We start from the raw sequence: 55563 nt of genomic DNA on the forward strand, positions 1-55563 counted from the left end.
CGACTGGTACAACTACCACCGGCCCCACACCGGCATCCAAGGCCAAACACCCGCCAGCCGCGTCACCAACCTGTCCGGACAACACATCTAGGCCGTCTCGGCCCAGGCCGCCCCGGACCCGGGACCACCGGCCGCCGGTCAGCCCCGGCGGCCGGCCCCGCCCGCGCCGGAACCGGCGAGCGGCGGGGTGTCCATACCGGTGCCGTGGCGGAGCCCGTCCAGGAATGCGGCGACCGCGTCGGTGGCCGTACGGGCGGGTTCCCAGCCGAGTTCGGTACGGGCCCGTCCCGCGTCGAGCAGCGGCATCCGCAGCACCGCGTCCAGCAGCCCCGGGTCGGCCGGGGCCAGGTGCATCCGCCAGCCTGCGGCGAGCACGGCGCGGGCCGCGCCCGAGGACACCTGGACGGTGCGCGCACGCAGCAGCCCCGCCACTGCGGCCGTGTCCAGGACCGGGTCGGCGACGAGGTTGAAGGGGCCCGTGACGGGGCGCAGGACCGCCGCCGCGTAGGCCCGGGCGGCGTCGTCGGTGTCCAGCGCCTGGAACCGCAGTCCGGTGACCGCGGGCACCACGGGGATCAGGCCGGGCCGGATCAGCCACCACGGCAGCAGCGGGCCCGCGAGGATCCGCCGCTGCTCGGCCGCCGAGGCCGCCTTGAACAGGAACGCGGGCCGCATCCGGACGACGCGCATCTGCGGGTGGGTCAGCTGGTACCCGTCCAAGTAGCGTTCGAGGTAGGCCTTCTCCCGGGTGTACGCGGCTCCGGGCCAGCCGTGCGTGGGCCAGGTCTCGTCGACCGGCAGGTCCGTGTGCGGTCCGGGCGAGTAGGCGCCGACGGAGGAGGCGTGCACCAGCGCGCGGACGCCCGCCCGCGCGCACGCCTCGAACACGCGGATGCTGCCGAGGACGTTGGTCTCCCAGGTCTCGACCGGGTCGTGGGTGGGCTGGAACTTCCAGGCGAGGTGGACGACGGCGTCCGCGCCGTCGAAGAGCGCGGCGAGGTCGGGGCCGTGCGGGCCGACGTCCGCGGCGGCCCACCGTACGCCTGCCGCCCGCGGGCCGGCCGGCCCCGGGAGGCGGCGCGCCAGGCCGAGCACGTCGCTGACGGACGGCTCGCCCGCCAGGGCCCGTACGAGGCTCGTCCCCGCATTGCCCGTCGCTCCGGTCACGACGACACGCATGGCGCTCGCTCCGTCGTCCGGTACGGGTACGTGTCCCCCGCGGGTCCGGACGTCCGCCCGGGGGCGTTCACGGCCGGCCTCCGATCGGGAGGGGGCGGCGGGGCGGCCGACTGCTCGGGGTGGTCGCGGTCTCGATGACGAATCCGCTGCGGGGCCGGGTCGGGATGCGGCTCAGCGGGATGGAGAGGTCCTGTTGCGGGACGGCGAAGCGCAGGTCGGCGAGGGCCGGGCCGAGGGCGGTGAGCAGGGAGAGCGTGAGGTCCTCGCCGGGGCAGCGGTGGCCGGTCCGGGCGTCGCCGCCGCCCTGCGGGATGAGTTCGTCCGGGGGTTCGCGGCCGAGGAAGCGGCCGGGGTCGAAGTGGTACGGGGCCTGCCACAGGGCGGGGTCGTGGTGGTGGCCGTAGACGTCGATCAGGAGCAGGGTCCCGGCCGGGACCTCGCCGCCGGCGAAGGTGAGGTCGCGGGCGGCCACGCCTCCGAGGAGGGGGACGAACGGGTAGAAGCGCCTGACCTCGTGCGCGAAGGCCCGCGCCTGGGCGGGTCCGGCCGTACGCAGTTGTTCGGCCCGTACGGGATGGCGGTGCAGGGCGTGGGCGGTGAAGACGGCGAACCAGGCGACGGCGACGGTGGGCCGGATGATGTTCAGGAGTTCCACGGCCGCGGTGTGCGGGTCGAGGAGGGCTCCGTCGTGGCCTCGGTGCGCGGCGACCTCCGCCAGCGGGGACCCGGCCAGGGCGGCGTGCCGGGACGGGGCGAAGGGGCCGTCGGGGTGGGGGCCGCCGCGGACGTCCTCGACGGCCCGGGCCAGGGCCTCCTCCTGCCGCTCGCGGGCCCGGCGGGCGCGCCGGTGGCGGCGGCCCGCGGCGGCGAAGCCGTCGACCATGGCCACGCAGTCCTCGGCGATCTCCGGGGCGGCGTCGTCGGTGACGGGCAGCCCGACCCAGTCGCACACGGCCTGGGCGAGCAGGGTGGCCACCTCGTCGAAGAGCACGACCCGGCGCCCTTCCCAGGTGGGGACGGCCTCCCGCCAGCCGCTCTCGACACGCTGGGTGAGCGCGGCGATGCGGTCGGGCGCCATCAGCAGGGAGACGAACATCCGCTTGCGGACCTGGTGCTCCAGCCCGTCCAGGGTGTGCACGGCGCCCCTGCCGAAGAGGGTGTCGAGCACGGGGGCCGGCAGGGCCCCGTGGCGCCGGACGCGGTCCTCGTCGTAGAAGAGCGCGACGGCTTCGCGGCCGTGCAGGAGGGCCGTGGGCCGCCCCATCAGACGGGTGCGGACCAGTGGCGCACCGTCGTGGGCCCGGCGCAGGGCCGGGGCCCAGGCGTAACCGTGCGCCAGCAGGGAGAACGTGCTGTCGGTCAGCGGAACGGACATGACCTGCGCCTACCCGGCCGGTGGGGGCCCATGCCGGTGTCCGCGGCGGGGGCCGCGTTTAGGAAGCGGCGTTCGGGTTAGGCGCTGCGGAGACAGATACGAAGAGGTTCCGAGTGACGGGAGTGGTGACCGTGTCGGGCGAGGAAAAGATGAAGGCCAAGAAGGAACAGGCCAAGGGCAAGGCCAAGGAGGCCATGGGCCGCACGGTCGGCAACGAACGCCTCACGGCGGAGGGCCGCACGGAACAGGCCAAGGGCGACGCCCGCCAGGCCAAGGAGAAGATCAAGGACGTGCTGAAGGACTAGCTCCCTCGGAGCAGCTCCTCGGCACAACCCGTGGGGACGGGCAGGGCCGGGCACCCGCACGACGGGTGCCCGGCCCCCGTCGTGCGCCGCCGCCCCGCCCCCGTCCCCGCTCCTGTCCGCGTACCAACGCACCCGCACGCAGACCGGGTTCAGTGGGCACGTAGGCTCGCGGACCGTGACGGTGCGAACTGGTGTGTGGAGTGCTGCCTCCTGGAAGGCGTGGGCGACGGGCTCTGCGGCGCCGTGGCACGGAGCTGTCCTGGACGAGGCCCATCGGCTGATCGGCGAGGGCCGGTACGAGGAGGCCGAGGCGCGGGCGCGGGTCGTCGTAGCGGCCCGCCGGGGTGTCCGGGGCCGGGACCGGCGTCCGGTGACCGCCTGGCAGGCCGGCTTCTACGCCGCCACGGCCGCGATCCACCACGGGCGCGGCGCGGCGGTGCTGGGCGAACTGGACGCCCTGATCGGGGACATGGAGCAGCAGTTGTCCGGCGGCGGCCGGACCCTGCTGCTGACCGTTCGGATCAGCCGGGCGTGGGTGCTGATCGAAGAGGGCCGGCCCGCCGAGGCGGAGGCCGAAGCCCAGGACGTACTGCGGGCGTTGACCCGGATCGCGCACCTGACCGAGGTGTGGCAGCCCGAACTGCTCGCCCTGGCCTGCCTGGGCGACGCCCTGTGCGCGCAGGAGCGGTACGAGGAGGCGGAAGCGATCGCCCGCGGGCACCTGCCCCGGGCCGAGAAGAGGATGGCGACCGCCCTGCACCGGGTGCTCGTCCGCAGCCTGACGGGGCAGGGGCGCCACGAAGAGGCACTGGCCGAGGCATGCATGCCCTTCCCCGAGCCCCTGCCTTCCGCCGGCGGTGAACTGGAACTCATCACGGCCGGGGCCCTGTATGCCCTGGGCCGCCACGGCGAGGCGGAGACCGAGGCCCGACGGGCCCTGGCCGCGTGCGAGCCGTACCTGCACCCGCAACACCGCCGCTTCACCAGGATCCACGCGCTCCTGGCCCGCATCTCGTCGGCCCAGGCCTGAGCGCTCGCCAGGCCTAGGCGCCGGCGCAGGCGGGGCACAGGCCACGGTAGGTGACCTCCACGCCGGAGACCGTGAAGCCGAAGCGTTCCTCGGCCGGGAGGGACGCCAGCGGGTCGCCGCCGGCGTGGACGTCGCGGATCAGGCCGCAGCCGGAGCACACCAGGTGATGGTGCGGGTGGTGCGCGTTCGGGTCGTAGCGCTTGGCCCTGCCGTCGGTGGTGACCTCCGCGACCTCGCCCAGCGAGACGAGCTCGCCCAGGGCGTTGTACACGGTCGCCCGGGAGATCTCCGGCAGCCGCTGCGCCGCCCGGGCGTGCACCTCGTCGGCCGTGAGGTGCACGTGCTCGCCGTCGAGTACCTCAGCGACCACGCGCCGCTGGGACGTCATGCGCCAGCCGCGCCCTCGCAGTCGCTCCAGCAGGTCGCTCATATCGGCTCACCTATTCAGGCTCGGCGGTGCACCCGGGACTCACCGGCAGTCATCACCGGTGGACGTCTTGTATCCGATGGGATATCGGCTTGGTGTCCTTCTTGACTTGGATTCCGTCCATCGTAGGATCGGATTGTCTGATAGCCAAGGGACAGGAAGATTCCAGAGCGGCAGGAGACTGAAACGTGACGGACCACCGCCGAGAACCCGCGCGGTGCCGACATGCAGGTGCCGGCCTCCCGCGTCCCGCTGCTCGACACCGTCAGGGACGGTGACCACCCGGCGTCGAGGCGATCGACCGGCCCGGGGCCCGTACGCCGGTGCGGCCGGCGTCCTGAGCCATGTGCCACGTACCCCCGCGCCCCGACCGTTCTCCCCCGCATGCAGTTCCTGAGCACCGCGTGATCCGCCTGGTCCGGAAGGATTCCCATGTCTGAGAACCATGATGCAATCGTCGTCGACGCGAAGTCGGACGGCAGCAGCGGCTGTCCGGTCGCGCACGACCGCGCCCCCCACCCGACGCAGGGCGGCGGAAACCGCCAGTGGTGGCCGGAGCGCCTCAACCTGAAGATCCTCGCGAAGAACCCCGCCGTGGCCAACCCGCTCGGTGAGGAGTTCGACTACGCCGCGGCGTTCAGGACCCTGGACCTCCCCGCGGTGAAGCAGGACATCGCGGAGGTGCTGACCACCTCGCAGGACTGGTGGCCCGCCGACTTCGGCCACTACGGCCCGTTCATGATCCGGATGGCCTGGCACAGCGCGGGCACCTACCGGATCAGCGACGGCCGCGGCGGCGCCGGGGCCGGGCAGCAGCGCTTCGCGCCGCTCAACAGCTGGCCGGACAACGGCAACCTCGACAAGGCCCGCCGTCTGCTGTGGCCGGTGAAGAAGAAGTACGGCCAGAGCCTGTCCTGGGCCGACCTCATGATCCTCGCGGGCAACGTCGCGCTGGAGTCGATGGGCTTCGAGACCTTCGGCTTCGGCGGCGGCCGCGCGGACGTCTGGGAGCCCGACGAGGACGTGTACTGGGGCCCCGAGACCACCTGGCTCGACGACGAGCGCTACACCGGCGACCGTGAGCTGGAGAACCCCCTCGGCGCGGTCCAGATGGGCCTCATCTACGTCAACCCCGAGGGCCCCAACGGCAATCCGGACCCGATTTCCGCGGCCCGCGACATCCGCGAGACCTTCCGCCGGATGGCGATGAACGACGAGGAAACGGTTGCCCTGATCGCGGGCGGCCACACCTTCGGCAAGACCCACGGCGCGGGCCCGGCGGAGAGCGTCGGCGACGACCCCGAAGCCGCCCCGATCGAGCAGCAGGGCTTCGGCTGGAAGAACTCCTACGGCACCGGCAAGGGCGCCGACGCCATCACCAGCGGTCTTGAGGGGATCTGGACGAACACTCCGATCACCTGGGACAACACCTTCTTCGACATCCTCTTCGGCTACGAGTGGGAGCTGTTCAAGAGCCCCGCCGGCGCGCACCAGTGGCGGCCGAAGGACGGGGCCGGCGCGGGCACGGTTCCCGACGCCCACGACGCGTCGAAGAGCCACGCGCCGACGATGCTGACGACGGACCTGTCGCTCCGCTTCGACCCGGCCTACGAGCAGATCTCCCGGCGCTTCCACCAGGACCCGGCCGCGTTCGCGGACGCCTTCGCCCGCGCCTGGTACAAGCTGACCCACCGCGACATGGGCCCGGCCGTGCGCTACCTCGGCCCGGAGGTCCCGGCCGAGACCCTGCTGTGGCAGGACCCGCTGCCGGAGGTGACGCACGAACTCGTCGGCGCCGACGACGTCGCCGCCCTCAAGCAGCAGGTCCTCGCCTCGGACCTGTCGGTGTCCCAACTGGTTTCCGCCGCATGGGCGTCGGCCTCCTCCTTCCGCGGCAGCGACAAGCGCGGCGGTGCCAACGGCGGGCGCATCCGCCTCCAGCCGCAGAGCGGGTGGGAGGCCAACGACCCCGACCAGCTGGCGACCGTACTGCGCACGCTGACGGGGATCCAGGAGTCCTTCAACTCCGCCCAGAGCGGCGGCAAGCGGATCTCCCTCGCCGACCTGATCGTGCTGGCCGGCGCCGCCGCGGTCGAGCAGGCCGCCAAGGACGCCGGTGCCGACGTCCAGGTGCCCTTCACCCCGGGCCGCGCGGACGCCACGCAGGAGCAGACCGACGTGGAGTCGTTCGCCGCGATGGAGCCGGTCGCCGACGGCTTCCGCAACTACCTCGGCAAGGGCAACCGCCTTCCGGCCGAGTACCTGCTGATCGACCGGGCGAACCTGCTGAACCTGAGCGCTCCCGAGATGACCGCCCTCGTCGGCGGCCTGCGGGTGCTCGGCGCGAACCACCAGCAGTCGCGGCACGGCGTCCTCACCAAGACCCCCGGGAAGCTGACCAACGACTTCTTCGTCAACCTGCTCGACCTGGGCACGACGTGGAAGGCGACCTCCGAGGACGAGAACCACTTCGAGGGCCTCGACGCCGCCACGGGCGAGGTCAAGTGGACCGGCACCCGCGCCGACCTCGTGTTCGGCTCGAACTCCGAGCTGCGGGCGCTCGCGGAGGTCTACGCGAGCGACGACGCGAAGGCGAAGTTCGTGAAGGACTTCGTCGCGGCGTGGACCAAGGTCATGGACCTCGACCGGTTCGACCTCGTCTGACCGTGCCGTCCGGGCCGGCCCCCACGGGCCGGCCCGGGAGGCCGCTCAGCCACCCGTCGCCGAGAAGTGCTGGTAGTCGGGGTTGGACCAGCGGCCGCCCCAGTGCCAGCCCTCCGCCTCGAAGGCCCGGGTGATGACGTCGCCGGGGCGGATCATGCCCGGTCCGGCGGGCTCGCGCCGCAGATGGGCCCCGCCCGCGGGCGGACGGACGGTGCCGCGGCGGTCCACGTACGGGTTCTGCACCGGTCCGATGTCCACGGCGTCCCCGTAGGCGTGCCGGGAGCGGCGGCCGGGATCGCCGGTGACCTGCCGGCAATTGAAGGCGGAGGTGTTGTCGTCCGCCATCGAGCGGGCGTCGTCGCCGCCGTACGCCGCCACCGGCCGCATGCGCCGGATGGGGAACTTCGCGTCGAAGGCCTTGCCGAAGACCCGCAGGACGGGTCCGACCGCCCGCTCGTGGACGACGAGTTCGCCCCGGTGGACCCTGCCGTCGAAACCCCAGTGGTTCATGCGGACCAGCCGCAGCCGTTCGGGTCCGACCGGACAGCCCGGCCGGTACGTGGCGCCCAGGTCCGCCGCCGTCACCCGCTCCACCTCGGCGGCCAGCCCGGCGCCCGGGTCCCGGACCCGGGCCACGGACGGGGACGCGGACGGGACCGCCGGCGCGGACACGCTCGTGCAGCCGGGTGCGGTGGTACACAGCGCGACCACCGCTACGACCGCGGTGACGGCTGTGGAGACAGGTCGCACTGCCTCACGGTAAGCGGGCCCCGCCCGCCCCGCCACCGGCCGCAGGCCCGCGCTCCCCTCCCCGCCCGCCCCCGTGGCGTGCCGCCGCGGCGCATGGACGCCGGCGGTCCGGGCAAGCGCACGACGGGAGACGACAGCGCCTCAAGCGGCGACGGACGGCGACGAGCGGGGTCGGGGATGGGCATGAGAGCGACGGGTACGAAACTGCGCAGAGGGTCCCGCGGGGAGCAGGCCACGCTGGTCATGGCACGCAGCGGGCTGACGGCGCGCGGTGTGCTGTACGTGCTCGTGGGGCTGCTGGCCGCGCGCATCGCGTTCGGCGACTCGGGCGCCGGGGAAGCGGACCGGCAGGGCGCCCTCCAGGAGATCGCGGGCAAGCCCTTCGGCGGCGTGCTCGTGTGGGCCGTCGGCATCGGCCTGGTGGGCATGACGCTGTGGCGGCTCCTGGAGGCTGTGTTCGGCGGCCCGGGCCCGGACGGCCGCAAGGCCACCAAGCGCCTGGCGGCGGCGGCGCGCGCCGTGTTCTACGCCGTGGTCGCCTTCTCCGTGCTCTCCTTCGCCGCGGGCGACGGGCCCGCACGCTCCGGTGACGAGCAGTCCCGGGACGTGACGGCGCGGGCCCTGGATCTCCCGGCGGGCCAGTGGCTGGTGGCCGCCGCCGGGGTGGCGATTGGCATCGGTGGCGTGGTGATCGCCGTACAGGCGGCCCGGCGCAGCTTCCGCAAGGACCTCGCGATGAACGGGGCGTCCGCCCGGGTGCGCTCGGCGGTGGACTTCCTCGGGGTGAGCGGCGGCATCGCGCGGGGCGCGCTCTTCGCGGCGGTCGGCGGGTTCGTCACGTACGCGGCGGTCGACTACGACCCCGCACACGCGCGGGGCGTCGACGACACGCTCCGCACCTTCGCCGGGACGCCGGCCGGGCCGTGGCTGCTGCTCGCGGTGGCCGTCGGGCTGATGCTCTTCGGGGTGTTCTCCTTCGCGATGGCCCGCTGGCGCAAGGTCTGAGCGCCGCGGGCCGGAAGGGGCCTCACGGCGCGGTGAGGGCGTCGGCCTCCGCCGCGTAGAGCAGGGCCGGGTCCAGGCCCATGCCGGTGAAGTGGCCCGCCAGTTCCAGGGACAGCACCCCGTGCAGGCGGCTCCAGAAGGCGAGGGCCAGGCGCAGGGCCGCGGGCGGGGCGTCCGGGTGGCTCCCGGCCCAGCCCCGGTGATCCGCCAGGTGCCCGTCGAGGGTCTCGGCCGATGCCCCGCGGGCGGGATCGGTCCCCGCCGCGGCGCAGGCGTCGAGCAGGACGGACATCATCTCCCCGGCGATCTCCGTGACGTCCTGCGGCGCCTGGTAGCCGGGTACCGGGGTGCCGTAGACGAGGAAGTAGCGGTGCGGGTCCGCCAGGGCCCACCGGCGCAGGGTCCGGGCCAGACCGGCGAGGTGGTGCGGACCGGGTGCCCCGGCGGGGACGGCCGCGAAGGCGTCGGCGAGGCTGCGGTACGCGTCCGTGACGAGTTCCGTGATCAGCTCGTCGCGGTTGGCGAAGTACCGGTAGAGCGCGGGTCCGCTCATGCCCATCTGCTTGGCGATGGCGTTGAGCGACAGGGCGGAGGCGCCGGAACCGGCGATCTGCTGCCAGGCCTTCTCCTTGACCTCGGCGCGCACCTGCTGCCGGTACCGCTCGCGCGGGGTCGTCGTGGGTCCGGTCACGTCCGCCACCTCTTTCTGCCTGCACTCTGCACGCCGGTCATCGCGCACTGCGTTAGCTAGAACCTATTAGTTAGAACCTATCACCATCGGCATGCCCCCTCGCGACCGATGCAAGCACTCGCTTGACAGGGAGGCTATTGCCATTCACTCTGGTTACACCTTCTAACGAACACGAGAACCACAAAACCCCGGAGGTCTTCATGGACACCGTCGAGCGCGTAGAGGTCGTTCTGCCCGGCAAGGTCGAGCCGGAAGGACTGGAACTGCACCGCGGCCCGGTACCGGTGCCCGCCGCCGGGCAGGTGCTCATCGGCATGGAGGCCACAGGAGTGTCCTTCGCCGAGCAGCAGATGCGCCGCGGCCGGTACTACGACCAGCCCTCCTTCCCCTTCGTCCCGGGATACGACCTGGTCGGCACCGTGCTGGCCACGGGCCCGGGGGTCGCGGCCGACCTGATCGGCCGGCGGGTGGCCGCCATGACGAAGACCGGGGGCTGGGCGAGCCACGTCCTGGTCGACGCGGCCGACGCGGTGGAGGTGCCGGAGGGGGTCCGGGCGGCCGACGCGGAGACCGCGGTCGTCAACGGCATCACCGCCTGGCAGATGCTGCACCGCAAGGCCCGGGTGCGCGCCGGGGGCACCGTCCTGGTCCACGGCGCCAACGGCGGCGTCGGCTCGGTCCTGGTCCAGCTGGCGCTCGCCGCGGGCATCCGGGTGATCGGCACCGCGTCCGCCCGCCACCACGAGGCCCTGCGGGCGCTCGGGGTGGTCCCGGTCGACTACCGCTCGGGCGAGGTCCCCGCACGCGTACGGCAGCTCGCGCCCGGCGGGGTGGACGCCGTCTTCGACCACGTCGGCGGGGACGGGGTCGTCGACTCCTGGCGGCTCCTGGCCCCCGGCGGCACGCTCGTCTCGTACGGCAGCGCTGCCACCCGGGACGACGAGGGCTCGGGGGCCTGGCCCGTCCTGCGGCTGCTGGGGCGGGTGTGGCTGTGGAACTGGCTGCCCAACGGTCGCAGCGCCTACTTCTTCAACGTCTGGGCCGGCCGCGCCTACGCCGCGAACCGCTTCCGGGCCCGCCTGCGCTCCGACCTCACCCAGGTCTTCACCGCCCTCCAGCGCGGCGAGATCACCGCACGGGTGGCCGCCGAGATCCCCCTCTCCCGGGCCGCCGAGGCGATGCGCCTGGCCGAGTCGGGCACGGTCGCGGGCAAGGTCGTCCTGGTCCCCTGACCCGGCCCGCAAGGCAGGGGTCAGGGGCGGTCACCGCATCGCTGCGACGGCGATGCTCACACCGGGGGGCGGGTCGTGCCCGGGAGGCAGGTCACTGCCGGGTTGTACGTGGTGAAGGTGCCCAGCGGGTTCTTCTTCCAGAGCCACAGGTGGAGGGCGTAGTGCACCGGCTGGCCCGGGTAGTTGGCGCGGTGGGGGCCGGTGAAGGGGCGGCCGAACAGGGTGGGGCGGTCGTCGTCCGTCGCGAGGTTCTGGTCCCGGTCGTAGACCATCCACTGGACGCCGACCAGGCGCTTGCCACCGCGCCCGTCGTCCTCGTAGAACAGGGCCGTGGGCACCGACGGGTCCACGGAGTTGTCGTAGGCGTGGTTGAAGTGCGGGTAGCCGAGCGCGCCCTTGCCCGCCGTCTTGTCCACGACGCAGTACTTGTCCGGCTTGTACCCGGCCTTCACCCCGTTGGCGTGCAGCTGGAACGGGGCGGTCGCCCGGTACGTGGCGGCCTGTTGGGCGGCGGCCGAGCCGGGACCGTCCGCACCGGCCGCCGCGGCGGCCGAGGCGAGGACGAGCGTGGCAGCGGCCGCGAGGACCAGGCCGGGGCTGCGGACCATGGTGGGCTCCTTCACGTGGGTCAGACGGTGGCCAGTTGGGGGATGAGGCGCAGCGCGTTGTCGTGGTAGATCCCCTGGAGCTGTTCCGGGGTGAAGGCCGGATCCGCGTCGAGGGCGGAGAGCGCGAGGTCCGTGACGGTGTCGGCCGGGGCGGCCGGCCAGTCGGTGCCGAACAGCAGGCGGTCGGCGGGGACCTGGGTCAGCAGGGTGGCCGCCGGGGCCATGGGGCCCGCGGTGTCGTAGTAGAAGCGCTGCAGGTGGTCCCGGACGACGGCGGGGTCCAGGGGCGGGTCGCAGAACCGTCCGAGGGCCTGCATGCGAGTGGCGATGTACGGGAGGAACCCGCCGGCGTGCGGGAGGATCACCGAGAGGTCGGGGAAGCGGTCCAGCACCCTCCTGCTGATCATGTTCACCGCGGCGCGGGTGGTGTCCAGGAGGAAGTCGCAGATGAAGTTCGGGATGCCGGGGACCGTCGTCGCGCCGGGTGCGCAGCCCGGGAGGTTGTGCGGGTGGGTGTCGACCACGGCACGGTGCTCGTTCAGCTCGTGGAACAGGCGGTCGTAGGAGGGGTCCCCGAGGTAGACCCCGTCGTAGTTGGCCGTCACGTTCACCCCGACCGCGCCGAGCTGCCCGAGCCCGCGGCGCACGGCCCACGAGGAGGCGTCGGGGTCGTCCAGGAAGAGGGGGACGTAGAAGGCGAACCGCCCCGGGTGCGACTGCGCCACCTCGATCATCGACTGGAGCGTGATGTTGATCGCCTCGCGCAACTGCGCCGAGGACGGGTAGCGGGCGGGCAGCATCGGCTTCAGGACGGCCGTGGCGATGCCGGCGCGGTCCATGAAGGCGATCGCGGCCTCGGTGTCGAGCTTCGCCCAGGGCGGCAGTTGCCCCGGCTTGACCAGCCCGTGGTGTTCGGCCCACTCGCGCCACTGCGGGGCGCAGTAGTGGTGGTGCATGTCGATCTTCGTCCGCTGGCCGTGCGACCCGGCCGGGACGGAGTGGGGCGGCGCCCCCTCCTGCGTGCCGAGGAGACCCAGGGCCGGTCCGGAGGTACTCGAGTATTCGGGCATCGCCCATCCACCGCCTGTCGGATTCGGTTGGTCAGGTCAGTCAGGGGCGCGGGGTGACGGAGGCCAGCTCCGGGACGTCGGGCGCCTCCGGGACGTCCCCGGCCGGGCGCGACGGCTCCAGGACGAGCGGGAGCCGCTCCAGCCCCCGGAACGCCGCCACCGGACCCCTGAGCCAGGCCGCCTCGCTCTCCCGCGGGTCGGCCAGCCGCATCTGAGGGAACTCCCGCAGCAGGCAGGAGAGCGCGACCTCCAGTTCGAGCCGGGCCAGCGGCGCGCCCAGGCAGTAGTGCGTCCCGTGGCCGAAGCCCAGGTGCGTGCCCTGGATGCCCTCGCGGGTCACGTCGAGGACGTCCGGGGAGTCGAACTTGCCGGGGTCCCGGTTGGCCGCCGAGATGGCGATCTGGACGAGGGACCCCTCGGGGATGAGCGTGCCGCGGAGTTCGACGTCCTCGGTCGCGTACCGGAAGGTGGAGGTCTCGACGGAGCCCTCGAAGCGGACGATCTCCTCCACGGCTCCCGGGATCAGTGCCGGGTTCCTGCGGAGCCGCTCCAGCTGGTCGGGACGCCGCAGCAGATGGAGGACGGAGTTGCCGATCTGGAAGGCCGTGGTCTTGTGCCCGGCGAAGAAGATGACCCACAGCGAGGAGATCAGGTCCGCGTCGTCCAGGGCCTCCTCCGCCCGGATCAGGTCGCTGAGGAAGCTGTCGGACGGATGCGCGCGGGTGTCGGCGATCAGTTGGCCCAGCCGGTTCTGGAGCCATTCCTCGGCGACGCGCAGTTCCGCGCTCTTCGAGGGGTCGAACCGGGACCGCGTCACCACGCCGAACTGCGCCAGGATCTCCGGCCGGTCGCCCGGGGGGATGCCCATCAGTTCGCACAGGACCGCGATCGGCAGCGGGAACGCGAAGGACGGCATCAGGTCGACCTCGTTGCTCCTGCGGCAGTCCGCGAGGAGCTTCTCGGCGATCTCGGTGATGCGGGGTCTCATCTCCTCGACGCGCCGCGGGGTGAAGGCCCCGCGCAGGGAGCGGCGCAGCCGGGTGTGCCGGGGCGGGTCGGAGAACAGCACGTTGTCGTCGAGCGCGTCGAAGAAGCTGCCGTACACCGCGTGGTAGGTGTCGAGCGCCCCGCGCATGTTCTTGCTGAACCGCGGATCGGACAGGGCGTCACGGGCGTCGTCGTAGCGGGTGATGAGGTACGTGTCGACGCCGTGCGGGGGCGTCAGGGGGCATACGGGCGCCTGCTCGCGCAGCGTGGCGTAGGCGGGGTGGGGGCAGGCCCGGAACTCGGGCGCGCCCCGGGACACGGCCGACACGATGTCCTGCAGCGTTCCGGCGTCCTGCGGTGCCGCGTTCTCCTGCGCCATGTTCTGCACACCCTTCGTGAGGCTCACGTTCCGCGCAGACACCGGTTCCCTGTGGAGGTGGACGGCGAAACGGCCGTTGGCTCGTTCGGGTGAGGAAGCGGGGGAACCGGCGGAAGGGGCGCAAGCGGCGCGACGAGGGGGGCCGAACGGGGGGAGCCCCGGTCCACGGGGACGGAGTGGACCTGGACTCCCCCGGGGCCGTCAGGCGGTACCGCCCACCTCCGCGCGGACCTCGCGGGCCGCCTCGACGAGGTGTTCCAGGGAGGCCCGGGTCTCGGTCCAGCCGCGGGTCTTCAGGCCGCAGTCCGGGTTGACCCAGAGCCGCTCGGCGGGGATCGCCTCGAGGCCCTTGCGCAGCAGTGCGGCGGCCTCGGCGGTGGAGGGGACGCGCGGGGAGTGGATGTCCCAGACGCCGGGGCCCGCCTCGCGCGGGTACCCGTGCTCGGCGAGCTCGGTCGCGACCTGCATGTGGGAGCGGGCCGCCTCCAGGCTGATGACGTCGGCGTCGAGGTCGTCGATGGCCTGGACGATGTCGCCGAACTCCGCGTAGCACATGTGGGTGTGGATCTGGGTCTGCGGCCGCACGCCCGAGGTCGTCAGGCGGAAGGACTCCGTGGCCCACGCCAGGTAGTCGGCGTGTCCGTCGGCGCGCAGCGGCAGGGTCTCGCGCAGTGCGGGCTCGTCCACCTGGATGACGGAGGTCCCGGCCGCTTCGAGGTCGGTGACCTCGTCGCGCAGGGCGAGTCCGACCTGGCGGGCGGTGTCGCCGAGGGGCTGGTCGTCGCGGACGAAGGACCAGGCGAGCATGGTGACGGGGCCGGTGAGCATGCCCTTGACGGGCTTGCCGGTCTGCGCCTGGGCGTACGTGGTCCAGCGGACGGTCATCGGCTCGGGGCGGGAGATGTCCCCGGCAAGGACCGGCGGGCGGACGTAGCGGGTGCCGTAGGACTGGACCCAGCCGTGCTGGGTGGCGAGGTAGCCGGTGAGCTGTTCGGCGAAGTACTGCACCATGTCGTTGCGTTCGGGTTCGCCGTGCACGAGGACGTCGAGGCCGGCCTTCTCCTGGTAGGCGATGACCTCGCGGATCTCGGCCTCGATGCGCTCCTCGTACCCGGCGGTGTCCGTGCGGCCGGCCCGCAGGTCGGCTCGGGCCACGCGCAGTTCGTCGGTCTGCGGGAAGGAGCCGATGGTGGTGGTGGGCAGCAGCGGCAGGCCCAGGTGGGTGCGCTGGGCGGCGGCCCGTTCGGCGTAGGGCAGGGAGCGGCGGCCGTCGGCCTCGGTGACGGCGGCGGTGCGGGCGCGGACGGCAGGGTCGTGGGTGATCGAGGAGGCCGCTCGGGAGGCCAGGTCGGCCTGGTTGGCGGCCAGTTCGGCGGCGATCGCGCCGGTGCCGCGCTCCAGGCCCTTGGCGAGGGTGGCGATCTCGGCGGTCTTCTGGCGGGCGAAGGCGAGCCAGCGCCGGATCTGCGGGTCGATGTCCCGTTCGGCGGCGGCGTCCAGCGGGACGTGCAGCAGGGAGCAGGAGGCGGCGACGTCGACGCGGTCGGCCAGGCCGAGGAGGGTGCCGAGGAGGGTCAGCGACTTCTGGTGGTCGTTGATCCAGATGTTGCGGCCGTTGACCACACCGGCGACCAGGCGCTTGCCGGGCAGCCCGCCGACCGCGGCGAGGTCGCGCAGGTTGGCGGCGGCCGCGTCGGTGAAGTCGAGGGCGAGGCCTTCCACGGGCGCCTTCGCGAGGACGGGCAGGGCCTCGCCGAGCCGGTCGAAGTAGGAGGCGACGAGCAGCTTGGGGCGGTCGGTGAGGGCGCCGAGCTCCTGGTAGGTACGGGCGGCGGCGTTCAGTTCGGCGGGGGTGCGGTCCTGGACGAGGGCCGGCTCGTCGAGCTGGACCCATTCGGCTCCGGCGGCGCGCAGGTCGGCGAGGACCTCGGCGTAGACGGGCAGCAGCCGGTCGAGCAGGGTCAGCGGGACGAAGTCGTCGGCGACGCCGGGGGCGGGCTTGGCGAGGAGCAGGTAGGTGAGGGGTCCGACCAGTACGGGGCGGGCGGTGTGGCCGAGGGCGAGGGCTTCCTTCAGTTCGGCGACCTGCTTGGCGGAGTCGGCCGTGAAGACGGTGTCGGGGCCGAGTTCGGGGACGAGGTAGTGGTAGTTGGTGTCGAACCACTTGGTCATCTCCAGCGGCGCCACGTCCTGGGTGCCGCGGGCCATCGCGAAGTATCCGTCCAGGGCGTCGGCTTCGACGGCGGCCCGGTGGCGCTCGGGGATGGCGCCGACCATGACGCTGGTGTCCAGGACGTGGTCGTAGTACGAGAAGTCACCGGCCGGGACCTCGTGGAGGCCGGCGTCCGCCAGCTGCTGCCAGTTGCTGCGGCGCAGGTCGCGGGCGGTCTCCCGGAGGGCTTCGGCGGTGACGCGGCCCTTCCAGTAGCCCTCGACGGCCCTCTTCAGTTCGCGGTTCTGGCCCTGTCGGGGGTAGCCGTACACGGTGGCCTGGACGGCCGCGGATGCGGACTCGGTGGTCACGGAACTCTCCTTCGCGAGCGTGTCTCCATGGGCCCGGTGACGGGCCGAAGGCTGCGAAGGTGTGCCGGAACGGGCATGGCCCGGTCGCGCAGTGGTTGCGCGGCGGGGGTCCGCCTGAGGTGCACGCCGACCCGCCCACGAGGTCACCGGGATCTCCGCACGCGGAATCGTCCGCGTGCGGGCAACGGGCAGGTCTTCGGACTCGTGGACACGCCTGCCGGTCTCCCGGCGGGCCCCTACTGGCCGTCGCTTCCCAGGACCTGTTCCGGTCCCAGTGCTCATGACGGCGGTCGTTCCCACTCACCGCTGCGGGGCAGTTCCGGACTTCCACCGGATTCCCTCTTGCGACGCATCCCGCCTGGCGGACGGGGGCGAACCAGCTGCTCGGTCAGAGTAGGCCGGATGCCGCGCCGGTGAACACCGGTGTCCAGCTGTCGGATAGTCAAACGAGACGCGGCCTGGACGCGGCGACACCACTCGCCCCGTCCACGCCGTGTCCCGCGCCTCCGGCGCACCCTCTGCCCGGAGACGTGCCGGGCTCCTCAGTCCCGGCCGTACGTGTGGAACCCTCGGCCGCTCTTGCGGCCCAGCAGCCCTGCCTGCACCATCCGCCGGAGCAGCGGGGGCGGGGCGTAGAGGGGCTCCTTGAACTCCTCGTAGAGGGACCGGGCGATCGCCTCGACCGTGTCCAGCCCGATCAGGTCGGCGAGCCTGAGCGGTCCCATGGGGTGGGCGCAGCCGAGTTCCATGCCGGAGTCCACGTCGGCCGCGCTCGCGAACCCGGATTCGGCCATCCGGACGGCCGCGAGGAGGTACGGGATCAGCAGGGCGTTGACGACGAAGCCCGCCCGGTCCTGGGAGCGGACCGTGGTCTTGCCCAGGGCGTCCCGGACGAAGGCCTCGACGGCGGTGCGGGTGTCCTCGGAGGTGTGGAGGGAGCTGACGACCTCGACCAGCGGCAGGACGGGGACCGGGTTGAAGAAGTGCAGGCCCACCACCCGGTCCGCTCGGCCGGTGGCCATGCCCAGGCGCATGACCGGGATGGCGGAGGTGTTGGTGGCGAGGACGGCGTCCGGGTCCTCGACGGTCTTGTCGAGGCGGGTGAAGACCTCCGTCTTCGCCTCGGGGTCCTCGGTGACGGCCTCGATGACGAGCTGCCGGTCGGCGAGGTCCTCCAGGTCCCCGGTGAACACGAGCCGGGCCAGGGCGTCCTCGGCGGAGTTCCGGTCGAGCTTGCCCCGCTGCACTGCGCGTTCCAGGGAGACCGCGACGCGTTCCCGGGCGGCGCGGGCGGCGGTGGCGCCCGCCTCGGCGACGACGGTGTCGAGTCCGGCGCGGGCGCAGACCTCGGCGATGCCGGCGCCCATCTGGCCGCCGCCGACGATCCCGACGCGCTGGATGCGGCCGGCGGGCCGGATGCCGTCGGCGGGCCGGCTGCGGTCCGGCTGCGCGGGGGCGTTCACGCGCCGACCCGTACGGCGGCGTGGCGGACGAGGTGGCGGGTGTAGGCGCCGGGTGTGAAGAAGCCGGGCAGCCGGGGGGCGAGCGCGCCTTCGACGAGGACCTCCCGGGCCTCGGCCGCCAGGGCCCGTGGATCCTCGGCGGTCAGGGCGGCGCATTCGGCGTCGAGGTGGGCGAGGACCGTGGCCCGGTCCACGTGGCCGTGGCGCAGCCACTGCCACAGCTGCACGCGGGCGATCTCGGCGGTGGCGGCGTCCTCCATCAGGCCGTACAGGGCGACGGCGCCGCGGCCGCGCAGCCAGGCGTCGAAGTACCGCAGGGCCACGGCGACGTTGGAGCGGACGCCCTCCTGCGAGGGGCGCGCGCCGCTCCGGCGCACCGACAGCAGGTCGGCCGCGGTGACCTCGACGTCCTCGCGGGTCCGGTCCCGCTGGTCGGGCCGGTCCCCCAGTACGCCGTCGAAGACCTCCCGGCAGAGCGGGACCAGGCCGGGGTGGGCGACCCAGGAGCCGTCGAAGCCGTCCTCGGCCTCCCGTTCCTTGTCGAGGCGGACCCTGGCGAACACGGCGGTGTCCGCTTCCGCGTCGTGGCCGGGGACGTGGGCGGCCATGCCGCCGATGGCGTGGGCGCCGCGCCGGTGGCAGGTGCGCACGAGCAGTTCGGTGTACGCCCGCATGAAGGGGGCCGTCATGGTGACCTCGGCCCGGTCGGGCAGCTGGAAGTCGGTGCGGTGGCCGAAGGTCTTGATCAGGCTGAAGAGGTAGTCCCAGCGGCCCGCGTTCAGTCCGGCGCTGTGTTCGCGCAGTTCGTGGAGGATCTCCTCCATCTCGAAGGCGGCCGTGACCGTCTCGACGAGGACGGTGGCGCGGACCGTGCCGCGCGGGATCCCGAGGAGTTCCTGCGCGAGCAGGAAGATGTCGTTCCACAGGCGGGCCTCGTACCGGTTCTCCAGCTTGGGGAGGTAGAAGTACGGGCCGTGCCCGGAGTCGATCTGCCGCTGCGCGCAGTGGAAGAAGTACAGGCCGAAGTCCACGAGCGAGGCGGACACGGGCCGGCCGTCGATCTCCAGGTGCTCCTCGGTGAGGTGCCAGCCGCGCGGCCGGACCATGATGGTCGCGAGGTCCGTGCCGAGGCGGTACGCCTTGCCCCCGGGGGTGGTGAAGTCGATGCGGCGCTCGATCGCGTCGAGCAGGTTGAGCTGGCCGCCGATGACGTTGCCCCAGGTCGGGGCGGTGGCGTCCTCGAAGTCCGCCATCCAGACCCGGGCGCCGGAGTTCAGAGCGTTGACCGTCATCCGCCGTTCGGGCGGTCCGGTGATCTCGACCCTGCGGTCGGTCAGGCCGGGCGCGGGCGGGGCGACCTGCCAGTGGGGGTCCTCGCGCAGGGCGCGGGTGGCGATCGGGAAGTCGAGCGGGGTGCCGCCGGCGAGGTGGCCCGAGCGGCGGCTGCGCTCCCTGAGGAGCTCCTCGCGGCGGTCGGCGAAGGCGCTGTCGAGGCGGCCGAGGAACTCCAGGGCCGCAGGGGTCAGGATCTCCTCGTGGCGCTCGCCCGGTGCACCGAGGACCTGGACGCTGCTGGTCAGAGGCGGGAGGGACATGCGGTTCTCCTCAGCGGGGGCGGTGGGTGCCCGGGGGGATGTCCCCGGGCACCCGTCGGGACGGCCGGCAGCGTCGGCTGCGGCGGACCGGGCTCGGGATCGGGCCCGCGCTCGGGGCGGTCCTAGTGGAACTGCTCTTCCTCGGTGGACCCGGCGAGCGCGGTGGTGGAGGAGGCGGGGTTGACGGTGGTGGAGACCAGGTCGAAGTAGCCGGTGCCGACCTCGCGCTGGTGCCTGACGGCCGTGAAGCCCTGCGCCTGGGCGGCGAACTCCCGCTCCTGGAGGTCGACGTACGCGGTCATGCCGTGCTCGGCGTAGCCGCGGGCCAGGTCGAACATGCCGTGGTTGAGGGAGTGGAAGCCGGCCAGGGTGATGAACTGGAAGCGGTAGCCCATCGCGCCGAGCTCGCGCTGGAACTTGGCGATCTGGTCGTCGTCCAGGGCGGCCTTCCAGTTGAAGGAGGGCGAGCAGTTGTAGGCGAGCATCTGGTCGGGGTACCGGGCGTGGATCGCCTCGGCGAACTCGCGGGCCTGCGCCAGGTCCGGGGTGCCGGTCTCGACCCAGATCAGGTCGGCGTACGGGGCGTAGGCGAGGCCGCGGGCGATGACGGGGGCCATGCCGTTCCGGACGCGGTAGAAGCCCTCCGCGGTGCGGTCGCCGGTCACGAACTGCGCGTCGCGCTCGTCGACGTCGCTGGTCAGCAGGTTCGCGGCGAGGGCGTCGGTGCGGGCGATGACCAGGGTCGGGGTGTCGGCGATGTCGGCGGCGAGGCGGGCCGCGTTGAGGGTGCGGATGTGCTGCGCGGTGGGGACGAGGACCTTGCCGCCCAGGTGTCCGCACTTCTTCTCGGAGGCCAGCTGGTCCTCGTAGTGGATGCCTGCGGCGCCCGCCGCGATCATCGCCTTGGTCAGCTCGAAGGCGTTGAGCGGGCCGCCGAAGCCGGCCTCGGCGTCGGCGACGATCGGGGCGAGCCAGTCCGTGGTGTCCGAGCCGCCCTCGGCGGTCGCGATCTGGTCGGCGCGCAGCAGTGCGTTGTTGATCCGGCGGACCACCTGCGGCACCGAGTTGACCGGGTAGAGACTCTGGTCGGGGTAGGTGTGTCCGGCCTGGTTGGCGTCGGCCGCCACCTGCCAGCCGGACAGGTAGATCGCCTGGAGTCCGGCCCGGACCTGCTGGACCGCCTGCCCGCCGGTGAGTGCGCCCAGTGCGTGGACGTAGTCCCGCTCGTGGAGCTGGCGCCACAGGCGCTCGGCGCCGCGCCGGGCGAGGGTGTGCTCCTCGCGGACGCTGCCCGAGAGCCGGACCACGTCCTCGGCGCTGTAGGTGCGCTCGATGCCCGCCCACCGGGGGTCCTCGGCCCAGCGGCGCCTGAGCTGCTCGGCCGCCGCCGTCGTGGTCGTGTTCGCCTCTGCCATGACCGTCACCGCTTCCATCCGTCGCTTGTCTTGCCAATGAGTCGGGCCTACGCCTCGTTGATTGGCACTCTGTGCCTGATCTGAGGTGCGGCCGCCGGGCCCGCCCAGGGGCGGAAGCCGAGCAATGCTGCCGAGCCGCCGGGACAGGTCCGCCGGGATTACCGACATCAGGGCGTGATTCGGGACCGGAAGACCGCCTCGGCCACCGGGTCCGGCGGGCCGCAGGACCGACTCTGGCATTGGCACCCAGTGCCAACAAGCAGGTACATCTGCCAAGCTTTGCGAATCTTCGGAGCCCGTTTTGCCAAGGTTGCGAAGCCCCACGGCCGCGCCGGTCCGCCTAGGCTGACGGGGCGCGTCCAGGGGTGCCGGGACGCCGGAGGGGAAGGGGTGTGCGGTGAGCAAGACGTACGCGGGGGCGCGGCTGCGGAGGCTGCGCGAGGAGCGGCGGATGACCCAGGCCGATCTGGCGCGGGTCCTCGCCATCTCACCGAGCTACCTCAACCAGATGGAGCACGATTCGCGCCCGCTCACCGTGCCGGTGCTGCTGCGGCTCACGGAGGCCTTCGGGGTCGATCCGGGCTTCTTCTCCGAGCGCGACACCAGCCGCCTGGTCGCGGACCTGCGCGAGGCGCTCGCCAAGGAGGTCGCCGAGGCCCGCGTCTCCTCCTCCGACCTGGCCGAACTGGCCACGCGGATGCCCGCGGTCGCCTCGGTCCTGCTGGACCTGGGACGGCGCGGCCAGTTGCTGGCCGAGCGGCTCGCCGACGCCGCGGACGGCCGGGACTCGCCGGCCGATGCCCCGCGCTCGCCCCACGAGGAGATCCGCGAGTTCTTCTACCGGCGGCAGAACTACCTGCACGACACCGACCTCGCCGCCGAGGACCTGGCCCGCGAGATCGGCATCCGCCCCGGGGACGTGGTGCGCGCACTGACCCGCCGCCTGGCCGACCGGCACGGGATCAGGATCTCCGGGGACTGCGACCGGCTGCACCACTACGACGTGGGGGCCCGGGTCCTGCACCTGTCGAACCGGCTCCGGCCGGGCCAGCAGGCCTTCCGGATGGCGACGCAGCTGGGCCTGGCCGAGTACGGCGGCGAGCTGGACCGGCTCGCCGCCGAGGACTTCCCGCCCGGCTCCCCCGTCCACGCCCTCGCGCGGATCGGCATCGCCAACTACTTCGCCGCGGCGCTGATCCTCCCGTACGCGGCGTTCCACACCGCGGCGGAGGAATTCCGCTACGACATCGAACGGCTCACCGACCACTTCGGGCTCGGCCACGAGACGGTCTGCCACCGCCTCAGCACCCTGCAGCGCCCCAGGCTGCGTGGTGTGCCCTTCTCCTTCGTCCGGGTGGACCGGGCCGGGAACATGTCCAAGAGGCAGTCGGCGACCGGGTTCCACTTCTCCCGCGCGGGCGGCACCTGTCCGCTGTGGAACGTCTACGAGGCCTTCGCCGCCCCCGGCCGCATCCACGTACAGGTGGCGGCCATGCCCGACGGGCAGCGCCACCTGTGGACCGCCCGCGCGGTCACCCGCCACCGCGGCGGGTGGGGGGAGCCCGGGAAGACCTTCGCCATCGGCCTGGGCTGCGAGATCCGGCACGCCTCCCGCCTCGTGTACGCCGACGGGCTCGACCTCGGCAACGCGGCGGCCGCCACCCCGATCGGCATGGGCTGCCGGCTCTGCGAGCGGCTGGACTGCCCACAGCGGGCCGTGCCGCCGCTGGGCCGGGCGCTGGCCGTGGACGAGAACAGCAGCACCTTCGTCCCGTACCCGGTCGCGGACCCCGTCGGCCCCGCCCGCGGCTGACCCGGGCCCGGGGCCCGAGGCCGCCGCGGGCCCGGACCCGCCTCGGGGCCCGGCCTCAGTCCAGGCGCCGGGCCTCGGCCCCGGTCACCGGCTCGCCCGCCCGGACCCCGTGCAGGACGTGGGCGAGCACCTCGGCGCCGCGCACCACGCGCGGTCCGGGCCGGTTGAAGTAGGCGGGGCCGTCGAGGACCCAGACCTGCCCGGCCCGTACCGCGGGCAGTTCGTCCCAGCCGGGGAGGGAGGTCAGCAGGTCACGCTCCCGGAGGGTCCGCTCGGGCGGGAATCCGCAGGGCAGGACCAGGACCACGTCCGGGCGGGCCGCGCGGACCGCGTCCCAGGTCATCGGCTCGGTGTGCTCCCCGGGCGCGGCCAGCAGCGGATCGCCCCCGGCGGCCGTGATCTGCTCGGGCACCCAGTGTCCGGCGGGCCACAGCGGGTCCAGCCACTCGATCGCCACCACCCGGGGCCGGGGCCGGCCCGCCGTGAGCCGGCGGACCTCGTCGAGGCGGGCGTGCAGCTGCGTACGCCGCCGCTCGGCCCGCTCCCGTACGCCCAGCAACTCCCCCACGGTGACCAGGCAGTCCAGGACGTCGTCGAGGGTGCGCGGCTCCAGGCTGAGCACCCGGGGCCCGCCGTCCAGGACGCGGACCGCGCGGGAGACGCCCTCGTAGGACACCGCGCAGACCTCGCACAGGTCCTGGGTGAGGACGACGTCCGGTGCGAGGGCGGCGAGCGCCCCGGTGTCCAGGGTGTAGAGCGAGGAGCCGGAGTGCGCGGCCCCGCCCACGGCCTCGGAGATCTCCCGGCTGCTCAGCTCCTGCGCGTCGAACTCGGCCCGGGTGACCACCGGGACGGCGGCGACGGCCTGCGGCGGCCAGTCGCATTCGTGGGTGCGTCCGACCAGGTCGGCGGCCAGGCCGAGGTCGGCCACGAGGTCCGTGGCCGCCGGGAGCAGGGAGACGATGCGCATGACCCGACTGTAGGCGCGCGGGAAGGCGGGGGTGGACTTACTAGGACGTCCAACTATATGTTCGTGGGCAAAGGTCCGCGGTGCAGGGAAGCCGGTGAGAAACCGGCACGGTCCCGCCACTGTGACCGGGGAGTGTGCCGTCGTCCCCACGCCACTGACGAACGCCGTCGGGAAGGCGGGCGGCACGCGGGGATCCGGGAGTCAGGATACCGGCCGCGGAACGTTCCGTGTTGTCCACGAGGATGGAGCAGACACGCATGGCACCGGTTTGTACCCACGACCCTGGTGATCCGGCGGAGCGCCCGCACACGCACGCGGCGCGCTCGTAGTTCTCACGGCCTTCCCCAGCGGCGCGCCCCACCGGGCACGTCCGCCGGTCCGCCGTGCCATCCCCGGATCCCACCTGACGAGAGCAGGCAACCATGGTCCGTGAACTCACCCATTTCATCGGCGGCAAGCACACGACGGGCACGTCCGGCCTGTTCGCCGACGTGTACGACCCCAACACCGGTTCGGTCCAGGCCCGCGTGCCGCTCGCGGGGCGCGCCGACACCGAGGCGGCCGTCGCGAACGCCGAGGAGGCCCAGGCCGGATGGGCGCAGTGGAACCCGCAGCGCCGCGCCCGCGTGCTGCTGCGCTTCCTCCAACTGGTGGAGAACGAACGGGACTCCCTGGCCCGGATGCTGTCCGCCGAGCACGGCAAGACGGTGGCCGACGCCCACGGAGACCTCCAACGCGGTCTGGAGGTCGTCGAGTTCGCCGCCGGGATCCCGCACCTGCTCAAGGGCGAGTTCACCGACAGCGCCGGCTCCGGGATCGACGTGCACTCGCTGCGCTCGCCGCTCGGGGTGGTCGCCGGGATCACCCCCTTCAACTTCCCGGCCATGATCCCGCTGTGGCAGGCGGCACCCGCCCTGGCCTGCGGGAACGCCTTCGTCCTCAAGCCCTCCGAGCGGGACCCCTCGGTACCGCTGCGCCTCGCCGAGCTCTTCCTGGAGGCGGGTCTGCCGCCGGGCGTGCTCAATGTGGTCAACGGCGGCAAGGAGGCCGTCGACACCCTCCTGGAGGACCCCCGCGTCCAGGCCCTCGGCTTCGTCGGATCGACCCCGGTCGCGGCGTACATCTACGCCACCGCCGCCGCGCACGGCAAGCGCGCCCAGTGCTTCGGCGGCGCCAAGAACCACATGATCGTGATGCCGGACGCCGACCTCGACCAGGCGGTGGACGCGCTGATCGGCGCCGGGTACGGCTCCGCGGGCGAACGCTGCATGGCCATCGCCGTCGCGGTGCCCGTCGGCGAGGAGACCGCGGACGCCCTCGTCGCGAAGCTGACGGAGCGGATCGCCGGCCTGCGCATCGGCCGCTCCGACGACCCGGAGGCCGACTTCGGGCCGCTGGTCAGCCGCGACGCCCTGGACCGGGTCAACCGCTACGTCGGCATCGGCCGGACAGAGGGCGCCGAACTCGTCGTGGACGGAAGGCAGTTCACCCTCCCCGGACACGAGGACGGCTATTTCGCGGGGGCCACCCTCTTCGACCGGGTCACCTCCTCGATGCGGATCTACCGCGAGGAGGTCTTCGGCCCGGTGCTGTGCGTCGTACGGGCCGCCGACTACGAGGAGGCACTGCGCCTGCCCACCGAGCACCCCTACGGCAACGGCGTGGCGATCTTCACCCGCGACGGGGACACCGCCCGCGACTTCACCCGTCGCGTGGGGGCCGGGATGGTGGGCGTCAACGTGCCGATCCCGGTCCCGGTGGCCTACCACACCTTCGGCGGGTGGAAGCGCTCCGGCTTCGGGGACCTGAACCAGCACGGACCGGACTCCATCCGCTTCTACACCCGTACCAAGACCGTCACCTCGCGCTGGCCCTCCGGGGTCAAGGAAGGCGCGAGCTTCACCATCCCGACGATGGGATGAGCGCCGTGAGCACCCTCACCGAGGACCAACTCGCGCTCGCCGAGGTCACCCTGGACTTCGCCCAGGAGCAGCTCGCCCCGCACGCCGTGGCCTGGGACCGGGCCAAGCACTTCCCCGTCGACGTCATCCGCCGGGCCGCCTCGCTCGGCCTGGGCGGTGTCTACGTCCGCGAGGAGCACGGCGGTTCCGCACTCAGCCGCAGCGACGGGGTCCTGGTCTTCGAGACCCTGGCGACCGGCTGCCCCTCCATCGCCGGATACCTGTCCATCCACAACATGGTCGCCTGGATGATCGACCGCTACGGGGACGCCGCCCAGCGGGAACGCTGGCTCCCCGCGCTCTGCTCGGCCGACACCCTGGGCAGCTACTGCCTCACCGAACCCGGCGCCGGCTCCGACGCGGGCGCCCTGTCCACCCGCGCCGAACGGGACGGCGGCCACTACGTCCTGAGCGGCGTGAAGCAGTTCATCTCCGGCGCCGGGACCTCCGGGGTCTACATCGTGATGGCGCGCACCGGGACGGCCGGCCCGGGCGGGATCTCCGCCTTCGTCGTCGAACCCACCGACCCCGGGGTGTCGTTCGGGCCGAACGAGCACAAGATGGGCTGGAACGCACAGCCCACCCGCCAGGTCGTCCTCGACGGGGTACGGATCCCCGCCGGCCGGCGGCTCGGCGCCGAGGGCGACGGCTTCCGCATCGCCATGAACGGGCTCAACGGCGGCCGGCTGGGCATCGCCGCCTGCTCGCTGGGCGGCGCGCAGAGCGCCCTGGACCGCAGCCTGGCCCACCTCGCCGACCGCGAGGCCTTCGGCGGGCGGCTCCTGGACGCCCAGGCGCTGCAGTTCCGGCTGGCCGACATGGCCACCGAACTGGCCGCCGCCCGGGCCCTGGTCCGCCAGGCCGCACACGCCCTGGACAGCGGTGATCCGCTGGCGCCGCGGCTGTGCGCCATGGCCAAGCGGTTCGCCACCGACACCGGGTACGCCGTCGCCGACCGCGCCCTCCAACTGCACGGCGGCTACGGCTACCTCAGCGAATACGGCATCGAGAAGATCGTCCGCGACCTTCGGGTCCACCAGATCCTGGAAGGAACCAACGAGGTCATGCGCATCATCGTCGCCCGTGGACTGACGGAGAACCTGCGATGAACCACGAGGAGAGCGACCACGTCCTCCTGCACACCGACGGGCACGCCGCGTACGTGACCCTCGACCGCCCCGAGGCGCTCAACGCCCTGACCCGTCCCATGGTGCTCCGCATCGCCGGGGCGCTGGACGCCTGGGAACACGACCCGGCCGTGGCGACGGTCGTCATCGGCGGCGCCGGTGAACGCGGCCTGTGCGCCGGCGGTGACATCCGCGCCATCCACGCCGACGCGCGCAGCGGCGGCAGCGCCTCGGCGGAGTTCTGGCGCGACGAGTACCGCCTCAACGCGCGGATCGCCCGCTACCCCAAGCCGTACGTGGCCCTCATGGACGGCATCGTGATGGGCGGCGGGGTCGGGATCTCGGCCCACGGCACCGTACGGATCGTCACCGAACGCTCCCGCGTCGCCATGCCCGAGACCGGCATCGGCTTCGTCCCCGACGTCGGCGGCACCTACCTGCTCGCGCTGGCGCCCGGGGAGCTCGGCACCCACCTGGCCCTGACGGGTGCGGCGGTCGGGGCGGCGGACGCGCTGCTGTGCGGCCTGGCCGACCACTTCGTCCCCTCGGCCGCGCTGCCGGCCCTGACCCGGGAGCTGGCGACGCACTCCGTGCACGAGGTGCTGGAGCGGCACGTGGCCGCGCCGCCACCGGGTGAGCTCGCCGCTGCCCGCGAGTGGATCGACCACTGCTACGCGGCCGACACCGCCGAGGAGGTCCTGCGCCGGCTGCGGGCGACCGGGGTGCCCGCCGCGCAGGACGCCGCGGCCACCCTGCTGACGAAGTCCCCCACCGCGGTGAAGGTCACCCTGGCCGCGCTGCGCCGGGCCCGTCGCCTCGGCCCGCTGGAACGGGTCCTGGAACAGGAGTACCGGGTCTCCCGGGCCGCCCTGTCCAGCCCCGACCTCGTCGAGGGCATCCGCGCCCAGGTCGTCGACAAGGACCGCGACCCCCGCTGGTCCCCCGCCACGCTGGAGGAGGTCGGCGCGGCGGACGTGGACCGGTTCTTCGCCCCGCTCGGCGAGCACGAGCTGCGCCTCGCCGGATCCGCATCGTCTCCGGAGGTCGCCTGGTGACCGGTACCGTCGCATTCATCGGGCTCGGCCACATGGGCGGCCCGATGGCCGCCAACCTGGCCCGGGCCGGCCATCGCGTGCTCGGCTTCGACCTCGTACCGGAGCTGCTGGCGGCCGCCGCGGCCACGGGCGTGGAGCCTGCCGCCTCGGCCACCGCCGCGGCCGCCGACGCCGACGTGGTGGTCACCATGCTGCCGGCCGGAGCCCACGTCCTCGCCCTGTACCGGGAACAGGGGCTGCTCGCCGCCGCCCCGCCCGGCACCCTGTTCGTCGACTGCTCCACCATCGACGTGGCCGACGCCCGTACGGCGCACGAGGCGGCCGTCGCGGCCGGGCACCGGGCGCTGGACGCACCGGTGTCCGGCGGGGTGACGGGCGCCGAGGCCGCCACGCTCACCTTCATGGCGGGCGGCGGGGAGGCCGAGTTCGCCGCGGCCCGGCCGCTGCTGGACGTGATGGGCAGGAAGGCCGTGCACTGCGGCGCCGCGGGCGCCGGGCAGGCCGCGAAGATCTGCAACAACATGATCCTCGCCGTGTCGATGATCGGCGTCAGCGAGGCCTTCGTGCTGGCCGAGAGCCTCGGCCTGGACCACCAGGCCCTCTACGACGTGGCCTCCACCGCGTCGGGCCAGTGCTGGGCGCTGACCGTCAACTGCCCCGTGCCCGGACCGGTCCCGGCCAGTCCCGCCAACCGGGAGTACCGTCCCGGCTTCGCGGCGCCCCTGATGGCCAAGGACCTCGCCCTCGCGGCCGGCGCCCTGCGGGCCGGCGGGGTCGATGCGCCGCTGGGGCTCAAGGCAGCCGAGATGTACGCCGCATTCGCCGAGGGCGAGGGCGCCCGGCTGGACTTCTCGGCCATCGTCCGCACCCTCCGACCGCAGAACGGGAAGCCCGCATGACCTACGAGACGATCCTGCTGGAGCGCAAGGGCCGCGTGGCCCTGCTGACCCTCGACCGGCCCGAAGCCCTCAATGCCCTCAACCTCCAGGTCATGACCGAGGTCGTGGCCGCCGTGGAGGAACTGGACCGGGACCCGGAGGTGGGCTGCATCGTCCTCACCGGGTCCGCGAAGGCCTTCGCGGCGGGCGCGGACATCAAGGAGATGCGCCCGCAGAGCTACATGGACATGTACCTCTCGGACTGGTTCACCGCCTGGGACCGCCTCGGCCAGGTCCGTACGCCCACGCTCGCCGCGGTCGGCGGCTACGCGCTGGGCGGCGGCTGTGAACTGGCCATGCTCTGCGACATCCTCCTCGCGGCCGACACCGCGAAGTTCGGACAGCCGGAGATCAAGCTGGGTGTCATCCCCGGCATCGGCGGCTCCCAGCGGCTCACCCGCGCCGTGGGCAAGGCCAAGGCGATGGAACTGTGCCTGACCGGCCGCACCATGGGGGCCGAGGAGGCCGAACGGGCCGGTCTGGTCTCCCGGATCGTCCCGGCCGGGGACCTGCTCACGGAGGCCCTCGCCGTGGCCGAGACCGTCGCCGGGATGTCGAAGCCCGTCGCGATGATGGCCAAGGAGGCCGTGAACCGGGCCTTCGAGACCACCCTCACCGAAGGCGTCCGCTTCGAACGCCGCCTGTTCCACGCGGTGTTCGCCACCGCCGACCAGAAGGAGGGCATGTCCGCCTTCGTGGACAAGCGTCCGCCGCACTTCACCCACGGCTGACCGGGTCAGGAACGCCGGGGGTAGCCTCGTGCGGGCTGCCCCCGGCGGGGCCGTCAGGACCGAACACCCCCTACCGGAGCCGCGGTGGCCATGGAACCCTCGACCTTTTCCGCACCCGACGTACGCCTGGCACGCCTCGCCGGCGCGGTCGGCCTCCCGGCCACGTGGCCCCCGACCGAGGAGCACCTCGACGGCCTCGCGGACCGGACCGGGCTGCGCGCCCACGACCTCCTGCTCGTCGCGGACCTCCCCGTACCCGAGACCGCGTGGCTCTTCGACTCGTATGCCGGCGCGTCCAGTTCCCTGGTGTCGCGCTCACTCGCCCTGCCCGCACCGGGCCGGCAACGGCTGCGTACCCGTGCACGGTCCCTGACCGCGCCGACGGGCACGCTCGCGCCTTGGGAGCCCCGCCCGTACGAGCAGTACCCGCCGGGCTTCGGCTCGCTCCTCCTTCGGATGCTCGCGCTCCGCAACCTGAACTGGTCGGGGACGGCCAAGGCGATGTGCCTGATGTCCGGTGTCTGCAAGGCGGCTTCGACCATCGGCGCGGTGGGGCGGGGCGTCAAGCCGCTCGATGCGGAGCTGCTCGACGGCTTCGCGGCGACGCTCGGCGTACCGGTGGCCGTGCTGGCCGAGCTGACCGGCGTCCGCCCGTCGGCGCAGAGCCGCGCGCTCACACCCGAGGTGACCGACACGGCCGCACTGGTCTGGGAGATCCGGCAGCTGACCGGGGAGCAGGAACGCCTGCTCACCGAGTACGCCGAGGAGTTGGGCGGGCAGTGATGCCGTCGGGGGCCGGGTGCGGGTCCCGTGGGCGGGGCCCGCACCCGGTGGGGGTCAGGCGCCCCAGCGCAGGGCGATGGTGTCGCCCACGTTGATCACCTTGTTGCGCGCGGCGCCCGCGAAGGCGGAGCCGTCGACGCTGACCTTCCAGGTGTTCGCGCCGCTGTTGGCCTTGCCGTTGACGGCGGTGACGGTGCCGGTGCCCGAGGCGGGGGTCACGCTCGTGACGCAGCCCGCCGGGGTGGCGCCGGTGGTCGCCGCGTTCAGCACGTCGCCGAGGGTGGTGGTCGTACCGGTCGGGGTGAAGGCGACGGAGCAGACCTTCAGGCTCCCGGCGCCGTCGTCCACGGTGAGGGCCAGCTTGGTGGCCGTACCGGCGGTGAAGGCGGACTGGGCCACCCACTGCGGGGCGCCGGGGGTGACCGGGACCGGCGGGGCAGCCGTGAAGCCGCCGCCGACCACGGCGCGCAGCGCGTCGATGGAGGCGTAGGCGGAGGGGACGGTGTCGGCCGGCTTGTACTTGAAGCCGCCGGCGGGGTTGTACTGGTTGGCGATCAGGAAGTCGACGGGGGTCTTCCCGAGTCCGGTGACGAAGTCGCCGGTCTGGGGGTTGATGCCGCAGGCGTTGAGTCCGGCCACGCCCCATCCGTTGGAGCTGGTGTTGACCCCGTAGAGCGAGTTGAAGGCACCGGAGTTGTTGACCAGCTTGCCCTTGAGGAAGTTCTTGGCCTGGACGACGTCGGCGTCGGTGTGGGGCACGCCGGACACGCACAGGGCGGCCATGGCGGCGCCCGTCATGTCGACGTCGCTCGCCGAGCTGAGCGCGGTGGGGTTGCCCTCGGCCTTGCTGAAGGTCCAGCCGCCGTCGTTGTGCTGGTTGGCGCGGATGCGGGTGACCATGGAGTCGGTGAGCGCCTGCGGGACGCGGGCTCCGCCGGCCTGGGTCTTGGCCCCTCCGAGGGACAGGGCCGCGAAGACGGTTCCGTTGAAGTTGCCGGACGGGCCGAAGTACCCGGCCTCGGCGGTCTGCCAGTAGCTGTAGACCTGCGCGATCAGGTTGCGGGAATCCGAGACGCGGGCCGGGTCGATGCCCGCGGCGTACGCGTTCAGTGCGGCGCGCTCGTAGTCGGTGACGACCGGGGTGGCCGACGGCCAGGAGGGCGTGGAGAGCAGGTTGCGGTAGACGGTACGGGCGTTCTTCGTCGTGTCACCGCCCGGGGCCACGTCGACGACGGCCGTACCGGCGGCGGCGAAGGTGCTGAACGCCCACTCGTTGGACAGCCCGGCCCCGGCGTACGAACCGTCCGCGGCCTGGAGCGACTTGAGGTAGGCGATGCCGTTGGTCTTGGAGGTGGCTATCTGCGCGGGGCTGGAGGTCGCGGAGGCGGGCAGCGCGGTGAGGGCGAAGGCACCGAGCGCGGCGGGCACCGCGAGCGCGAGGCGGCGGGGGGTACGGGTACGGGACATGGCCTGCTCCTGGAATCGGCGGACGCCGGCCGTCCGCCGCGCCGCCGCGGCCCGGGGGGACGTGGCGGGGCAGGGCGGGACCGCCGTCCGGAACGCGTGGTACGGCTTCCTGTACTGCATCGCCGTATGGGCATTCGGGCTCGGAAGCGGCTCCTGCCGTCCCACACCGTTGCGCGTCAGCTCCGGCTTCTCACCGGATTCCCCCACCTGGCAGCCCAGGACGCTACCCCAGTGATCATGGGTCCGCCAGCGGCCCCGGTCGAGGTCCGCTGGAGGGCTTCGCGGTGAGACGCAGGCCACCTTGACGGCCTGTTCCGATCCGTGTTCCATTCCCGCTGACAAGCAATCAGCACCAGGGGAAGCCGGTCGAAGTCCGGCGCTGACCCGCAACCGTAGGCCCGGCAACCGCCGGGCAAGTCGGAACACCTGGCGCGCAGTCATCACACGAGGAACGCCGTCGCGGACTACGGCGTGGTCGCCACCGCCCTCCCCACGTCACGTCACGTGCGGGGGCGCATCGCCACGCATGCGCTCCGCCCGGCAGAGACGAGGGCCGCGGTGGGCACCGAAGAACAGGCAGCACGGCACGTACGCATCGGGCGGCGGATGCTCTCCTTGGGGACGGCGTCGTTCCTGACGATCGGCGCGGGAGTGGCCTTCCTCACGCCCACGGCGGCGAACGCCGATCCCCTCGACCAGTGCACGGCCACCACCGGGGCCGTCGTGGCGGTCGACTTCGGCCCCTTCGGCGGCAAGGTCGAACGGGGCTGCGACACCACCCCCACCACGGGCTACGAGCTGCTGCACACGGCCGGCTTCAGCACCGAAGGCACCCGCAAGGACGGCGACGCATTCGTCTGCCGACTCGGCTTCGGCTCCTTCAACTCCGGCAAGCAGTACCCCGTTCCGGAGGTCGAGGACTGCGTCCTGACCCCACAGGCCACCGGCTACTGGTCGTACTGGCACGCCTCGCCGGGCGACACCAAGTGGACCTACAGCTCCCTGGGAGCGATGTCCCACGTCCCCCAGCACGGTGACGTGGAGGCCTGGGTGTTCGGCGGTACGGACGTCGAAGGCACCAACGGCAAGCCGAAGTTCACCCCCGCACAGGTCCGGGCCGGGGGCTCGGGCCCCTCCCCGGAGCCGGAGCCGGACCCGGAGGTGCCGGACGTGCCGCCGGGCGTGGTCGACCTGGCCGCCGCCACCCGTTGGGTCGGCGCGAAGCTGAAGGACGGGGAGCGCGTCGTCGTCGACGGCACCACCGACCCGGACTACGCGGCCACTGCCGAGGCCGTCCTCGCCCTGGCCGCGGCCGACCCCAAGAGCCCCGCCGCGCAGAAGGCCGCGGGCTTCCTCGCCACCCCCGCGCACACGCTGGCGTACGCCTACCCGGCGGGCAAGGACGCCGCCCCGGACGCCACGGCCGCCGCACGACTGGCCCTCGTCGCCGAGGCCACCGGCAAGGATCCCCGTGCCTTCGGCGGCCGCGACCTGCTCGGCGACCTCGTGAAGTACGTCTGCCCGAGCGGCGCCGACATTCCCGAGCCGCTGCCCGGATGCGTCACCAAGGGCGACTTCCGCACCGCCAACCAGGCCGACGGCCAGGCCATGGCCCTCATCGCCCTGCTGAACGGCGGCGTCACCCCGCCCGCGGACGCCGTGACCCGGCTGACCGGCCTCCAGTGCGAGGACGGCGGCTTCACCGGCATCATGATCCGTCCCGAAGAGGCCTGCGACAGCGACCCCGCTGCGAGCACCCTGGTCCTGCTGGCCCTCAAGCGGGCGGGCGGCCACGGTCCGGTGGTGGCCGAGGGCACCGCCTTCCTGCGCAAGATGCAGCTCCGCAACGGCGGCACACCCGGCGCGCCGGGCGGCACCACCGGCAACGCCTACATGACGGCCTTCGCCTCCCAGGCACTGCGCGCACTGGGCAACCCGGCCCGGGCCGACGCGGCCCTCTTCTGGCTGTCCTCGCAGCAGCTCGACGGCGGGGCCTTCTCCTCCGACGAGGGCGCCACCGACCCGCTGTTCTACGCCACCACCGCGGCCGTCCTCGCAGCGGCCAAGACCGACCTGGTGACGCTGACCACCAAGAAGGCCGAGCCGCCGAAGCCGTCCCCGGCCCCGACCACGCCGGGGCCCACTCCCCCGGCCGGTGACGGGCCCGACCTGAAGAAGGGCACCGCCTACCTCACCGACCGCGCCCGGCTGGTCCAGGGCCGCTACTACGAGAACGCCCCGGGCAGCGGCTTCGCCGACTACGGCATGACCATCGACGGCGCGTACGCGCTCGCCGCCACCGGACAGGACAACACCGCCCTGCGCAACATCGTCGACTTCCTCGACAAGGGCGGCAAGGACGGCACGGGCCGCGGCGTCCACGACTGGACCATGACCGGCACCAAGTACGCGGGCGGCGGCTCCATCGGCAAGACGGCGGTGCTCGCCGAGGCGGTGGGCCGCGATCCCCGCAACTTCGGCGGCAAGGACCTGATCGCCGCGCTCGCCAAGGGCATCTGCCCGGCCAAGTCCCCCGCTCCCGACCGGGCCTGCGCGGACAAGGGCAACTACAGCCACGCCGACTCCGTCTTCTCCCAGTCCCTCGGCGTCATCGCCCAGGTCCGGGCGGGCGAGTCGGCCGCCGCGGCCGAACCCATCGCCTACCTCAAGAGCCTCCAGGACCCCTCGGGTGCCTGGCGCAGCGTGATCGGCAAGGACAGCAAGCTTGAGGTGGACTCCACCGCGATGGCCGCGATGACCCTGGACCTGCTGCCCGACGCCGGCTCGCAGGCGGCCGTGGACAAGGCCCTCGCGTGGCTGGCCGGCCAGCAGCTGGCGGACGGCGGCTTCCCCGGCGCCTCCGGCAACTCCGTGAACTCCGCCGCGCTGGCCGTGCAGGGCCTGTCCCTCGACTCCGCGAAGTACGCGGACCGCATCGCGAAGGCCCGGAAGTTCCTGGCCTCGCAGCAGAATGCCGACGGCGGGTTCAACATCGCCAAGGGCGCCCAGCCCGGATCCGACGTCCGCGCCTCCACCCAGGCCGTCGGCGGGACCACCGGCATCTCCTTCGCCACCCTGACCCGCAGCCTGGACGGCACGACCCCGGAGCCCGTCCCCAGCAGCTCGGTCAAGCCCTCCGCCCCGGCGATCGTCACCCCGGGCGAGGACGCGGGCGGTACGGGTTCCTCCGGCGGCCCGCGTCCGGCCGGTGGCAGCCTCGCCTCCACCGGCGCCCAGATCGGCGGACTCGCCGCGGCGGCCGTCGTCCTGGTCCTCGGGGGCTGGGGCGTCACCCGGGCCACCCGCACCGCGCGCAGCCGCCGCAGCACGACCGGGGGCGGAGCATGAGCGGCCGCTTCCTGGGCGCCCTGGCCCGGACGGCCGGTGCCCTGGGGCTGACGGTGGCGGCCTTCGCCGCCACCGCGGCCCCGGCGGGGGCCGCCCCGCAGCCGATGGGCCAGTGCACCACCTCCTCCGGAGTCGTCCTCGCCGTGGACTTCAGCCACTGGGGCGGCCCCGTGTACCGCTCCTGCGGAACCACGCCCACCACGGGCTACGAGCTCCTCAACCAGGGCGGCTGGGCCACCACCGGCACCGGGCACGACGGCCCCGCCTTCATCTGCCGCATCGGGTACAGCGGCCACCAGGGCGGCAAGCAGTACCCGACCCCGCAGCAGGACGACTGCGTCCTGACCCCGCCCGCCTCCGCCTACTGGTCGTACTGGCACGCGGGCCCCGGCCAGAACACCTGGGAGTACAGCCAGCTCGGGGCGATGCTCTACAAGCCGAAGCCCGGCAGCGTCGACCTGTGGACCTTCGGGGGTACGGACCTCGAAGGCACCGAGGGCCGCCCGGCGGTCAGCCCCGACCAGCTGCGCGCCAAGAACGCCCGGCCTGCCGGTGACGGCCGCCCCGTGCCCAAGGACACCCGTACGGCGGCGCCCCTGCCGCCGGGCGTCAACACCGGTCCCAAGCCGGAGAATCCGCCCCCGGCCGCCCCGCCGACGGCGACGGCGCCCGGCCCCATGCCCCCGGAAAGCCCCTCGGCCTCGGCGAGCCCTTCCGAGAGCGTCCCGCCCACGCCGTCCGCGGCGCCGACGTCCAGCGCCCCGGCGGTGGCCGCGCCCGGTCCCGAGGTCGTCGAAGCGGCCCCGGCGGCCGACGCCGAGCACGACGCGGGCTCGTACCTGCCCGCCGTCGCCACCGGAGCGCTGGTGCTGCTGATCGGCGCCGCCGCCTTGTTCGCGGCCAAGCGCCGCCGTCGTACGGAGTAGCCGCGTGCCACGCACCACCACCGCGCCGGCGGGGAAGCCGCCCGTGTCCGGCCCCGCGCCGGACACGGGCGGCCGCCGGCTGCCCCGCACCCTGCACCCGGTCGCCTGGTGGATCTGGGCCCTGGCCCTGGCCACCGCGGTCAGCCGCACCAACAACCCGCTGCTGCTGTTCCTCGTCCTCGCGGTCCTCGGCTACGTGATCACCATGCGCCGCACCGAGGCCCCCTGGGCGCGCGGCTTCAAGTACTACCTCTACCTGGCGCTGACCGTCGTGGCGATCCGGGTGCTCTTCCGCGCGGTCTTCGCCACCGGCGTCACCCCCCGCGACCACTTCCTCTTCTCACTCCCCCACATCCCCACCCCCGACTGGTACGCGGGCATCCAACTGGGCGGACCCGTCTCCCTGGAGGCCCTGCTCTCGGCCGCCACCGACGGGCTGCGCCTGGCCTGCATGCTGTGCTGCATCGGCGCGGCCAACACCCTCGCCAACCCCAAGCGGGCCCTGCGCGTGCTGCCCGGCGCCCTCTACGAGCTGGGCGTGGCCGTCACCGTGTCCATCAGCGTCGCCCCCCAGCTCGTGCAGAGCGTCCAGCGCGTGCACCGGGCCAAGCGGCTGCGGGCCGGCCGTTCCAAGGGGCTCAGGGCCCTGCGCGGCATCATCGTCCCCGTCCTCGAAGACGCCCTGGAGCGCTCCCTGCGGCTGGCCTCCGCCATGGATTCGCGCGGCTACGGCCGGGCCGGCACCGCCACCCGCCGCTCCCGGCGCCTGACCGGAGCCCTGATGCTCCTCGGCATGTGCGGGCTCTGCGCGGGGGCGTACGGGCTCCTCGACGCGACCGCGCCGAAGCTGCTGGGCCTGCCCGCCATGGGCGCGGGCACGCTGCTGTGCTTCGCGGGACTGCGCCTCGCCGGCCGCCGCATCACCCGGACCACCTACCGGCCCGACCCCTGGCGCTTCGCCGAATGGGCCGTCGCCGGCTGCGGGGTGCTCTCCGCCCTCCTCCTCTTCACGAACGTCGGCTTCGACGCCGCCGAGCTCAACCCGTCCATCTACCCGCTGAGCTGGCCCACCCTGCCGCTCGTACCCGCCGCCGCCATCCTCCTCGCCGGGGCCGCCGGCTTCCTGGCCCCGCCGCCGACCGCCCCCGGCCGCCCGGCCGTCCCCGCACAGCGCACCGAGGAACCCAAGTGATCACCTTCGACCAGGTCAGCGTCCAGTACGAGGACACGGCCGAACCGGTCCTGCGCGATGTGGACCTCACCGTCGAGGAAGGCGAACTCTGCCTCGTCGTCGGCCACACCGGTGTCGGCAAGTCCACCCTCCTCGGCGCCGTCAACGGCCTGGTCCCGCACTTCAGCGGCGGCACCCTCTACGGCCGCGTCCTCGTCGACGGCCGCGACACCGCGGGGCACCCGCCCCGCGAACTCGCCGACGTGGTGGGCGTGGTGGGACAGGACCCGCTCGACGGCTTCGTCACCGACACCGTCGAGGAGGAACTCGCCTACGCCATGGAGCAGCTGGCCGTCCCGCCCGCCACCATGCGCAAGCGCGTCGAGGAGACCCTCGACCTCCTCGGTCTAGCCGACCTGCGCCACCGCGCCCTGCACGAGCTCTCCGGCGGGCAGCAGCAGCGCGTCGCCATCGGCTCGGTGCTCACCGCCCACCCGCGCGTGCTCGTGCTGGACGAGCCGACCTCGGCCCTGGACCCGACGGCCGCCGAGGAGGTACTGGCCGCCGTCACCCGCCTGGTCCACGACCTCGGTGTCACCGTGCTCCTCGCCGAACACCGCCTGGAGCGGGTGGTCCAGTACGCCGACCGGGTCATCCACCTGCCCGGTGACGGCCGCGTCGTCTGCGGCCTCCCCGCCGAGGTCTTCCGTACGGCGTCCATCGCCCCGCCCGTCGTGGAACTCGGCCGCAGAGCGGGCTGGACCCCGCTGCCGCTGTCGATCCGCGACGCCCGGCGGGCGGCCGCCCCGCTGCGCGCGCGGCTGGCCGGCGCCACGCCCCCGCCGGTACGGCCCGCGCCCCCGGCCGGACGGCCGCAGCTGCTCACCGCCTGCGGTGTCACCGTGACCTACCAGGGCGTGCCGGCCGTACGGGAGGTCGACCTGGCCCTGCACGGCGGGGAGGTCACCGCGCTGATGGGCCGCAACGGATCGGGGAAGTCCTCCCTCCTGTGGGCCCTCCAGGGTTCCGGACCGCGCAAGTCCGGCTCGGTGGAGGTGGTACCCGCCTCCCCCGGCAAGTCCCTCGACCCGCGCAAGCTCTCCGCGGCGCAGGCGCGCGCTCTGGTGGGCCTGGTCCCGCAGACGCCGACCGACCTGCTGTACCTGGAGAGCGTCCGGCAGGAACTCGACCAGGCCGACGCCGAGTCCGGGGTGGAGGGGCCGGACGCCCTGACGGCCCGGACCCTCCTGGACCGGCTGGCACCGGGCATCCCCGACACGACCCACCCGCGCGACCTGTCCGAGGGCCAGAAGCTCGCCCTGGTCCTCGCGATCCAGCTGTCGGCGGCGCCCCGCGTGCTGCTCCTCGACGAGCCCACGCGCGGACTCGACTACCGCGCCAAGAACGAACTCGTCCGGATCGTCGACGACCTGGCGGCGGAGGGCCGCGCCGTGGTGATCTCCACCCACGACGTCGAGTTCGTCGCCCGGGCCGCCGACCGGGTCGTGGTCATGGCGGAGGGGGACGTGGTCGCCGACGGCCCGACCTCGGAGGTCATCGTCGCCTCCCCGGTCTTCGCCCCGCAGACGGCGAAGGTCCTGGCGCCGCTGCCCTTCCTCACGGTCGGCCAGGTGTCGTCCGTGCTCGCCGCCCCCCACCGGACGGAACCGGCCTCATGACCGCACGCGCCACCGCCGCCATCCGGATCAACGGCCGGGCCGCGGTCGTCATCGCCATGGCCGCCTTCCTCGGGGTCGTCGCGTTCTTCTGGCCGTTCCTCGTCGCCCCGGGCAAATTCGGCTCGAACTACGCCCCGCCGCTGATCTTCGGCGTCCTGCTCGTCGTCGTGCTGTGCGTGGTCGTCTCCGAGATCGCCGAGGGCGGCATCAACTCCAAGGCCCTGGCCATGCTGGGGGTGCTGTCCGCGGTGAATGCGGCCATCCGGCCCCTGGGCGCGGGCACCGCCGGCATCGAGACGGTCTTCTTCGTCCTCGTGCTGGCCGGGCGCGTCTACGGACCGGGCTTCGGCTTCACCCTCGGCTGCACCTCGCTGTTCGCCTCGGCCCTGATCACGGGCGGGGTCGGGCCCTGGATGCCGTACCAGATGTTCGGCTGCGCCTTCGTCGGCATGCTGGCCGGGCTGCTGCCCAGGGCCACCGGCCGCCGGGAGGTGCTGATGCTGGCCGCCTACGGCTCGGTCTCCGGATACCTCTTCGGCTTCCTGCTGAACCTCTCCTTCTGGCCGTTCTCGCTGGACCCGAACAGCTCCATCGCCTATCTGCCCGGGCTGCCCTTCACCGAGCAGTTCCAGCGCTACCTGGCCTTCGACCTCGCCACCTCGCTGGGCTGGGACACCGGCCGGGCCGTGACCAATCTCGTCTGCATCCTCCTGGCCGGACCCGCGGTCCTCACGGTCTTCCGCCGGGCGGCCCGCAAGGCACGCTTCCAGGCCCCGGTCCGCTTCGTGGCTCAGCGGGGGGACGCGCCGATCCGTACGCCGTCACCGTCACAATCACCGTCACCGGAGAAGAACGACGCCAGTTCCTGACCCTCCTCGGTGAGAGCCGTGCGGTCGGCCCGGGAGAGAGGGCCCAGCGGGGAGACGACCACGACTCCGGCGTCCAGGGTCCAGGTCGCGGCGACCCGGCCGTCGACGAGTACGACGCGCTCGCCCGCGACCGACAGGCCCCGGTGCGCGTCGTCGATGATCCGGCTGCGGTCCTGGTAGCCGAGGACCGCGTTGTCGAAGGCCGGCAGGAACCGCACCGGGGCGGGGGTGTCGGGATCGGGACGGGGGGCGCCCGGCAGGTCGAGCAGTTCGCGGCCCCGCTCGTCGCGGAAGGTGACGAGTTCCGGGCGCAGCGCGGTGACCGCGGCCGGCAGCCCGGCGAGGCCGCACCAGGCGCGCAGGTCGGACGTGGCCGCGGGGCCGAACGCGCCGAGGTAGCGCCGTACGAGGGCCTGGCCCACGGGGTCGGTGGCGTCCGGGGGCAGCGGGTCGGCCTCGCGGCCCAGCCAGGACGACATCAGGGCGTTGCGCACCCCCGCCTTGGTGCGCCAGAGCCCGCGCGGAGGCAGCTGCACCATCGGGAGGAGCGCGGCGACGAGCATCTCCCCCAGGGGCCGCGGTCCCGGCTCCGGCCAGCGCGCCGCCACGGCCCGGGCCAGTTCGCCCATCGAGCGGGGTTCGCCGTCGGCCATCACCGCCCGGCCCGCCGCCGCGAGCTCCTCTAGGTCGACCCCGGCCAGTTCCCGGCGGTAGGTCCCCAGCACCCGCTGGCGCAGCATGGCCGCGTGGCGGGCCCGCCAGGCCAGGGCGTCCTCGGCGGTGACGAGGTGGACGGTGCGGCGCATGAGGTGGGTGCGCACCGCGCTCCGCCCGGTCAGCAGGTCCGACAGCTCGGCCGGGTCGAAGGCGCGGAGCCGGGACCAGAGTCCGACGTACGGTTCCTGCGGTTCCTGCGCCTGCAGTCCGCCGAGGTGGGCGACGGTTTCGAGGGCGGGTGCGTCGGCGCGGTCGAGCAGCAGCTGCCGGGCGAGCGTCGCGCGGTTCAGTGCCCGGGTGCCGAGGACGGGCACGGCCTTGGGGGACAACGACGGGCTCCTCATGTCTTGTGTCCTTGCCGGCATCGGCCGGCTCGGTCGGTTCGGTCGGTTCGGTCGGTTCGGTCGGTTCGGTGCGGAAACGGTCGCAGGAGAAGCGGACAGGATGTGACCGCTTCTCGGGGCACGATGGGGTTCATGCAGAAGACCTCGGCGCGGCTCCTGGCGCTCCTCTCGCTGCTCCAGGCCCGCCGCGACTGGCCGGGGGCGGTGCTGGCCGAGCGGCTGGACGTCAGCGCGCGCACCGTACGCCGCGATGTGGACCGCCTGCGCGAACTCGGCTACCCGGTGGTGTCGGCCAAGGGCCCCGAGGGCGGGTACCGGCTCGACGCCGGTGCGGAGCTGCCCCCGTTGCTGTTCGACGACGAGCAGGCCGTCGCGCTCGCCGTCGCGCTCCAGCTGGCCACCGTCACGGGCGCGGGCATCGAGGAGGCCGCACAGCGGGCGCTGTACACCGTCCGGCAGGTCATGCCGGCCCGGCTGCGCCATCGCGTCGACACCTTGCGGGTCACCGCCGTGCAGGGTGCGGCAGCGGGGGCGAACCCGCAGGTCGGCAGCGGGGTCCTGCTGGCTCTGAGTGCCGCGGTGCACGCCCGTGAGGTGCTGCGCTTCGACTACACGCCGGAGTTCACGGCCGGTTCCGGAGGGGACCTCGCCAAGAATCCGCCGCGCCGGGTGCAGCCCCACCACCTCGTCGCCCGGGGCGGCCGCTGGTACCTCGTCGCCTGGGACCTCGAACGCGAGGACTGGCGCACCTTCCGTGCGGACCGGATGACTCCGCGCACCCCGACAGGACCGCGGTTCATCCCGCGCGAGGTGCCCGGAGGGGATGTGGCGGCCTTCGTCGCCGACCGGTTCCGGGGCTCGGACGGCGCAGGGGGCCTGCCCTGCCGCGGCGAGGTGGTCCTCGGCCTTCCCGCGGCCGTCGTGTCCCGCTACAGCCGCGACGGGGTCGTCGAGGCACTGGGCCCCAACCGGTGCCGTCTGGTGCTGGGCTCCTGGTCGTGGGCCGGGCTGGCCGCCGCGGTCGGTGCCTTCGACGCCGACATCGAGGTCGTCGGACCGCCCGAGCTGGCGGACGCCTTCGCGCACCTGGCCCGCCGGTACGCCGATGCGGCGGCGTCCGCGGGCGCCGGCCCTGGTTCGGGGGTGGCGCCGGGCCGGTGAGGCGAACTGCGGCCGCTTCGACGACACGGCCCAGGGCCCCGGGATCCGCTCCCGGGGCCCGTCGTCACCTGCCGTTCTTCACCACTTGCTGTGGCAGTTCCAGTGACCCGGCACCCAGTGGCTGGTGTAGTGGCCGGGGACCCAGTGGTTCTTGAACCATCCCTTGCCCTGCCAGCCCTGGTGCCAGCGGCCGTGGTGGTCGTAGTGGCCCGGGTGCCAGGTGCCGTGGTGCCACTTCTTCTCCCAGTGGCCCTTGACCCAGGTCTTGCCCCAGTGGCCCTTCACCCACTTGCAGCGGTCGTGCCGGTCCTTGCGGTCGTGCTTGCGGTCCTGCTTGCCGTCCCAGCGGTCGTTCCGGTCGCGGTCACGGTCCACGGACGGGCTCACGGACACCGCCGTGGACGTCGCTGCCGGTGCGGCCGCGGCGGCCGCGCTGCCCGCGCCGCCGAGGGCGGCGCCTCCTACGAGCAGTCCCGTCGTGGCCACGCCCACGGCCATGCGACGGAATCTGATGGAAACGGTCATACGTCTCGCCTCCTACACCTCACCGATGATCCGGGTGACCGGCTCCTCGTCCCCGGAGGAGCCTCGACAGGTATTCGCCACCACCCGCCCCGTGGATTGCTCCCACGATTCTCGGTATGGGTAGATTCTCCGCTTTTTACAGATCTACACCCATTTGGACCTATACGGGAGAAGAGAGCCCCGGCCGCCCGGTGACCGACGGCACCCACCGCCCAGCCTTCCGCGACCCCGGCCCAGGGGTACGTACAGGAATCGATGGACCCGAGGTCCGGGCAAAGACGAGTGCCAGACGGCGCATCAGCATCGAAGTGCGCCTATTTTGTCCCGTTATGACGGAAACTAATGAGGGCCAGGAGTCTCCGGGGCGGCGACGGTTCGTCCGGACCGCGCTGACGGTGACGGCCGCTGTGTGCGCCGGAGCGGTGTCCAGCCGCCCGGTCCTCCCGGCCGCCACCTCCGCCGGGCCCAACAGCGCCCGCCCCGCCACCCCGGAATCGGCCTGGCGGGAACTGAGCGCGGGCAACCGGCGCTGGCGCACGCTGCACGAACGCCATCCCGACGAGACCCCGGCCGTCCGGCGGACCGTGGTGTCCGGACAGCATCCCTTCGCCGTGGTCCTGGGCTGCGTGGACTCCCGGGTCCCGCCCGAGCTGGTCTTCGACCAGGGGCTCGGCGACCTGCTGTCCGTTCGCTCGGCGGGCTCCGTCCTGGACGAGGCGGTGCTGGCCAGCGTCACGTACGGGGTCCTGGAACTGGCCATCCCGCTCATCGTGGTGCTGGGACACCAGTCCTGCGGGGCGGTGACGGCCGCGGTCCGGGCCGACGAGGAGGGCGGCCGGCTGCGCGGCCACATGCAGTACCTCGCCGATCAGATCCGCCCCGCGATCGACCACCGCCTGCAGGGCGACGCCCGGGTGGACGCCGCCATCACCGCGAACGCGCTCCTCGTCCGGGCCCGGCTGGCCGCGGAACCCGAGCTCGTCTCCAGGATCGCGGCGGGGAAGCTGACCGCGGTCGGCGCCCGGTACGCGCTGACCGACCAGCGGGTGCGCCGACTGCACTGAACGGCGGTCAGGGCACGCCGAGGCGCCCCAGGGCCGGCGCTCAGGGCCGGCGCTCAGGGCTCGATGAGGCCGACGCGGATGGCGTAACGGGTGAGTTCGAGGCGGTCGCGCAGGCCGAGCTTCTGGAGCAGGTTGGCGCGGTGGCGCTCGACGGTCTTGGGGCTGATGACGAGGAGGTCGCCGATCTCCTTGGAACTGTGCCCCTCGGCGACGAGCTTGAGGATCTCCTCCTCGCGTTCCGTGATGGGCCGGTCCGGCAGCGGACCGCCGGTGCGGGCCCGGTCCAGATAGGTGCGGATCAGGGTGGTCTCGGCGCCGGGGTAGATGAAGGGTTCGTCCCGCAGCGCCGCCCGGCAAGCTTCGACGAGGTCCCGGTCGGCCACGGATTTGGGGACGTAGCCGGAGGCCCCGGCCCGCAGGGCCTCGAAGAAGTACTGCTCGTTGTCGTACATGGTCAGCATCAGGATCCGCAGGCCGGGACGGATCCGGGCGAGTTCACGGGCGGCCTGGAGCCCCGTCTGCCGCGGCATGGCGATGTCGAGGACCGCCAGGTCCACCTCCGCGGCGCGGGCCAGGGCGACGGCCTCGGCCCCGTCGGCGGCCTCGGCGACCACGCTCAGGTCCGGTTCGGCGTCGAGGATCAGGCGTACGCCGCGGCGGACGAGGGTGTGGTCGTCGGCGAGCAGGATGCGGGCGGGCCCGGCGTCCGGCTGGTTCATCGGGTGGCCCCCGTGGTGTCGGTGCTGCGGGCGGTGGTGCGGTCGCCGGTGCCGGCGGGGGCGCGGTCGTGCGCGGTGTCGGTGACGTCGAGACGGACCTGGGTGCCGCCGTGCGGGCCCGGACCGATGCCGAGTTCGGCGCCGATCAGCAGGGTCCGCTCGCGCATCCCGCGGATGCCCGCGCCCTCGGGCGCATCCCGGAGCCCGTGACCGTCGTCGCGCACCAGCAGTCCGACGCGGCCACGCGGCAGGGGCCTCAGGTGGACCTCGACCCGGGTGGCGCCCGAGTGCCGGGCGGCGTTCGTCAGCCCCTCCTGCGCGACCCGGTACAGGACGAGCTCAGTGGCCGGGTCCAGGTGGGGCAGGCCGGGGGTGATGTGGGCGGTGACGCTCAGGCCGGGGGTGGTGAACTCGGCGGCCAGGGAGCGCAGCGCGCTGTGCAGGCCCAGCTCCTCCAGGACGCCGGGGCGCAGCCTGCGGGCGATGCGGCGGATCTCGTCCAGGCTGGCGCGGGTGGTCTCCTGGGCCTGGTGCAGGTCGGTACGGACCGGTTCGGGGGCACGGTCGGCGGCGTACTTGAGCTGGAGGAGGACCGCGGTGAGGGTCTGGCCGATCTCGTCGTGGAGCTCCTGGGCGATGCGTTTGCGCTCTTCCTCCAGGGCGGAGAGCACCCGGCCGCTGCTGGTGGCCCGCTCGGTCTCCAGCCGGTCGAGCATGGCGTTGAAGGTCTCGGTGAGCTCGGCGACCGCGCCGTCCCCGGCGACGGCCGGGCGGGCGCCGGGCCTGAGCAGGTCGGCGGTGGCCATCGCCCGGTTCAGGCGGGCGAGCGGGGCCAGCCCGATCCGCAGCAGCAGCGCATTGACGACCAGCATCACGGCCAGCCCGCCGAGCACGACCACCGCCTCGCCCAGCAGGACGGGGGTGGACACCGTCACGGGGCCGAGCAGCAGGAGCACCGCGAGGGCCAGTACGCCTGCGTTCAGCAGGAAGATCCGCCAGTACAACGACACGGCCCCACGCCTTTCCGGCCGGTCCCCCAGCATCTGCCCCGCCACCCCGACCGGCCTTCGCCGACTGCTCGACCGTTGCTCCGGCCGTTGCTCGGGCCGTTGCTCGGGCCGTTGCGCCTGCCGTTGCTTCGGCTCGCTCTGGCCACTGCTCTGGCCACTGCTCTGACCTGCGGCGTGACCCATTTCCCCCACCCATCCTCACCGGCCCGGCCCGCATCTGTCCATCCGTGCCGGCACCCATATTGCGGCCCCCCGGAAAGTGGCACGATGAGCGCGCCGAGCGGCCGTCTCCTGCCCGACGTCGCGCCGCCCGGCGCACCACGTACGGAACGAAACATGAGGGGGGACAGCTGTGCCTGCTCCACGGATGAGCACCACACCACTGCCCGGCATCGGGGTCCAGTACGACCTCATCACGCGCGAACACCGCCACCTGTCGGTGATCGCGCACCGCGACGGCACGCGGACCGTGAACGTCTACCGCGCCGACGACCCCGACGCGTGCGCCCAGTCGCTGCACCTGAGCGGTCCGGAGACGGCCGCGCTGATCGACGCGCTGATGCCGGCCCACCACAGCCCCAACGTCCTGCACACCACCGACCTGGGTCTGGTGGCCGAGCGGATCGAGCTGTCCGCGCACTCCCACTGGAACGGGCGCCTGCTGGGCGAGACCCGGATGCGCACCGAGACCGGCGTCTCGATCGTGGCCGTGCTGCGCCGCGCCGAGGCCCGCCCCTCGCCCGCGCCGGACTTCCGCCTCGCGGGCGGGGACACGCTCATCGTCATCGGCACCCGCGAGGGCGTCGACGCCGCCGCGGCCATACTCGGACGGGAGTGACCGCCTGTGCACTCCGCTCTCTTCCTGATCGAGTTCGGCGCGATCATCCTCGGCCTCGGTCTGCTCGGCCGGGTCGCGGGACGCCTGAAGTTCTCGCCCATCCCCCTCTACCTGCTGGCCGGTCTCGCCTTCGGCACGGGCGGCCTCCTGCCCATGGGGGCCAGTGAGGAGTTCGTCGCGATCGGCGCCGAGATCGGCGTCATCCTCCTGCTGCTCATGCTCGGCCTGGAGTACACCGCCAGCGACCTCGTCTCCAACCTCAAGACCCAGTACCCGGCCGGTCTGGTCGACTTCGGCCTGAACGCCGTACCGGGTGCGGTCGCCGCGCTGCTGATGGGCTGGGGTCCGGTCGCCGCCGTCGTCCTCGCGGGCGTCACCTGGATCTCCTCGTCCGGGGTCATCGCCAAGGTCATGGGCGACCTCGGCCGCGTCGGCAACCGCGAGACCCCGGTGATCCTCAGCATCCTGGTCCTCGAGGACCTGGCCATGGCGGTCTACCTGCCGATCATCACCGCCCTCCTCGCCGGGGTCAGCCTCGCCGCCGGCAGCGCGACCCTGGCCATCGCCCTCGGCGTCGCCGGGGCGGTCCTGTTCGTCGCGGTCCGCTACGGACGCCACATCTCGCGCTTCGTCTCCAGTGACGACCCCGAGAAACTGCTGCTCGTGGTGCTCGGCCTGACCCTGCTCGTCGCGGGCATCGCCCAGCAGCTCCAGGTGTCGGCGGCCGTCGGCGCCTTCCTCGTCGGCATCGCCCTCTCGGGGGAGGTCGCCGAAGGCACGCACACCCTGCTCAGCCCGCTGCGCGACCTGTTCGCCGCCGTCTTCTTCGTCTTCTTCGGCCTGCACACGGACCCCGCGAGCATCCCGCCCGTCCTGCTGCCCGCGCTCGCCCTCGCCCTGGTCACGGCCGGTACGAAGATCGCGACCGGCTACTGGGCCGCGCGGCGGGCCGGGATCGGGGTCAAGGGCCGGTGGCGGGCCGGAGGGACGCTCGTCGCCCGCGGCGAGTTCTCCATCGTCATCGCCGGCCTCGCGGTCACCGCGGGCATCGAACCCGCCCTGGGGCCGCTGGCGACCGCGTACGTCCTGATCCTCGTGGTGATCGGCCCGCTCACCGCCCGCTACACCGAACCCGCCGCGGCCTGGTTCGCCGCGCGCCGCACCGCGCCGCGGCCGGTCCTGGCCTCCGTACCCTCCCAGCCGGGAGCCCCGGCGGACACCCCGGACCCGGCTCAGGATCCGGCCGGCCGCCCCTGAGCCGGGCCTGGCGCAGCCGTCCGCCACGGCCGCCCGAAGCGCCACATGTCCAAGGTTGCATCTGTGGCTTCATTGGTCAATCAGACAGGCATTTGCAAGGCCGATAACTAAATAGCCCTGGCGGATGCAGGATGCCGACTGCAGGGTGCCGCAGGGCACCCTGCAGTCCGAGTCCGAAGGAGCTGAGGATGACAGCGGGCACGCAACGCGTGGACGGCGCCCGGCAGTGGCTGCGCGGCATCGAGGTCTTCGCCGGACCGCTGCCGGACTTCGACCCGGACGCGGCGCCCGCGGATCCGGTGCGGCTGTTCCTGTCCTGACTGCTGGAGGCCGTGGCCGACGGGGTGCGGGACCCGCACGCGATGACCCTCTCGACGGTCGACCCGGCGGGCGACCCGGACGCCCGCGTGCTGCTCCTCAAGGGGCTCGACGCCTCGGGATGGCAGTTCGCCGGGCACGGCTTCAGCCCCAAGGGCGGCCGGCTCGCCTGCCATCCCAGGGCCGCGCTCACCTTCTACTGGGCGGAGCACAGCCGCCAGGTCGGGATCCGCGGCGCCGTGACGCCCGGCTCCGCCGAGGACAACGCCGCCGACTTCCTCGCCCGGACCCCGGTCGCCCGCGCCGAGTCCCTCCTGGCCCGCCAGAGCCAGTACCTGACGGACTGCACTACCCAGTCGAGGTCGATTTCGCGGCGCCGGACACGGCCACCCGCCCGGCGCTCGCCGCCCTGGAGGCCTGGCGGGACCGGATGCTGGCGCGGTTCGCCGCCCCCGTCGCCGCCCGCGCCGAACGCACCGCCGCCCGCACCTTCTTCACCCGGCGCGCCGGCGCCTGCGGCCTAGGTGGGCGGCGCGGGCGCCGTGCTCGGGGTGGACGTCACCCACGCGATGCTCACCGCGGCGGCCACTATCGGCCGCTCCGGCTGCGGGCACCTGCTCCTGGCCGACTGCACCCGGCTCCCGCTGCCCGGCGCCTGCGTCCACGGCATCTTCGCGGCCGGACTGCTGGACCACCTGCCGCGCCCGCACGACGCCCTGCGCGAATGGGCGCGGGTGAGCGCGGCCGACGGCACCCTCCTCCTCTTCCACCCCTCGGACCGCGCCGAACGGGCCGCCCGCCACGGGCGGCCCCTCGACCCCGACGACCTCCTGGCCGAACCCAATCTGCGGCAGGCGCTCGAATCCACCGGCTGGCGGCTGACCCTCTACGAGGACGCGGCCCAGCACTTCGTCGCCCGCGCCACCCCCGCTTCCGCCGGCGTCATGGTGCGCCGCTGAGGAGCTCGGCGAGGCCCTGCCGGGTGGCGGCGATGACCACCCTGTCCTCGGGTCCGAGGACGTGGCCGGGGTGGAGGTCGAAGAGCAGCCCGCTCACGTGGGCCTGCCCGTCGAGCCGGGTGGCCCGCAGGTCGGGCCGCCGTTCGGCCGGGGCGGCCGTGTCGAGGGCGAGGACGCGCCAGCGGCCGGGCCTCGTGGCGTCGGCGACGGTGCGGCCCTCCAGGTGGGGAAGGCCGGCCACCTCCAGCGCGGCGAAGAGGAGCACCCGGCGTTCGACGGGCAGTGCGCCCAGGATCTGGCGGCCCATCATGGCGCTGGCGAACGCGGGCGCGGCCAGGGAGGTCACGCTGCGGCTGCGGGTCACCGCGTGGGGGTGGGCGGTGCGCAGGGTGCGGTGGACGGCGGTGGCGAACTCGTCGTCGTACAGGCGCAGCGCCACACGGAGGCCGGGCGTGCTGGTGCGGGCGCACAGGACGGCTTCGAGGTTGGTGGTGTCGGAGCTGGTGAGGGCGAGGAGGGCGCGGGCGCGGTGGATGTGGGCGGCTTCCAGGACTCCGTCCTGGGTGACGTCGCCCAGGATCACGGGTACGTGCAGGCGGCGGGCGAGGGCGATGCCCCGGGCCTCGGGGTCCTCCTCCACACAGACGACGGGGATGTCGAGTTCGCGCAGCCGGGCCAGGACCCGGGTGCCGATCTTGCCGAGGCCGAGCAGCACGACGTGGTCGGCGGTGCCGCGCGGGGGCCGCCGCAGGCTGGTGGCCGAGCGGAAGGATCCGAGGGCTTCGAGGACGGCGGCCACCAGGACCGGCAGCAGGAGCAGGCCGACGAGGCCGGCGAAGAGCTGGAGGAGCTGGCGTTCGGTGGGGTCGCCGACGGCCGGGTCGTTGATGGAGAAGAGGTCCAGGAGGGTGATGTAGGCGGCGTGGACGGGGTGGTCACCCGTGGTGATCCAGGAGGTGACGGCGATGGCGAACACGGCGGCCGTGAAGGCGGCCAGCGCCCAGCGGACGCGGCGGGAGAAGAGTTCCATCACCGGGAGCCCGGCCGCACCGATCCGGCCCCGCCGGGTGGTGTGCGGGGTGTTGGGGACCGCTTCGAGGACGACGGCGCCGCGCTGTGCGGACCGTGCGATCTCCAGGGAGGCGGGGAGGAGTTGCGGGCCCGCGGGTCCGCTGCGGTCCGAACCGTCGGCTCCGTCCGGGTCGTCGGTGGTCGAGGACAGCAGGGCCAGGGTGCACAGGCCTGGTGCGGCGGCCTCGCGCCGCTGCCGTGGGGTGCGTTCGGTCGCCCGGAAGAGCAGGCCGTCGGCCTGGAGGACCTTGCTGGTCCCGGCGACGACGGCGGCCACCAGGGCGGGGGCGGCGGTGTCGGCGTCGGAGAGGACCGTGGTCGCCGAGTCCGCGCCCGCCGGGACGTCGGCGACGGCGGCGGCCTGGTCGAGGAGTTCGGCGAGGTAGCCGCCGAGCTTGCGGTTGTAGAGGCGGATGACGAGCCGGATCCGCGGGTTGATGCGGCGGGCCGTGAGCGCGCCGCGGATGTTCGTCTCGTCGTCCTCGTGGACGAGGGCGAGGGCGACGGCCTGGGCGACGCCCGCCTCGCGCAGCGTGGTGGCGTCCGGCGCGGGCGCCTCCACCACCCGGGTGGACCGGGTGGGTTCGGGGCCGAGGGTGTCGGCGTCGGTGTCGGCGTCGGGCAGCACGAGCGTGACGTCCTGCCGGTAGATGTCGCGGAGCTCGCCCGCGAGACGGACCGCGAGCGCGTCGTCACCGCACACGATCATGGGCCCCGCGCTGCGGGAGGGCCGGGGTACGGCCGTCGTCATGCCGCTCTCCGCACCCGGCGGTGCAGGCGCTGGCGCACCCCTTCGCCCGCTTCCCCGACGGCGATCAGCAGCACGGCCGAGACCGCGCACCCCCAGGCGGTCACGGGCTGTGCGAGGGCCTTGCCGGGGATCCACAGCAGGACGGTGACCAGCAGCCACCACACCAGGAGCGGGCCCGCCGTACGGCGCCGGGACAGCCAGCCCTCCGTCGCCCCGGCCGCGCCCCAGCCCTTTCGGCTGCCGTAGCGGCCGCGGCGGCCGTTGTGACGGCTGTTGTCGTCCCGGCCGTCGTGGCCCCGGAACCCCCGCATGCCCTCTCCCCCCGTGGATGCCTCACCCCCTGCCACCCTGGAGGCCGCCGATGATCTTGTCCATACGTGCCGGCACCCATCCTCACCACCTGACGGTCAGTCACAACCCGAGCCGCCCTCAAGGGAAAGACCGGGCTGTCTGTCCGGAGCCGGTCTATGGTGACGGCTCGGTCTCGGGCTACGGAGGGAGCGGCGGCGGATGACCGTCGACGGTTTCACACTGCTTGCCGGCGCGATGACAGGCGCTGCGGTCGCGGAGCTGACCCCGATGCCGGAGGTGCGCCCGGTGCCGGAGGTGCGCCCGGTGCCGGAAGTGGCCGCGGCGCCAAGGGAGTCGGGGCGGGACCCGGTACGGGTGCCCGCATCGAGGGCAACGGGGACGGGGACCGACCCGCTGCCCGCCCTTGCGGACGGCGTGGTCCGCGCGGACCGGCTCCTCGCCTTCGGCGGGTACGACCGCCGCTGGTCCCACTGATCCGGCCCTCAGGTCGCATCGAAGAGGTGCGCCGCGAGCGCACACGCGATCAGTCCCGCTGCCAGCAACAGCCCGTGCGGCAGCACCACTCCGGCCATCACCGCGGCGACGGCGGCGGTCATGAGCAGCCGGGCCCGGACCCTCCGGCGCCCGGCTGCGGGCTCCACGCTGCCGTCGTGACGGTCCGGCACGGCAACCCCTCCATTCCTCCGGTCAGGCGAGGGCGAAGTAACGCAGCCACACGTACAGCCCGGCGAGCCCGGTGGTGACCGCGGTGACGACCAGGCCGTAGCGGCTGAACCGCCAGAAGGAGATGTGGTGTCCGGCGCGGTCGGCGATGCCCACGACGGCGACATTGGCGGAGGAGGCGATGATCGTGGCGTTGCCCGCCAGGTCCGCGCCGAGCGCGAAGGACCACCACAGCACCTGCGCCTGCTCGTCACCCCCGCAGGCGGCGACGATCTCGGCCACGATCGGGCTGGTGGAGGCGACGAAGGGGATGTTGTCGATGACCGCCGAGGGCACCACCGACCCGAAGAGCAGGGCCATCGAGGCAGCGAACAGGTTCCCGTCCAGGGCGCGGGCGGCGGCCTGACCGAGGTCGGCGATGACACCGGTGCGCATCATTGCCCCGACCATGACGAACAGGCCGGTGAAGAACGCCAGGGTCTGCCACTCCACATCCGCCACCGCGTCCTTCGCGTCCAGGCGCGAGGCGGCCAGCAGGGCCAGGCCGCCGGTGACGGCCACCACCGAGGGTTCCAGGTGCAGGGCGGTGTGCAGGACGAAGCAGATCATCACGAGCGCGATGACGATGCCGCTGACGGCCAGCAGGCGGCGGTCCTTGAGGGCGTCACCTTCGCGCATCGCCATCACGTGCGCCGCCCGCCGGGGGTCGTAGCGGAAGGCGTCGCGGAACATCCACCGGGCCATCACCGCGAACACCGCTACGAGCAGGGTGGTGATGGGCGCCATGTGGAACAGGAAGTCGTTGAAGGACAGGCCCGCACGGGAGCCGATCATGATGTTGGGCGGGTCGCCGATGAGGGTGGCCGCGCCGCCGATGTTGCAGGCCATCACCTCCGCGATCAGGAACGGCACCACCGGCACGCCCATGCGCCGGCACACCTCGATGGTGACGGGCGCCATCAGCAGCACGGTGGTCACGTTGTCCAGCCATGCGGACAGCAGTGCGGTCGTGAGGATCAGCAGGACCATCAGCCGGTACGGGCGTCCGCCGGCCCGTTTCGCCGCCCAGATGGCAAGGAATTCGAAGAGGCCGGTCCGCTTGAGGACCGCGACGATCAGCATCATGCCGAGCAGCAGGAAGATGACGTTCCAGTCGATGCCCGTCACCTCGGAGAAGAAGGCGTGTTCCGGGGTGGTGGCTCCGATCACGAGCATGACCACCGCGCCCCCGAGCGACGCCGCCACGCGGTGCACGCGCTCGGTGGCGATCAGCAGGTAGACGGTGGCGAAGACCGCGATGGCCAGCCACGTGCTGACGCTCATGGCGGCAAGGCGGTCGGACAGCCGCTGGGCGGGGAAGAGCTCGGGGTCGTCATCGGCGCGGACTCCGCTCGTGCCGTGGCCGCGAACACCCGGACCAGCCGCTGCCGGAGACAGGGGGCCGCGAGGGTGTTCCTCCACCTGAGCATCACCTGCATCACCAGCCCCACGCATCGGGGCTGGCACCCATCTTCCCTACCGGTCGGCGAGCCCGGTGCCGCACCGGGTGCAGTAGCGGGCGTCGCGCTCGGTGGCGAGGCGTCCGCACTCGGGGCAGACCAGGCCCAGGAGGCACGCCGCCTCCCCCGCTTCGGTGTGCAGGACCGGAGTGACGGTCAGGGGCGGTCGGCGGCGGTGCGCGGCGGTGTAGGTGAGCCCTCCGCAACCGGCGCGCACGGAACGGGTGGTGCCGGCGGGCAGCCAGGCCACGGTTCCGGGTACGAGGGTGCAGGCGGCGTCAGGGGTGCGGAGTTCACCGGCTCCGGCGACCACGACGATCAGCACACCGGGAGCCGACGCGGTGGACGTCGTGACGGTGGACTCCGTGGCGGTGGACGTCGTGTCGGTGGACTCCGTGTCGGTGGACTCCGTGTCGGTGGACTCCGTGGCGTTGGGTTCCGGTTCCGTGACGGTGGCGCCGGGGCCCAGCCGGACCAGGTTCGCGTCCATGCCTCGCCCGGGGTCGCCCAGCTCCCAGACCACGCACACCTGCCCCTCGGCGACGGCCTCGGCATGCGGAGGGATGAGGAACACCGGCGTCCCGGCGGCGGGCGAGTTCATGGCGGCCCCGTACGGAGTGCGAGCGGTCAGGGGAAGCCTGCCACAGCTCGGGGACCCGGCGGCCAGGCGGTTTGTCGGGCTTCGTATGATCCTGGGGAGTTTCACGGCCGCCCCGACCCCGGGCTGCTGCGGTGTCCCCGGTCCTGCCGATCGCACGGGCTGTCACAGCGGATCAGCCGAGCCGCTCCTGCCCCTGCCCTCGCCGTTCACCGTCTGTCGGCCCGTACACCGAAGTTGCCGTTCTCTTGAGCACCGACCTGAGCACCGACCTGAGCGCCACGCCACCGCCGAGGGCTCCCGAGCGTCCGCGCTCCCGGATCATGACCCGTCTCGCCGGACGGGCCCCCGCCCCGCCCGCACCCGGCACCGCCTTGCACAGCATCAGCGGCGCCACGGCCGTCATGCTGGCCCTGGTGGCCATCGGCACGCTGATCCACGAGCCCGTCCTGATACCGCCGCTGGCCGCGTCCGCCGCGATCGTCCACGGCGTGCCCGGCCTGCCCCTGGCCCAGCCCCGCAGCGTGGTCGTCGGCCACCTGCTCTGCGCAGCCGTCGGGTACGGGGCCCTCACCCTCCTGGGCAGCGCCCCCTGGGTGGCGGCCGTCGCGGCCGGGATCGGCCTGGCCCTGATGATCGTCACCCGGACCTCGCACTCCCCTGCCTGCGCGACCACCGTCGTCATCGTCCTGCGAACCCCCGACCCCCGGACCTTCGTCCCGCTCCTCATCGGATCGGCGCTCCTCCTGGTCCTCACGGCCTGCGCCTTCTCCCGCGCCCGCCCCGGAGGGGCCCGCTACCCCGTCTACTGGTGGTGAAAGCGTTGCCGCAGGCAGACAGCAGCGGGGCCCAGGGCCCCGGCTGCGTGCCCGCCGGGACGGTGTGTCAGACCATGGCGAGCCGGTCCACCAACAGCTCCACCCTCCGCTCGGCGTCCTCGGGCAGCAGGCGGCCCGCTCGGGTCAGGGTCGCCAGGCCGTGCAGGGCCGCCCAGAACACCTCGGTGAACAGCCCCGGGTGGACGCCGTCCCCGGCTACCTCGCCGAGGCTTTCGAGCAGGGCGGCGAAGGCGTCCTTCAGCGGCTCGGGGGTGTCCTCCTGCGCGTACGCCAGGCCGCCGTCGAGCTGGAACAAGGCGTCGTAGACCGCGGGGTTGCGTGCGGCGAAGTCGAGATAGGCGCGGGCGAGGGCGGCCACCCGCTCGCGCGGGCCGTTCGCGCCGGAGGCCGCGGCCCGCACCGCCGCGGCCATCTCGGCGGCGCCTTCCAGGGCGACGGCGCCGATGATCTCGCGTTTGCCGCGGAAGTGGCTGTAGAGGACGGGCTGGCTGTATTCGATGCGCTCGGCGAGCCGGCGGGTGGTGACTGCGTCCCAGCCCTGCTGCTCGGCGAGTTCGCGGGCCGTCGCCACGATGAGGCGCTCGCGCTCCGCCCGTTCGCGTTCCTTGCGTTCCTGTACCGACATGAAAGGAATCCTAGCACCGCTAGACAATCGAGCGTTAGCAGGGCTAGCGTTGCATCATCACCTAGCACCGCTAGCTCGGAGGGATCGCCATGCTCAACGCACTTGAGGTCTTCACCACCGTCACCGTCGGCCTGATGGTGGGGGTGGAGGTCGCCGTCGCCTTCATCATGAAGCGGATCCTGGATGCGCTTCCCGAGGACAGCGGCCAGCTCGGCCACGCCCACGGCGGCCGGATGCTCGGCACCCTGATGCCGTTCTGGTACATCGGCTCGCTCATCCTCTGCGCGATCTGGGCCGTTGCCGGATGGGAGCACCACGGTGCCGGACTCGTCGTCACCGCCGCCGGACTGCTGATCCTCAGCGTGGTCATGTCGATCCTGCTGCTCGTCCCGATCAACAACCGGAACAGGACCTGGACCCCCGAGAACCGGCCCGCCGACTGGAAGGAGCAGCTGGACCGCTGGAACCGCTACCACTACATCCGGGTCGCCGTCATCGTCGCCGCGTTCACCCTGCTGGTCACCGCCCTCGCCTGACACCACCTCCGCCGACGAAGACCGCAGGGAGTAGGACAATGTCGCTGAAGAAGATCAACACCGTCCTGGCCGCCACCTTCATCCTCTTCATCCTCTGGTTCGGGACGGAGTACATCCTGAGTCCGGAGACGACGGCGCCCGGCTACGGCCTGCCGAGCTGGCCGTCCGGCGACGGCGACGGCTTCCTGGTCATCAAGGGAATCCGCGACGTCGTCCTGGCC

At 73.3% G+C, this 55563-nt stretch carries 52 protein-coding genes and 3 riboswitches (1 of these 55 only partly in view); of the genes, 28 read left to right on the forward strand and 24 right to left on the reverse strand.

The window, feature by feature from the left end; translation table 11 throughout:
- Window positions 1-138: 138 nt before the first annotated feature.
- The gene (locus IO30_RS0116720; RefSeq protein WP_031143794.1) at window positions 139-1179 is read right to left on the reverse strand and encodes an NAD-dependent epimerase/dehydratase family protein; all 1041 of its coding nucleotides are present in this window, start codon (window positions 1177-1179) and stop codon (window positions 139-141) included.
- A 67-nt stretch (window positions 1180-1246) separates the two neighbouring features.
- Window positions 1247-2554 carry a cytochrome P450 gene (locus IO30_RS0116725; protein ID WP_199920987.1) on the reverse strand — a complete coding sequence of 436 codons (1308 nt, stop codon included), beginning with the start codon at window positions 2552-2554 and terminating at the stop codon, window positions 1247-1249.
- Window positions 2555-2703: 149 nt separating this feature from the next.
- Here IO30_RS0116725 and IO30_RS40585 point away from each other — a divergent pair, with 149 nt between their 5' ends.
- Both IO30_RS40585 and IO30_RS0116735 read left to right on the forward strand, forming a co-directional pair.
- Window positions 2704-2859, forward strand: a complete 156-nt coding sequence (locus tag IO30_RS40585; protein ID WP_373316513.1) for a CsbD family protein — start codon at window positions 2704-2706, stop codon at window positions 2857-2859.
- 175 nt (window positions 2860-3034) lie between these two features.
- Window positions 3035-3889, forward strand: a complete 855-nt coding sequence (locus IO30_RS0116735; RefSeq protein WP_157853329.1) for a tetratricopeptide repeat protein — start codon at window positions 3035-3037, stop codon at window positions 3887-3889.
- Between the two features lie 13 nt (window positions 3890-3902).
- Here the strand turns inward: IO30_RS0116735 and IO30_RS0116740 are convergent, their stop codons facing one another.
- On the reverse strand, window positions 3903-4319 hold the full coding sequence (locus IO30_RS0116740) for a Fur family transcriptional regulator (protein WP_031143799.1): 417 nt from the start codon (window positions 4317-4319) through the stop codon (window positions 3903-3905).
- Between the two features lie 429 nt (window positions 4320-4748).
- Between IO30_RS0116740 and katG the strand changes: the two genes are divergently transcribed.
- Window positions 4749-6980, forward strand: coding sequence for a catalase/peroxidase HPI (gene katG, locus IO30_RS0116745; protein WP_031143801.1), 2232 nt, complete (start codon window positions 4749-4751; stop codon window positions 6978-6980).
- A gap of 45 nt (window positions 6981-7025) precedes the next feature.
- Here katG and IO30_RS0116750 read toward each other — a convergent pair whose 3' ends face one another.
- Window positions 7026-7730, reverse strand: coding sequence for a M15 family metallopeptidase (locus IO30_RS0116750; RefSeq protein WP_031143802.1), 705 nt, complete (start codon window positions 7728-7730; stop codon window positions 7026-7028).
- A gap of 183 nt (window positions 7731-7913) precedes the next feature.
- Between IO30_RS0116750 and IO30_RS0116755 the strand changes: the two genes are divergently transcribed.
- Window positions 7914-8735, forward strand: coding sequence for a DUF1206 domain-containing protein (locus tag IO30_RS0116755; RefSeq protein WP_234321600.1), 822 nt, complete (start codon window positions 7914-7916; stop codon window positions 8733-8735).
- 22 nt (window positions 8736-8757) lie between these two features.
- On the opposite strand, the gene IO30_RS0116760 is transcribed toward IO30_RS0116755, so the two are convergent.
- Complete coding sequence (locus tag IO30_RS0116760; protein ID WP_031143804.1) at window positions 8758-9426, reverse strand: TetR/AcrR family transcriptional regulator; 669 nt, start codon at window positions 9424-9426, stop codon at window positions 8758-8760.
- A 200-nt stretch (window positions 9427-9626) separates the two neighbouring features.
- Between IO30_RS0116760 and IO30_RS0116765 the strand changes: the two genes are divergently transcribed.
- Window positions 9627-10658, forward strand: a complete 1032-nt coding sequence (locus tag IO30_RS0116765) for a medium chain dehydrogenase/reductase family protein (protein WP_031143805.1) — start codon at window positions 9627-9629, stop codon at window positions 10656-10658.
- Between the two features lie 56 nt (window positions 10659-10714).
- On the opposite strand, the gene IO30_RS0116770 is transcribed toward IO30_RS0116765, so the two are convergent.
- The 7 genes from IO30_RS0116770 to aceA all read right to left on the reverse strand — a co-directional run bounded on the left by IO30_RS0116770 (window position 10715) and on the right by aceA (window position 20698).
- Window positions 10715-11266: a hypothetical protein gene (locus IO30_RS0116770; protein ID WP_031143806.1), complete on the reverse strand. Its 552-nt coding sequence runs from the start codon at window positions 11264-11266 to the stop codon at window positions 10715-10717.
- A 20-nt stretch (window positions 11267-11286) separates the two neighbouring features.
- Complete coding sequence (locus tag IO30_RS0116775; RefSeq protein ID WP_031143808.1) at window positions 11287-12336, reverse strand: amidohydrolase family protein; 1050 nt, start codon at window positions 12334-12336, stop codon at window positions 11287-11289.
- A gap of 40 nt (window positions 12337-12376) precedes the next feature.
- Complete coding sequence (locus IO30_RS0116780) at window positions 12377-13702, reverse strand: cytochrome P450 family protein (protein ID WP_051859060.1); 1326 nt, start codon at window positions 13700-13702, stop codon at window positions 12377-12379.
- Between the two features lie 201 nt (window positions 13703-13903).
- Window positions 13904-16225, reverse strand: a complete 2322-nt coding sequence (gene metE, locus IO30_RS0116785; protein WP_031143812.1) for a 5-methyltetrahydropteroyltriglutamate--homocysteine S-methyltransferase — start codon at window positions 16223-16225, stop codon at window positions 13904-13906.
- 170 nt (window positions 16226-16395) lie between these two features.
- Window positions 16396-16621: riboswitch (cobalamin riboswitch) on the reverse strand.
- A 146-nt stretch (window positions 16622-16767) separates the two neighbouring features.
- On the reverse strand, window positions 16768-17643 hold the full coding sequence (locus IO30_RS0116790) for a 3-hydroxybutyryl-CoA dehydrogenase (protein ID WP_031143814.1): 876 nt from the start codon (window positions 17641-17643) through the stop codon (window positions 16768-16770).
- A gap of 41 nt (window positions 17644-17684) precedes the next feature.
- Window positions 17685-19283: a malate synthase A gene (gene aceB / locus IO30_RS0116795; RefSeq protein ID WP_031143817.1), complete on the reverse strand. Its 1599-nt coding sequence runs from the start codon at window positions 19281-19283 to the stop codon at window positions 17685-17687.
- Window positions 19284-19405: 122 nt separating this feature from the next.
- On the reverse strand, window positions 19406-20698 hold the full coding sequence (aceA, locus tag IO30_RS0116800; protein ID WP_031143819.1) for an isocitrate lyase: 1293 nt from the start codon (window positions 20696-20698) through the stop codon (window positions 19406-19408).
- 397 nt (window positions 20699-21095) lie between these two features.
- Here aceA and IO30_RS0116805 point away from each other — a divergent pair, with 397 nt between their 5' ends.
- On the forward strand, window positions 21096-22511 hold the full coding sequence (locus tag IO30_RS0116805) for a short-chain fatty acyl-CoA regulator family protein (RefSeq protein ID WP_031143821.1): 1416 nt from the start codon (window positions 21096-21098) through the stop codon (window positions 22509-22511).
- Window positions 22512-22566: 55 nt separating this feature from the next.
- Here the strand turns inward: IO30_RS0116805 and IO30_RS0116810 are convergent, their stop codons facing one another.
- Entirely contained in the window at window positions 22567-23481 is a 915-nt protein-coding gene (locus IO30_RS0116810; protein WP_031143823.1) for a cobalamin-binding protein, read from the reverse strand.
- A 61-nt stretch (window positions 23482-23542) separates the two neighbouring features.
- Window positions 23543-23713, forward strand: a riboswitch (cobalamin riboswitch).
- A gap of 190 nt (window positions 23714-23903) precedes the next feature.
- On the opposite strand from IO30_RS0116810, the gene IO30_RS0116815 reads away from it, so the two are divergent.
- From IO30_RS0116815 to IO30_RS0116840, 6 genes are all read left to right on the forward strand, one after another.
- On the forward strand, window positions 23904-25403 hold the full coding sequence (locus IO30_RS0116815; protein WP_031143825.1) for a CoA-acylating methylmalonate-semialdehyde dehydrogenase: 1500 nt from the start codon (window positions 23904-23906) through the stop codon (window positions 25401-25403).
- A complete protein-coding gene (locus IO30_RS0116820) occupies window positions 25400-26551 on the forward strand; it encodes an acyl-CoA dehydrogenase family protein (RefSeq protein WP_031143827.1) in 1152 nt (383 codons plus the stop codon). The genes IO30_RS0116815 and IO30_RS0116820 overlap by 4 nt, the downstream gene beginning before the upstream one ends.
- Window positions 26548-27624 (forward strand): enoyl-CoA hydratase/isomerase family protein, encoded by a 1077-nt coding sequence (locus IO30_RS0116825; RefSeq protein ID WP_031143829.1) that lies wholly within the window; start codon window positions 26548-26550, stop codon window positions 27622-27624. The genes IO30_RS0116820 and IO30_RS0116825 overlap by 4 nt, the downstream gene beginning before the upstream one ends.
- Window positions 27621-28523 carry a 3-hydroxyisobutyrate dehydrogenase gene (mmsB, locus tag IO30_RS0116830; RefSeq protein WP_031143830.1) on the forward strand — a complete coding sequence of 301 codons (903 nt, stop codon included), beginning with the start codon at window positions 27621-27623 and terminating at the stop codon, window positions 28521-28523. Before IO30_RS0116825 ends, mmsB begins: the two co-directional genes overlap by 4 nt.
- The gene (locus IO30_RS0116835; RefSeq protein ID WP_031143832.1) at window positions 28520-29293 is read left to right on the forward strand and encodes an enoyl-CoA hydratase; all 774 of its coding nucleotides are present in this window, start codon (window positions 28520-28522) and stop codon (window positions 29291-29293) included. Before mmsB ends, IO30_RS0116835 begins: the two co-directional genes overlap by 4 nt.
- 90 nt (window positions 29294-29383) lie before the next feature.
- Complete coding sequence (locus IO30_RS0116840; protein WP_051902357.1) at window positions 29384-30076, forward strand: hypothetical protein; 693 nt, start codon at window positions 29384-29386, stop codon at window positions 30074-30076.
- Window positions 30077-30130: 54 nt separating this feature from the next.
- Here IO30_RS0116840 and IO30_RS0116845 read toward each other — a convergent pair whose 3' ends face one another.
- On the reverse strand, window positions 30131-31543 hold the full coding sequence (locus IO30_RS0116845) for a prenyltransferase/squalene oxidase repeat-containing protein (RefSeq protein WP_031143836.1): 1413 nt from the start codon (window positions 31541-31543) through the stop codon (window positions 30131-30133).
- Between the two features lie 316 nt (window positions 31544-31859).
- A riboswitch (cobalamin riboswitch) is annotated at window positions 31860-31991 on the forward strand.
- 110 nt (window positions 31992-32101) lie between these two features.
- On the opposite strand from IO30_RS0116845, the gene IO30_RS0116850 reads away from it, so the two are divergent.
- From IO30_RS0116850 to IO30_RS0116870, 5 genes are read left to right on the forward strand one after another with little or no spacing between them, the layout of a single operon-like run.
- Window positions 32102-34891, forward strand: a complete 2790-nt coding sequence (locus IO30_RS0116850) for a prenyltransferase/squalene oxidase repeat-containing protein (RefSeq protein ID WP_031143838.1) — start codon at window positions 32102-32104, stop codon at window positions 34889-34891.
- On the forward strand, window positions 34888-35817 hold the full coding sequence (locus IO30_RS0116855) for a hypothetical protein (protein WP_031143840.1): 930 nt from the start codon (window positions 34888-34890) through the stop codon (window positions 35815-35817). The genes IO30_RS0116850 and IO30_RS0116855 overlap by 4 nt, the downstream gene beginning before the upstream one ends.
- Before the next feature lie 4 nt (window positions 35818-35821).
- Window positions 35822-37009, forward strand: coding sequence for an energy-coupling factor transporter transmembrane component T (locus tag IO30_RS0116860; protein WP_031143842.1), 1188 nt, complete (start codon window positions 35822-35824; stop codon window positions 37007-37009).
- On the forward strand, window positions 37006-38667 hold the full coding sequence (locus tag IO30_RS0116865; RefSeq protein ID WP_031143843.1) for an ABC transporter ATP-binding protein: 1662 nt from the start codon (window positions 37006-37008) through the stop codon (window positions 38665-38667). The genes IO30_RS0116860 and IO30_RS0116865 overlap by 4 nt, the downstream gene beginning before the upstream one ends.
- On the forward strand, window positions 38664-39536 hold the full coding sequence (locus tag IO30_RS0116870) for an ECF transporter S component family protein (protein WP_037894299.1): 873 nt from the start codon (window positions 38664-38666) through the stop codon (window positions 39534-39536). The genes IO30_RS0116865 and IO30_RS0116870 overlap by 4 nt, the downstream gene beginning before the upstream one ends.
- Here the strand turns inward: IO30_RS0116870 and IO30_RS0116875 are convergent.
- Window positions 39458-40597, reverse strand: a complete 1140-nt coding sequence (locus IO30_RS0116875; protein WP_373316454.1) for a winged helix DNA-binding domain-containing protein — start codon at window positions 40595-40597, stop codon at window positions 39458-39460. The two genes, IO30_RS0116870 and IO30_RS0116875, sit on opposite strands and share 79 nt — an antisense overlap.
- Before the next feature lie 132 nt (window positions 40598-40729).
- Here IO30_RS0116875 and IO30_RS0116880 point away from each other — a divergent pair, with 132 nt between their 5' ends.
- Window positions 40730-41758, forward strand: coding sequence for a helix-turn-helix transcriptional regulator (locus IO30_RS0116880; RefSeq protein WP_037894329.1), 1029 nt, complete (start codon window positions 40730-40732; stop codon window positions 41756-41758).
- Between the two features lie 78 nt (window positions 41759-41836).
- Here the strand turns inward: IO30_RS0116880 and IO30_RS0116885 are convergent, their stop codons facing one another.
- Window positions 41837-42283, reverse strand: coding sequence for a hypothetical protein (locus IO30_RS0116885; RefSeq protein ID WP_031143849.1), 447 nt, complete (start codon window positions 42281-42283; stop codon window positions 41837-41839).
- A 329-nt stretch (window positions 42284-42612) separates the two neighbouring features.
- Here IO30_RS0116885 and IO30_RS0116890 point away from each other — a divergent pair, with 329 nt between their 5' ends.
- Window positions 42613-43347, forward strand: a complete 735-nt coding sequence (locus IO30_RS0116890) for a carbonic anhydrase (RefSeq protein WP_031143851.1) — start codon at window positions 42613-42615, stop codon at window positions 43345-43347.
- Between the two features lie 53 nt (window positions 43348-43400).
- Here IO30_RS0116890 and IO30_RS0116895 read toward each other — a convergent pair whose 3' ends face one another.
- A complete protein-coding gene (locus IO30_RS0116895) occupies window positions 43401-44066 on the reverse strand; it encodes a response regulator (RefSeq protein ID WP_031143853.1) in 666 nt (221 codons plus the stop codon).
- Window positions 44063-45109: a sensor histidine kinase gene (locus IO30_RS0116900; protein WP_078904743.1), complete on the reverse strand. Its 1047-nt coding sequence runs from the start codon at window positions 45107-45109 to the stop codon at window positions 44063-44065. The genes IO30_RS0116895 and IO30_RS0116900 overlap by 4 nt, the downstream gene beginning before the upstream one ends.
- A 319-nt stretch (window positions 45110-45428) precedes the next feature.
- Here IO30_RS0116900 and IO30_RS0116905 point away from each other — a divergent pair, with 319 nt between their 5' ends.
- The 5 genes from IO30_RS0116905 to IO30_RS40595 all read left to right on the forward strand — a co-directional run bounded on the left by IO30_RS0116905 (window position 45429) and on the right by IO30_RS40595 (window position 48448).
- Window positions 45429-45914: a cation:proton antiporter regulatory subunit gene (locus tag IO30_RS0116905; protein ID WP_107065022.1), complete on the forward strand. Its 486-nt coding sequence runs from the start codon at window positions 45429-45431 to the stop codon at window positions 45912-45914.
- Window positions 45915-45920: 6 nt separating this feature from the next.
- Window positions 45921-47171 carry a cation:proton antiporter gene (locus IO30_RS46410; RefSeq protein WP_031143858.1) on the forward strand — a complete coding sequence of 417 codons (1251 nt, stop codon included), beginning with the start codon at window positions 45921-45923 and terminating at the stop codon, window positions 47169-47171.
- Between the two features lie 188 nt (window positions 47172-47359).
- Window positions 47360-47491 (forward strand): hypothetical protein, encoded by a 132-nt coding sequence (locus IO30_RS47630; RefSeq protein WP_267886445.1) that lies wholly within the window; start codon window positions 47360-47362, stop codon window positions 47489-47491.
- A gap of 42 nt (window positions 47492-47533) precedes the next feature.
- Window positions 47534-48013 carry a pyridoxamine 5'-phosphate oxidase family protein gene (locus IO30_RS42000; protein WP_237403372.1) on the forward strand — a complete coding sequence of 160 codons (480 nt, stop codon included), beginning with the start codon at window positions 47534-47536 and terminating at the stop codon, window positions 48011-48013.
- A 27-nt stretch (window positions 48014-48040) separates the two neighbouring features.
- A complete protein-coding gene (locus tag IO30_RS40595; protein ID WP_234321602.1) occupies window positions 48041-48448 on the forward strand; it encodes a methyltransferase domain-containing protein in 408 nt (135 codons plus the stop codon).
- On the opposite strand, the gene IO30_RS0116925 is transcribed toward IO30_RS40595, so the two are convergent.
- Together IO30_RS0116925 and IO30_RS43615 are read right to left on the reverse strand one after the other, a co-directional pair.
- Window positions 48432-50270, reverse strand: a complete 1839-nt coding sequence (locus IO30_RS0116925; protein ID WP_031143861.1) for an NAD-binding protein — start codon at window positions 50268-50270, stop codon at window positions 48432-48434. The genes IO30_RS40595 and IO30_RS0116925 overlap by 17 nt on opposite strands.
- The gene (locus IO30_RS43615) at window positions 50267-50581 is read right to left on the reverse strand and encodes a hypothetical protein (protein ID WP_078904736.1); all 315 of its coding nucleotides are present in this window, start codon (window positions 50579-50581) and stop codon (window positions 50267-50269) included. The genes IO30_RS0116925 and IO30_RS43615 overlap by 4 nt, the downstream gene beginning before the upstream one ends.
- A gap of 199 nt (window positions 50582-50780) precedes the next feature.
- Here IO30_RS43615 and IO30_RS0116935 point away from each other — a divergent pair, with 199 nt between their 5' ends.
- Entirely contained in the window at window positions 50781-51056 is a 276-nt protein-coding gene (locus IO30_RS0116935; RefSeq protein ID WP_031143865.1) for a hypothetical protein, read from the forward strand.
- Between the two features lie 8 nt (window positions 51057-51064).
- On the opposite strand, the gene IO30_RS40600 is transcribed toward IO30_RS0116935, so the two are convergent.
- The 3 genes from IO30_RS40600 to IO30_RS0116950 all read right to left on the reverse strand — a co-directional run bounded on the left by IO30_RS40600 (window position 51065) and on the right by IO30_RS0116950 (window position 53345).
- Window positions 51065-51247 carry a hypothetical protein gene (locus tag IO30_RS40600; RefSeq protein ID WP_037894303.1) on the reverse strand — a complete coding sequence of 61 codons (183 nt, stop codon included), beginning with the start codon at window positions 51245-51247 and terminating at the stop codon, window positions 51065-51067.
- A 22-nt stretch (window positions 51248-51269) separates the two neighbouring features.
- The gene (locus tag IO30_RS0116945; protein ID WP_031143866.1) at window positions 51270-52568 is read right to left on the reverse strand and encodes an ArsB/NhaD family transporter; all 1299 of its coding nucleotides are present in this window, start codon (window positions 52566-52568) and stop codon (window positions 51270-51272) included.
- Window positions 52569-52760: 192 nt separating this feature from the next.
- Window positions 52761-53345, reverse strand: a complete 585-nt coding sequence (locus tag IO30_RS0116950; protein ID WP_051902363.1) for a hypothetical protein — start codon at window positions 53343-53345, stop codon at window positions 52761-52763.
- Window positions 53346-53590: 245 nt separating this feature from the next.
- Between IO30_RS0116950 and IO30_RS0116955 the strand changes: the two genes are divergently transcribed.
- The gene (locus IO30_RS0116955) at window positions 53591-54160 is read left to right on the forward strand and encodes an HPP family protein (RefSeq protein ID WP_234321603.1); all 570 of its coding nucleotides are present in this window, start codon (window positions 53591-53593) and stop codon (window positions 54158-54160) included.
- Window positions 54161-54227: 67 nt separating this feature from the next.
- Here the strand turns inward: IO30_RS0116955 and IO30_RS0116960 are convergent, their stop codons facing one another.
- Window positions 54228-54806, reverse strand: a complete 579-nt coding sequence (locus tag IO30_RS0116960) for a TetR/AcrR family transcriptional regulator (RefSeq protein WP_031143871.1) — start codon at window positions 54804-54806, stop codon at window positions 54228-54230.
- Between the two features lie 89 nt (window positions 54807-54895).
- Here IO30_RS0116960 and IO30_RS0116965 point away from each other — a divergent pair, with 89 nt between their 5' ends.
- On the forward strand, window positions 54896-55342 hold the full coding sequence (locus IO30_RS0116965; RefSeq protein WP_031143873.1) for an anthrone oxygenase family protein: 447 nt from the start codon (window positions 54896-54898) through the stop codon (window positions 55340-55342).
- Window positions 55343-55380: 38 nt separating this feature from the next.
- Window positions 55381-55563 carry the beginning of a DUF4267 domain-containing protein gene (locus IO30_RS0116970; RefSeq protein WP_031143875.1) on the forward strand. Its footprint extends 243 nt past the window's final position, so the window shows 183 of its 426 coding nt (coding positions 1-183); it begins with the start codon at window positions 55381-55383; its stop codon lies off the right edge, out of view.

The organism is Streptomyces xanthophaeus (assembly GCF_000725805.1).
Lineage (GTDB): Bacteria > Actinomycetota > Actinomycetes > Streptomycetales > Streptomycetaceae > Streptomyces > Streptomyces xanthophaeus.

What these genes read in the sequence shown, in the direction of transcription:
- IO30_RS0116720 (WP_031143794.1), bottom strand. Translation starts at nt 1,179, where the DNA reads ATGCGTGTCGTCGTGACCGGAGCGACGGGCAATGCGGGGACGAGCCTC.
- IO30_RS0116725 (WP_199920987.1), bottom strand. Translation starts at nt 2,554, where the DNA reads ATGTCCGTTCCGCTGACCGACAGCACGTTCTCCCTGCTGGCGCACGGT.
- IO30_RS40585 (WP_373316513.1), top strand. Translation starts at nt 2,704, where the DNA reads ATGAAGGCCAAGAAGGAACAGGCCAAGGGCAAGGCCAAGGAGGCCATG.
- IO30_RS0116740 (WP_031143799.1), bottom strand. Translation starts at nt 4,319, where the DNA reads ATGAGCGACCTGCTGGAGCGACTGCGAGGGCGCGGCTGGCGCATGACG.
- katG (WP_031143801.1), top strand. Translation starts at nt 4,749, where the DNA reads ATGTCTGAGAACCATGATGCAATCGTCGTCGACGCGAAGTCGGACGGC.
- IO30_RS0116755 (WP_234321600.1), top strand. Translation starts at nt 7,914, where the DNA reads ATGAGAGCGACGGGTACGAAACTGCGCAGAGGGTCCCGCGGGGAGCAG.
- IO30_RS0116765 (WP_031143805.1), top strand. Translation starts at nt 9,627, where the DNA reads ATGGACACCGTCGAGCGCGTAGAGGTCGTTCTGCCCGGCAAGGTCGAG.
- IO30_RS0116770 (WP_031143806.1), bottom strand. Translation starts at nt 11,266, where the DNA reads ATGGTCCGCAGCCCCGGCCTGGTCCTCGCGGCCGCTGCCACGCTCGTC.
- IO30_RS0116775 (WP_031143808.1), bottom strand. Translation starts at nt 12,336, where the DNA reads ATGCCCGAATACTCGAGTACCTCCGGACCGGCCCTGGGTCTCCTCGGC.
- IO30_RS0116780 (WP_051859060.1), bottom strand. Translation starts at nt 13,702, where the DNA reads ATGGCGCAGGAGAACGCGGCACCGCAGGACGCCGGAACGCTGCAGGAC.
- aceB (WP_031143817.1), bottom strand. Translation starts at nt 19,283, where the DNA reads ATGTCCCTCCCGCCTCTGACCAGCAGCGTCCAGGTCCTCGGTGCACCG.
- aceA (WP_031143819.1), bottom strand. Translation starts at nt 20,698, where the DNA reads ATGGCAGAGGCGAACACGACCACGACGGCGGCGGCCGAGCAGCTCAGG.
- IO30_RS0116810 (WP_031143823.1), bottom strand. Translation starts at nt 23,481, where the DNA reads ATGCGCATCGTCTCCCTGCTCCCGGCGGCCACGGACCTCGTGGCCGAC.
- IO30_RS0116815 (WP_031143825.1), top strand. Translation starts at nt 23,904, where the DNA reads ATGGTCCGTGAACTCACCCATTTCATCGGCGGCAAGCACACGACGGGC.
- IO30_RS0116820 (WP_031143827.1), top strand. Translation starts at nt 25,400, where the DNA reads ATGAGCGCCGTGAGCACCCTCACCGAGGACCAACTCGCGCTCGCCGAG.
- IO30_RS0116825 (WP_031143829.1), top strand. Translation starts at nt 26,548, where the DNA reads ATGAACCACGAGGAGAGCGACCACGTCCTCCTGCACACCGACGGGCAC.
- IO30_RS0116835 (WP_031143832.1), top strand. Translation starts at nt 28,520, where the DNA reads ATGACCTACGAGACGATCCTGCTGGAGCGCAAGGGCCGCGTGGCCCTG.
- IO30_RS0116840 (WP_051902357.1), top strand. Translation starts at nt 29,384, where the DNA reads ATGGAACCCTCGACCTTTTCCGCACCCGACGTACGCCTGGCACGCCTC.
- IO30_RS0116845 (WP_031143836.1), bottom strand. Translation starts at nt 31,543, where the DNA reads ATGTCCCGTACCCGTACCCCCCGCCGCCTCGCGCTCGCGGTGCCCGCC.
- IO30_RS0116855 (WP_031143840.1), top strand. Translation starts at nt 34,888, where the DNA reads ATGAGCGGCCGCTTCCTGGGCGCCCTGGCCCGGACGGCCGGTGCCCTG.
- IO30_RS0116870 (WP_037894299.1), top strand. Translation starts at nt 38,664, where the DNA reads ATGACCGCACGCGCCACCGCCGCCATCCGGATCAACGGCCGGGCCGCG.
- IO30_RS0116875 (WP_373316454.1), bottom strand. Translation starts at nt 40,597, where the DNA reads ATGAGGAGCCCGTCGTTGTCCCCCAAGGCCGTGCCCGTCCTCGGCACC.
- IO30_RS0116880 (WP_037894329.1), top strand. Translation starts at nt 40,730, where the DNA reads ATGCAGAAGACCTCGGCGCGGCTCCTGGCGCTCCTCTCGCTGCTCCAG.
- IO30_RS0116885 (WP_031143849.1), bottom strand. Translation starts at nt 42,283, where the DNA reads ATGACCGTTTCCATCAGATTCCGTCGCATGGCCGTGGGCGTGGCCACG.
- IO30_RS0116890 (WP_031143851.1), top strand. Translation starts at nt 42,613, where the DNA reads ATGACGGAAACTAATGAGGGCCAGGAGTCTCCGGGGCGGCGACGGTTC.
- IO30_RS0116895 (WP_031143853.1), bottom strand. Translation starts at nt 44,066, where the DNA reads ATGAACCAGCCGGACGCCGGGCCCGCCCGCATCCTGCTCGCCGACGAC.
- IO30_RS0116900 (WP_078904743.1), bottom strand. Translation starts at nt 45,109, where the DNA reads ATGCTGGGGGACCGGCCGGAAAGGCGTGGGGCCGTGTCGTTGTACTGG.
- IO30_RS47630 (WP_267886445.1), top strand. Translation starts at nt 47,360, where the DNA reads ATGACAGCGGGCACGCAACGCGTGGACGGCGCCCGGCAGTGGCTGCGC.
- IO30_RS42000 (WP_237403372.1), top strand. Translation starts at nt 47,534, where the DNA reads ATGACCCTCTCGACGGTCGACCCGGCGGGCGACCCGGACGCCCGCGTG.
- IO30_RS0116925 (WP_031143861.1), bottom strand. Translation starts at nt 50,270, where the DNA reads ATGACGACGGCCGTACCCCGGCCCTCCCGCAGCGCGGGGCCCATGATC.
- IO30_RS43615 (WP_078904736.1), bottom strand. Translation starts at nt 50,581, where the DNA reads ATGCGGGGGTTCCGGGGCCACGACGGCCGGGACGACAACAGCCGTCAC.
- IO30_RS0116935 (WP_031143865.1), top strand. Translation starts at nt 50,781, where the DNA reads ATGACCGTCGACGGTTTCACACTGCTTGCCGGCGCGATGACAGGCGCT.
- IO30_RS0116945 (WP_031143866.1), bottom strand. Translation starts at nt 52,568, where the DNA reads ATGAGCGTCAGCACGTGGCTGGCCATCGCGGTCTTCGCCACCGTCTAC.
- IO30_RS0116950 (WP_051902363.1), bottom strand. Translation starts at nt 53,345, where the DNA reads ATGAACTCGCCCGCCGCCGGGACGCCGGTGTTCCTCATCCCTCCGCAT.
- IO30_RS0116960 (WP_031143871.1), bottom strand. Translation starts at nt 54,806, where the DNA reads ATGTCGGTACAGGAACGCAAGGAACGCGAACGGGCGGAGCGCGAGCGC.
- IO30_RS0116965 (WP_031143873.1), top strand. Translation starts at nt 54,896, where the DNA reads ATGCTCAACGCACTTGAGGTCTTCACCACCGTCACCGTCGGCCTGATG.